Annotated in this window: 48 protein-coding genes (2 of these 48 only partly in view); 16 read left to right on the top strand and 32 right to left on the bottom strand. The window is 34.0% G+C overall.

Annotation, left to right across the window (positions count from 1 at the left end; genetic code table 11):
- The 4 genes from C1X07_RS10540 to C1X07_RS10525 form a co-directional block, all read left to right on the top strand.
- Window positions 1–497, top strand: the 3' portion of a protein-coding gene (locus C1X07_RS10540; RefSeq protein ID WP_103069969.1) for an OmpH family outer membrane protein. It extends 346 nt beyond the left edge of the window; only the last 497 of its 843 coding nucleotides appear in the window; its start codon lies off the left edge, out of view; it ends in the stop codon at window positions 495–497.
- Between the two features lie 46 nt (window positions 498–543).
- Window positions 544–1,053 (top strand): OmpH family outer membrane protein, encoded by a 510-nt coding sequence (locus C1X07_RS10535; protein WP_103069968.1) that lies wholly within the window; start codon window positions 544–546, stop codon window positions 1,051–1,053.
- An 87-nt stretch (window positions 1,054–1,140) separates the two neighbouring features.
- Window positions 1,141–1,929 carry a glutamate racemase gene (gene murI / locus C1X07_RS10530; protein ID WP_103069967.1) on the top strand — a complete coding sequence of 263 codons (789 nt, stop codon included), beginning with the start codon at window positions 1,141–1,143 and terminating at the stop codon, window positions 1,927–1,929.
- Between the two features lie 180 nt (window positions 1,930–2,109).
- Window positions 2,110–2,640, top strand: a complete 531-nt coding sequence (locus C1X07_RS10525; RefSeq protein WP_103069966.1) for a hypothetical protein — start codon at window positions 2,110–2,112, stop codon at window positions 2,638–2,640.
- 94 nt (window positions 2,641–2,734) lie between these two features.
- On the opposite strand, the gene C1X07_RS10520 is transcribed toward C1X07_RS10525, so the two are convergent.
- Window positions 2,735–3,466, bottom strand: a complete 732-nt coding sequence (locus tag C1X07_RS10520; protein WP_103069965.1) for a LytR/AlgR family response regulator transcription factor — start codon at window positions 3,464–3,466, stop codon at window positions 2,735–2,737.
- Complete coding sequence (locus C1X07_RS10515) at window positions 3,467–5,674, bottom strand: tetratricopeptide repeat-containing sensor histidine kinase (RefSeq protein WP_103069964.1); 2,208 nt, start codon at window positions 5,672–5,674, stop codon at window positions 3,467–3,469.
- 219 nt (window positions 5,675–5,893) lie between these two features.
- On the opposite strand from C1X07_RS10515, the gene C1X07_RS10510 reads away from it, so the two are divergent.
- Together C1X07_RS10510 and C1X07_RS10505 are read left to right on the top strand one after the other, a co-directional pair.
- Entirely contained in the window at window positions 5,894–7,066 is a 1,173-nt protein-coding gene (locus tag C1X07_RS10510; protein WP_103069963.1) for a vWA domain-containing protein, read from the top strand.
- A 31-nt stretch (window positions 7,067–7,097) separates the two neighbouring features.
- Window positions 7,098–7,610 carry a rhodanese-like domain-containing protein gene (locus tag C1X07_RS10505; protein WP_103070015.1) on the top strand — a complete coding sequence of 171 codons (513 nt, stop codon included), beginning with the start codon at window positions 7,098–7,100 and terminating at the stop codon, window positions 7,608–7,610.
- A gap of 79 nt (window positions 7,611–7,689) precedes the next feature.
- Here C1X07_RS10505 and C1X07_RS10500 read toward each other — a convergent pair whose 3' ends face one another.
- Window positions 7,690–8,712, bottom strand: a complete 1,023-nt coding sequence (locus tag C1X07_RS10500; RefSeq protein ID WP_103069962.1) for a PorP/SprF family type IX secretion system membrane protein — start codon at window positions 8,710–8,712, stop codon at window positions 7,690–7,692.
- Between the two features lie 248 nt (window positions 8,713–8,960).
- Between C1X07_RS10500 and C1X07_RS10495 the strand changes: the two genes are divergently transcribed.
- The 8 genes from C1X07_RS10495 to C1X07_RS10460 all read left to right on the top strand — a co-directional run bounded on the left by C1X07_RS10495 (window position 8,961) and on the right by C1X07_RS10460 (window position 18,911).
- Window positions 8,961–9,872 (top strand): NifU family protein, encoded by a 912-nt coding sequence (locus C1X07_RS10495; protein WP_103069961.1) that lies wholly within the window; start codon window positions 8,961–8,963, stop codon window positions 9,870–9,872.
- 159 nt (window positions 9,873–10,031) lie between these two features.
- Complete coding sequence (locus tag C1X07_RS10490; RefSeq protein WP_103069960.1) at window positions 10,032–10,865, top strand: AraC family transcriptional regulator; 834 nt, start codon at window positions 10,032–10,034, stop codon at window positions 10,863–10,865.
- A 230-nt stretch (window positions 10,866–11,095) separates the two neighbouring features.
- Entirely contained in the window at window positions 11,096–12,376 is a 1,281-nt protein-coding gene (locus C1X07_RS10485; protein ID WP_103069959.1) for a serine hydroxymethyltransferase, read from the top strand.
- A gap of 21 nt (window positions 12,377–12,397) precedes the next feature.
- Complete coding sequence (gene gcvP / locus C1X07_RS10480) at window positions 12,398–15,304, top strand: aminomethyl-transferring glycine dehydrogenase (RefSeq protein WP_103069958.1); 2,907 nt, start codon at window positions 12,398–12,400, stop codon at window positions 15,302–15,304.
- 2 nt (window positions 15,305–15,306) lie between these two features.
- Window positions 15,307–16,401, top strand: coding sequence for a glycine cleavage system aminomethyltransferase GcvT (gene gcvT / locus C1X07_RS10475; protein WP_103069957.1), 1,095 nt, complete (start codon window positions 15,307–15,309; stop codon window positions 16,399–16,401).
- Between the two features lie 4 nt (window positions 16,402–16,405).
- A complete protein-coding gene (gene gcvH / locus C1X07_RS10470; RefSeq protein ID WP_103069956.1) occupies window positions 16,406–16,789 on the top strand; it encodes a glycine cleavage system protein GcvH in 384 nt (127 codons plus the stop codon).
- A 166-nt stretch (window positions 16,790–16,955) separates the two neighbouring features.
- Window positions 16,956–17,156, top strand: coding sequence for a dodecin family protein (locus C1X07_RS10465; protein ID WP_103069955.1), 201 nt, complete (start codon window positions 16,956–16,958; stop codon window positions 17,154–17,156).
- A 1,053-nt stretch (window positions 17,157–18,209) separates the two neighbouring features.
- The gene (locus C1X07_RS10460; protein WP_103069954.1) at window positions 18,210–18,911 is read left to right on the top strand and encodes a hypothetical protein; all 702 of its coding nucleotides are present in this window, start codon (window positions 18,210–18,212) and stop codon (window positions 18,909–18,911) included.
- Window positions 18,912–19,004: 93 nt separating this feature from the next.
- On the opposite strand, the gene tsaB is transcribed toward C1X07_RS10460, so the two are convergent.
- The 15 genes from tsaB to cyoE form a co-directional block, all read right to left on the bottom strand.
- Window positions 19,005–19,667, bottom strand: coding sequence for a tRNA (adenosine(37)-N6)-threonylcarbamoyltransferase complex dimerization subunit type 1 TsaB (gene tsaB / locus C1X07_RS10455; RefSeq protein WP_103069953.1), 663 nt, complete (start codon window positions 19,665–19,667; stop codon window positions 19,005–19,007).
- Window positions 19,668–19,795: 128 nt separating this feature from the next.
- Window positions 19,796–21,073, bottom strand: coding sequence for an efflux RND transporter periplasmic adaptor subunit (locus C1X07_RS10450; RefSeq protein ID WP_103069952.1), 1,278 nt, complete (start codon window positions 21,071–21,073; stop codon window positions 19,796–19,798).
- A 78-nt stretch (window positions 21,074–21,151) separates the two neighbouring features.
- Window positions 21,152–22,666 (bottom strand): TolC family protein, encoded by a 1,515-nt coding sequence (locus tag C1X07_RS10445; protein WP_241507230.1) that lies wholly within the window; start codon window positions 22,664–22,666, stop codon window positions 21,152–21,154.
- A 184-nt stretch (window positions 22,667–22,850) separates the two neighbouring features.
- Entirely contained in the window at window positions 22,851–23,975 is a 1,125-nt protein-coding gene (locus C1X07_RS10440; RefSeq protein WP_103069951.1) for an efflux RND transporter periplasmic adaptor subunit, read from the bottom strand.
- Between the two features lie 37 nt (window positions 23,976–24,012).
- Window positions 24,013–25,275, bottom strand: a complete 1,263-nt coding sequence (locus C1X07_RS10435; protein ID WP_103069950.1) for an ABC transporter permease — start codon at window positions 25,273–25,275, stop codon at window positions 24,013–24,015.
- 77 nt (window positions 25,276–25,352) lie between these two features.
- Window positions 25,353–26,582, bottom strand: a complete 1,230-nt coding sequence (locus tag C1X07_RS10430) for an ABC transporter permease (protein WP_103069949.1) — start codon at window positions 26,580–26,582, stop codon at window positions 25,353–25,355.
- Entirely contained in the window at window positions 26,575–27,276 is a 702-nt protein-coding gene (locus tag C1X07_RS10425; RefSeq protein WP_103069948.1) for an ABC transporter ATP-binding protein, read from the bottom strand. Before C1X07_RS10425 ends, C1X07_RS10430 begins: the two co-directional genes overlap by 8 nt.
- A 217-nt stretch (window positions 27,277–27,493) precedes the next feature.
- Window positions 27,494–27,727 carry a hypothetical protein gene (locus tag C1X07_RS10420; RefSeq protein WP_103070013.1) on the bottom strand — a complete coding sequence of 78 codons (234 nt, stop codon included), beginning with the start codon at window positions 27,725–27,727 and terminating at the stop codon, window positions 27,494–27,496.
- 28 nt (window positions 27,728–27,755) lie between these two features.
- Window positions 27,756–28,301 carry a DUF420 domain-containing protein gene (locus tag C1X07_RS10415; protein WP_103069947.1) on the bottom strand — a complete coding sequence of 182 codons (546 nt, stop codon included), beginning with the start codon at window positions 28,299–28,301 and terminating at the stop codon, window positions 27,756–27,758.
- A complete protein-coding gene (locus tag C1X07_RS10410) occupies window positions 28,294–29,028 on the bottom strand; it encodes an SCO family protein (RefSeq protein WP_103069946.1) in 735 nt (244 codons plus the stop codon). Before C1X07_RS10410 ends, C1X07_RS10415 begins: the two co-directional genes overlap by 8 nt.
- Window position 29,029: 1 nt before the next feature.
- Complete coding sequence (locus C1X07_RS10405) at window positions 29,030–29,683, bottom strand: hypothetical protein (RefSeq protein ID WP_103069945.1); 654 nt, start codon at window positions 29,681–29,683, stop codon at window positions 29,030–29,032.
- A gap of 225 nt (window positions 29,684–29,908) precedes the next feature.
- Window positions 29,909–30,268, bottom strand: a complete 360-nt coding sequence (locus tag C1X07_RS10400) for a cytochrome C oxidase subunit IV family protein (RefSeq protein WP_103069944.1) — start codon at window positions 30,266–30,268, stop codon at window positions 29,909–29,911.
- A 26-nt stretch (window positions 30,269–30,294) separates the two neighbouring features.
- Complete coding sequence (locus C1X07_RS10395; protein ID WP_103069943.1) at window positions 30,295–31,278, bottom strand: cytochrome c oxidase subunit 3; 984 nt, start codon at window positions 31,276–31,278, stop codon at window positions 30,295–30,297.
- A 139-nt stretch (window positions 31,279–31,417) separates the two neighbouring features.
- Window positions 31,418–31,999, bottom strand: coding sequence for a cytochrome c oxidase subunit 3 (locus tag C1X07_RS10390; RefSeq protein ID WP_103069942.1), 582 nt, complete (start codon window positions 31,997–31,999; stop codon window positions 31,418–31,420).
- Window positions 31,990–32,892, bottom strand: coding sequence for a heme o synthase (gene cyoE, locus C1X07_RS10385; protein ID WP_103070012.1), 903 nt, complete (start codon window positions 32,890–32,892; stop codon window positions 31,990–31,992). The genes C1X07_RS10390 and cyoE overlap by 10 nt, the downstream gene beginning before the upstream one ends.
- A 250-nt stretch (window positions 32,893–33,142) precedes the next feature.
- On the opposite strand from cyoE, the gene C1X07_RS10380 reads away from it, so the two are divergent.
- Window positions 33,143–34,012, top strand: coding sequence for an MBL fold metallo-hydrolase (locus tag C1X07_RS10380; RefSeq protein ID WP_103069941.1), 870 nt, complete (start codon window positions 33,143–33,145; stop codon window positions 34,010–34,012).
- A gap of 99 nt (window positions 34,013–34,111) precedes the next feature.
- Here C1X07_RS10380 and C1X07_RS10375 read toward each other — a convergent pair whose 3' ends face one another.
- The 11 genes from C1X07_RS10375 to C1X07_RS10325 all read right to left on the bottom strand — a co-directional run bounded on the left by C1X07_RS10375 (window position 34,112) and on the right by C1X07_RS10325 (window position 54,178).
- Window positions 34,112–34,849, bottom strand: coding sequence for an energy transducer TonB (locus tag C1X07_RS10375; protein WP_164914139.1), 738 nt, complete (start codon window positions 34,847–34,849; stop codon window positions 34,112–34,114).
- A gap of 107 nt (window positions 34,850–34,956) precedes the next feature.
- Complete coding sequence (locus C1X07_RS10370; protein ID WP_103069939.1) at window positions 34,957–35,880, bottom strand: energy transducer TonB; 924 nt, start codon at window positions 35,878–35,880, stop codon at window positions 34,957–34,959.
- Window positions 35,881–35,987: 107 nt separating this feature from the next.
- On the bottom strand, window positions 35,988–36,713 hold the full coding sequence (locus tag C1X07_RS10365) for an energy transducer TonB (RefSeq protein WP_103069938.1): 726 nt from the start codon (window positions 36,711–36,713) through the stop codon (window positions 35,988–35,990).
- Window positions 36,714–36,848: 135 nt separating this feature from the next.
- Window positions 36,849–37,190 (bottom strand): VanZ family protein, encoded by a 342-nt coding sequence (locus tag C1X07_RS10360; RefSeq protein WP_164914138.1) that lies wholly within the window; start codon window positions 37,188–37,190, stop codon window positions 36,849–36,851.
- A 52-nt stretch (window positions 37,191–37,242) separates the two neighbouring features.
- Entirely contained in the window at window positions 37,243–37,623 is a 381-nt protein-coding gene (gcvH, locus tag C1X07_RS10355; protein WP_103069936.1) for a glycine cleavage system protein GcvH, read from the bottom strand.
- A gap of 139 nt (window positions 37,624–37,762) precedes the next feature.
- On the bottom strand, window positions 37,763–44,875 hold the full coding sequence (gene sov, locus C1X07_RS10350; protein ID WP_241507229.1) for a T9SS outer membrane translocon Sov/SprA: 7,113 nt from the start codon (window positions 44,873–44,875) through the stop codon (window positions 37,763–37,765).
- A gap of 56 nt (window positions 44,876–44,931) precedes the next feature.
- Window positions 44,932–45,513: a Holliday junction branch migration protein RuvA gene (ruvA, locus tag C1X07_RS10345; protein WP_103069934.1), complete on the bottom strand. Its 582-nt coding sequence runs from the start codon at window positions 45,511–45,513 to the stop codon at window positions 44,932–44,934.
- A gap of 385 nt (window positions 45,514–45,898) precedes the next feature.
- Window positions 45,899–48,208: an NADP-dependent malic enzyme gene (locus C1X07_RS10340; RefSeq protein WP_103069933.1), complete on the bottom strand. Its 2,310-nt coding sequence runs from the start codon at window positions 48,206–48,208 to the stop codon at window positions 45,899–45,901.
- Window positions 48,209–48,377: 169 nt separating this feature from the next.
- On the bottom strand, window positions 48,378–50,255 hold the full coding sequence (locus tag C1X07_RS10335) for a trehalase family glycosidase (RefSeq protein ID WP_103069932.1): 1,878 nt from the start codon (window positions 50,253–50,255) through the stop codon (window positions 48,378–48,380).
- Window positions 50,245–51,465 carry an MFS transporter gene (locus C1X07_RS10330; RefSeq protein WP_103069931.1) on the bottom strand — a complete coding sequence of 407 codons (1,221 nt, stop codon included), beginning with the start codon at window positions 51,463–51,465 and terminating at the stop codon, window positions 50,245–50,247. The genes C1X07_RS10335 and C1X07_RS10330 overlap by 11 nt, the downstream gene beginning before the upstream one ends.
- Window positions 51,466–51,550: 85 nt before the next feature.
- Window positions 51,551–54,178, bottom strand: a complete 2,628-nt coding sequence (locus C1X07_RS10325) for a TonB-dependent receptor (protein WP_103069930.1) — start codon at window positions 54,176–54,178, stop codon at window positions 51,551–51,553.
- 274 nt (window positions 54,179–54,452) lie between these two features.
- Here C1X07_RS10325 and C1X07_RS10320 point away from each other — a divergent pair, with 274 nt between their 5' ends.
- Entirely contained in the window at window positions 54,453–55,472 is a 1,020-nt protein-coding gene (locus C1X07_RS10320) for a LacI family DNA-binding transcriptional regulator (protein WP_103069929.1), read from the top strand.
- 6 nt (window positions 55,473–55,478) lie between these two features.
- On the opposite strand, the gene queG is transcribed toward C1X07_RS10320, so the two are convergent.
- From queG to C1X07_RS10305, 3 genes are all read right to left on the bottom strand, one after another.
- Window positions 55,479–56,408: a tRNA epoxyqueuosine(34) reductase QueG gene (gene queG, locus C1X07_RS10315; RefSeq protein WP_103069928.1), complete on the bottom strand. Its 930-nt coding sequence runs from the start codon at window positions 56,406–56,408 to the stop codon at window positions 55,479–55,481.
- The gene (locus C1X07_RS10310; RefSeq protein ID WP_103069927.1) at window positions 56,409–56,939 is read right to left on the bottom strand and encodes a mechanosensitive ion channel domain-containing protein; all 531 of its coding nucleotides are present in this window, start codon (window positions 56,937–56,939) and stop codon (window positions 56,409–56,411) included.
- Between the two features lie 175 nt (window positions 56,940–57,114).
- Window positions 57,115–57,671, bottom strand: the final stretch of a protein-coding gene (locus tag C1X07_RS10305; protein ID WP_103069926.1) for a cytochrome P450. Its footprint extends 778 nt past the window's final position; the window shows 557 of its 1,335 coding nt (coding positions 779–1,335); its start codon lies off the right edge, out of view — the gene reads right to left on this strand; its stop codon occupies window positions 57,115–57,117.

Genomic DNA, 57,671 nt, shown 5'->3' with positions numbered 1-57,671 from the left:
TGTTTATTCAGAAAAAAAGGCTAGTACAGCCAGTACAGGATCAGGTTTTTGTTGCAGTTCAAGAAATTGCTAAAAACAAAAAATACGATTTTGTATTTGACAAATCAGCAGACTTAGTAATGCTATATTCTGCCGATCGTTTTGACATAAGTGACCAAGTATTACTTAGAATAAATAGAGCTTCTAAAAGAAAGCAACTAAATAGTAAGAAAGAGAAAAAAGCTCTCGAGAGAAACGAAAAAAGAAACGTTGAACAAGAAAGAGAAGTTACTGATAGAGAAAGAGAAACTCAAAAAAGATTATCAGATCGGGAGAAACTTCTTGAAGAGCGTAAAGCTCAAAGAGACTCTATTAGAGCCGCAAAAAAGAAAGAATTCGAAGAAAGAAGAGCTAAATTATTAGAATTACAAAAAAGAAAAAGAGATTCTATTAATGACCTAAAAAAACAAAGAGAAAACTTGAAAAATGACGATTCGTCGTCCAGTTCAGATAACTAAAAAATAATACTATAAATTTATAACACATATTTAATATTACTTACAAATGAAACAATTTAGAACATTACTGATAGCTATTACTCTTATCATAGGAACCACAAGTTTTATGAATGCCCAATCTAAAGTTGCGCATATCGCTTCACAAGAGTTGGTTGAATCAATGCCCGCATTCAAAGCAGCAAAAAGTGAAATTGAAAAATTAAACAAAACCTATGACGCAGAGATCAGAAATATGATGCTAGAGCTGCAGAATACAATGAAAAAATACCAAGCTGAAGTTCAGAACAAGACTGATGAAGAAAATCTGAAAAGACAGCAAGAATTACAAGGTACTGAAAAGAGTATCAGCGATTACAGAAATAACGCAATACAAGATCTTCAGAAAAAAGAAATTGAACTAATGAAGCCTATATATGAAAAAGCTCGTCAAGCAATTCAAAAAGTTGCAAGAGCTCAAGGGTATCAATATGTTTTAGATTCTACTACTGGAACTGGAGTGATCATGGCTGACGGAAAAAACCTTATGGCAGACGTAAAAAAAGATTTAGGTATCTAATATTTCTACCTTTTAATCAATAAAAAACAAAAAAACAGTGAGCTATCTCGCTGTTTTTTTATTTTTGGGATATACTATTTTCTATTTATGAATCACCCAATTGGCATATTTGACTCTGGTGTTGGCGGCACCTCTATCTGGAAAGAAATCACCACCCTCTTACCCTATGAAAACACAGTCTTTCTGGCTGATAGTAAATATGCTCCTTATGGAAAAAGAAGCAAAGATGAGATAATCTCTTTAAGCATTAAGAACACAGAAAAATTACTAGAACTTAACTGTAAAATCATTGTTGTTGCCTGTAATACTGCCACGACGAATGCTATAAAAACACTAAGATCTACTTATGATATTCCAATCATCGGTATAGAGCCAGCTATAAAACCCGCAGCTATTCATACCAAAACAAAAAAAGTTGGTGTTCTTGCTACAAAAGGAACACTCTCTAGTCAATTATTTACAGAAACATCTGATCTCTATGCACAAAATATCGAAGTCATAGAAGTCATTGGTTCTGGACTGGTAGAACTAATTGAAGACGGCAAAATAAACTCTAAAGAGATGTACCAATTGCTTCACTCATACGTCACACCAATGATTCAAAAAAATATTGACTATCTTGTTTTAGGCTGTACCCACTACCCTTATCTAATTCCTATATTGAAAAAAATGCTCCCGGATAAAATAACCATCATTGATTCTGGAGAAGCTGTCGCGAAACAAACCAAAAATATATTAACTACAAATGATCTGTTACAATCCGACACGATAACCTTAGGAGTTCATAAACTATACACCAATGGCAATGCAAGTGTTCTTAAAGACATTTTACACAATCACGCAGTTAAACATACTGTAAACACCTTATCCTTTTAATGAGTTTCGTTTATAACAAAGCAAAACATCCCTAGCTTTTTTAAGGTGGTTTATTCACCTACTAAACATCACATTATACCAAACTAATTCTAAAAACCTTAAGAAAATGTAATAACTTTACTTCTGAATACATCAACAACTCTATTTCTTCATTCTTGAATAAGAAACCACATATTAATAATGAAACGGACACTCTATTTTACCTCTTTACTAATAGTTTTAAACAGTTGTTCACATGAAAAAAAACAATCTGAACAATCAGAAGTAATGATCTTTGATGATCCCAAAAAAATTTCAAGACGTACCAAAACGCAAAACGACTCGCAGTTTTCTATAGTAGGAAAATGGAGACTTGATTCTATCATAAACACTAATAAAGGTATTAAAGAAAATACCCAATACCCATTTGTACCTACCGAATGGATATTTACAAATAAAAATGCAATTATAGTTTCAAGACAACAACATCAACTTGATCTTATACTCGACGAGGGCAAAAAAGCTTTAGCAGGAGAAACTCCAAAACAAGAAACAAGAGGAAGATATACCCAAAAAAGGAATGAACTGGTAATTTCTCTTTTACCCGGCAAAACATATTACATTTTAAAAAAAAATGACACTACGTTACAATTACGATCACAAAGAATTCAAATTTCAGAAAACGATAAAGATAAATTCGCTCTGCAGTGCTTCACTTTAACAAATGAATAAAATAAGGGTAATATTATTTAGTCTTACAAAAAACCACTTGGTAATACCCAAAAAGATAAGCAAAAAGGTTCAACTCATTATACAAAACAACACGCTACTTAAAATAATCCAACAATGTCCCTTTCTTAGAAGAGGACACTGCCAATTCTTTACCAGAAGAAAGCACAATACTTCCTCCTTTTCCTTTTCTATATCGCGTTATTTTACTCACATTAACCAAAAAGCTTTTATGTGTCCTTACAAACCCATGCGGGTGTAAAGATTCCTCAAAATACTTAAGCGTCTTACTTACCAGTTTTTGCCCTTTGTCTAAATAGATCTTAGTATAATTATCATCCGCTTCACAATACAAAATATCAGTAATCTGCAGTACTTCAAAACCATCTTGCTGTGGGATAGTAATTTTGCCTTCGGCACTGGTTACTTTAGGCACCAATACAGTATCCAAAAGCGCCGCTTCACGTTGTCTGATATGACTTACATGATTAACAGCTTTAATCAGATTATCTATTGCAATAGGTTTTAACAAATAATAAGTCGCTTGCGCATTAAGAGCATCAACAGCATAATGATCATAGGCCGTTACGAATACTATTTCAAAAGTGCGATTGGGTACTTGCTCCAGTAAATCGAAAGCATTACCATATGGCATTTCTACATCCAGAAACAACATATCCGGGGTTTTAGATTCTAATAACGTCAATGTTTCCTGTACGCTCGCCGCTTCACCTAGAATGGTAACCGATGGACAATACTTTTCCAAATAATTTCTTAGGATCAATCTACTGTTTGCTTCATCATCAACAATAATAGCTGTTAAGTTCATTTATTTATCTTTCTTAAGTATTAGTTTTACTTGTGTTCCTTCTTTACTATCTTTTAGGTCAGATATTAGCACATCAACCTTATCTTTATACATTTCATTAAGGATAGCAATTCTTTTTTTGATATTACCCATCCCTCTGGACTTTTGCTTTTTTTGATTTAAGGTTTTTAGTTCTTTAGATTTTTTACGACCTATCCCATTATCAGTGATTGTGATTTCTATACTATCCAAAGTTACTTTTTGAAAGCATATTGACAATATTCCTTTTTCTGTTTTATAACGTAGTCCATGCCATACTGCATTTTCTACATAAGGTTGTAATAACATTGGCGGAATCACAAATTCGTTAACATCAATTTCTGGATCAACCTCAATAGTATATTCAAATTTATCCTGAAATCTAAAATGTTCTAACTGTGTATATAGTTTTAAAAGTTCTATCTCTTTTTCTAGAGGGATAAAATCCTCTTCGCTATTTTCTAAAACAGCTCTCATTAACAATGAAAAATCAGTCAAATATCGATTTGCAGTTCTCTCATCACTTGTAGCGATAAACGTATTTACCGAATTTAAAGCGTTAAAGATAAAATGGGGGTTCATTTGAGAGCGCAATGATTTTAGCGCCAAGAGATTATTAGCATATCGCTGTTGTTTTATGTTTCGATACATCAAATAAGCAGCAAAAAGTAACAACACTGTCAAGCCCACTAAAAAATAAATAACAATCTGTTGTCGTAAACTCTGTTGATGCACCAACTCTTGAGAAGCAAATGCCAATTCATATCTGGTTTCATTTAATTCTCTGTCTTTTTCAAGAGTGGTAATTCGATTCGCTCTCTGTGCTAGTTCTCGACTAAAACGAGCGGCTTGCGATATCTCCTGATCTTTTTGAATATACAGTTTATCAATGATCACTTCATATTCCTCAAAAGCATCTGATGCTTTTTTTAATTCTCCTTTTTCTCTATATACTTCACCTAGTTTTCTGGTTGCATCTTTTTGTACGATAAGATCATTTTTAGACTCCGCTTCCTTGATACTTTCCTCTAAATAAGGTATCGCCTCATCATATTCTTGTTGTGCAGCAAAAGCACTAGCAATTTTATAATTTTGCACTTGTGTGGTTAATGAATTATCCTCTACCGCAGGAGCTGCATCATCTGTTTCTTCGATTTCTTCTATATCCAGAATTGCTTCTTTTCTTAACTGTATCTCTTTATCATAACTATTACTTTTATTATAAAAATCAGCAGCTACACTTCTTTGCCGTGCCGATGTCTTTTTATCCTGTTGTTGTGCTAATTGTACCGAATTTCCTAAATACTCCTCTGCTACTTCAATGTTTCCTTCTTGCTGTAATACATCTGCTAGTTTAGAATTTAACAAAATAACTTTATCGTCCAGCCCTTTTCTTTGGCTTATAGAAAGTGCTTTATTATAGTTTTTTATTGCATTACTATAATTCTGCAAACCTTTATAACTATCTCCTAATCCCTCATAAACTTTAATTTTTTGATTCGTATTCAACCTAGATCGTTGCAATTGTTCAAAAGTATTTAATGCTCCTTGAAAATTCTTACTTTCTAATTGAGCGCTCCCTAATTTGACTTTCACCCCAGTACGGTTTCTATTTTTAAGACTCATCAAATAATTACTCTCGGCAAGGTCTGGTTGCTTCCAATGCCGATAGATATCGGCTAATGTTTCAAACAACTCAGCTTTTTTATCATCTGCAGAGGGATCATCATCCCGGATAGTCTCTAACGCATTGGTAATATATTCTATGCTAGTCGCAGCATCCTTTTTTATAGTTCCTCTTGCTGCCTGTAGATTTTTTTGATACTTAGATTCGCGTTTTTGTTTTGAAACCTTCTTCGAACGAGATTCGAGTGGGTTATCTTGCACTTCAATATCTATTCTCTGACCATCCTTAACAACATATCGCACAGTGTTAAAACTATCATGAGTAATAACCAACTCGTCTCCAATACGTGCTTCAATCTTAAAATCTCCAAAAACATCTGTAGTTACCGTTCCTTTTCCAAAAATCGTAACCTCAACATTTTTAATTGCCTTTCTTGTGCTTTTCTCTTTCACAGAACCCTTTATACTCATTGATTCTGGTCTTTTTGCCCTCGCATTTTCTTGCCCCAAAACCAAAAAGGGGAGAAACCAGAGAAATACAATTATTAAACCTATCTTCTTCATTTTACACTATTAAAACAAGGTAAACTTAATCCATTTAACTCGGATAATAAAATCTACACTTATCCATTACACTGTTATTCTGTAGCTTTTTAGAACAAAAAAGAAGGCTTCCTAATTAATAATTCACGTTCACTCATTCATAGAAACCATTCCCTCATTTCTGATTTTTATTCAATAAAGTTAGCAATAGTTTTATCCAGAATTTAAAAAAGGGAAATTATGAAGACATTTTTTATATGGAGTACACTAAGCTTACTTGTTACTATTTCTTGTAACGCTAATAACAAATCTAGCTCCGAAATCGCATTTCAAACAGAAAAAAATCACTTAATTGAGACCACCAAAACGGATCCTAACACACGAAATATACAGGTAGCCTTACTACTAGACACCAGTAATAGCATGGATGGTCTTATAGAGCAAGCCAAAGCACAACTTTGGGAAATTGTAAATGAACTATCATATGCCAAATGCGGTCATAACACAATTCAATTAGAGATTGCCTTATATGAATATGGTAACGATGGCTTACCATCTCAAGAAGGTTTTATTAGACAGGTACTACCTTTCTCTAATGACTTAGATGAAATCTCAAAAGAGCTTTTTGCACTTTCTACCAACGGAGGCAACGAATACTGTGGTAAAGTTATCAATACATCAATTAATCAATTGGGATGGAAAAAAAACAACGATCATTTAAAACTAATCTTTATTGCAGGTAATGAACCTTTTACTCAGGGTCCTGTTGACTATAAAGATGCAGCTACGGATGCCTCAGAAAAAGACATTACTATCAATACTATTTTTTGTGGTAACTACAGACAGGGCATTCAAACCATGTGGAAAGATGGAGCGGATATTACAAACGGAGAATATAGTGCTATTGACCATAACCGAGAAACAATACATATCGCCACTCCATATGATGACATTATCCTTGAACTTAATCACAAACTAAATGGTACATACATACACTATGGAAGACTCGGTGCTCAAAAAATAGCAGAACAAAGAATACAAGATAAAAATGCCAAATCCTATAGTTCGGCAAATGCCGTAAGTAGAACTGTAAGTAAAAGTTCAGGGTTTTACAAAAACAAAAGTTGGGATTTGATCGATGCAGCAGCAGACGAAAGTTTTGAAATAGAAGAAGTAACCAAAGAAGAACTACCACAAGAACTCAAAGGAAAGTCTAAAACAGAGATAAAACAATACATCGCAAAGAAAAGCTCGGAAAGAAAAGAAATACAACAAAAAATCAAAGAATTAAACAAAAAGCGTGTGTCATATATTAAAAATAATAGAAAAAAAGATGAAACCAGCCTTGAAACTGCATTATTAAATGCTATCAAAAAACAAGGAAGTAAAAAATCTTTTACCTGGGAAGATTAGATTAAAGCATACTTTAAAAAACGATAATAAAATGAAAAGTATTACTAAAATAATTGTACTAATTCTTATTCCTATATCCATGCAAGCACAGGCAACAAAGAAATTATCAAAATCAAAAGTTGATTATAATTCATTTGTAGAAATGTCAGAGGAGATTATGGAATACAGAGAAAACAGATTAATTTCTTTAGAACTATTCTTAGAATATATGGCAGATGAAAATACAATTTTGTTAGATACTCGCTCTGAGTCTGCATTCAATCAAAAACATCTTAAAGGAGCTACTCACATCAATTTTTCTGATTTTACAAAAGGGAAATTAGCAAAAAAGATTGCTTCAAAAGAAACTCGTATATTAATTTATTGTAACAATAATATTGATGGAGATACAATTCATTTTGCATCCAAAATGGCTCCACTAGCTTTAAACATCCCTACATTTATAAATCTTTATGGGTATGGTTATAAAAACATTTATGAGCTATCATCATTGGTTCCTATTAAAGACCAAAGATTACAATTTTCTGGTACTTTTGCCGAATAAATGATAAGAAATAAACCTTAAAAACACAAGTGCCTGCATAGTTGCAGGCACTTGTGTAATTTTAACAATATTCTTTTTGTCAATTTTTTGAATTAACGGCAGGACAATTACAATCCCATCGCTCTTTTCGCTTTCCAAAGTCATACCCTAAGGTAATCTGATGAAAACCTCCATCACTAAGCACTACCGAATTAGATTGGTGGCTATATGTATATCCCACTAACCATTTCTTATAATTTATACCTATAAAAGGAGTAATATATTGTAACTGCTGACTCTCTACCGAAGTCCCGTCTTGTGAGAATTCTGCCCCATCAAGACTACGTCTATAAGACATCCCTCCCCATAAAGTTGCAAAATCAAAATCATGATACACTTTTAAATTAGCATCAATAGAGCTTTCTTGAGTTTGGTCGGTAACCTGATATAGCATAGACGGTTCTAAACTCCATGGTGTATTCCCTATACCAAATAAATAACCAAGAGAAAAAACATACCTACGTTGATTATTAGACTCTCGTATTGGTGTATTATTATCAAAGATATCTCGAGTGGTAGGCAAGATGTTTTTTACAGTAAAATGGGCATACCATTCTAAATAATTATAAGACAAACCTACATCTACATTATAATATGCATCTTTTTGAACCCTATCTAATATAACCGGGTCTGGGTCGAAAACATCATCCAAACCTCTCAGATCAACATTAGATTGTATAAAACCACCGCTAATACCAAAAGACAGCATATTCAGATCAGTTCTATCTCTAGAAAACAAAAGATGATAAGCATAGGTTAAATAAATCCCTGTTTGCGAAAACCTCCCATTTTCGTCTTTATACAGAATACCTCCTAATCCAGATTTTTCACCAGTTCTAAAATTGATATTTAGCGTCTGTAAATTCGGTGCATTATTTACATCAAACCACTGCTTTCTGGCAGTAAGCCTAACTTTGTTAGCGTTTGAAGCTCCAGCCATTGCGGGATGTACCAGGTATAAATTATCAGAAAGATAATCAGCATATATAGGGATTCCTTCTTGCGAAACAACAAGTTGAGAAGTTAGCAATAAAAATACTACATAGAATGTTTTTAAGTTCATTTGGGTTCTATCATTTACGGGGCTAAATAGAATTTGTGAAACTAATTAAACTGCTAAAAACAGTTTATATTGTTGGATTCCACTACTATTCTTAAAATAAATCATTGTCTATCAATAGCTCCAAAGATATAAATTTTTGTCAGAATACCAGATTTAGGTTTCTTCTATGATTAGTTAAAAAACATTTGTATTACATACACTATACAGATATCGTACTGCTTTTTAGTAAATTTGCCAAAAATTAGTTCATGGAAAAGAATTTTGAAATAAAAATAGAAGCTACTTCAAATCCCGGTATTGTTAAGTTTGAAGCAAATTACTTTCTTACACAACATACCAGTTATGAATTTGAAAATATAGATCAAGCCAAAAATGCGCCTTTAGCACAACAACTATTTTATCTACCTTTTGTAAAAAGGGTATTTATTGCTCAGAATTTTGTTGCTATTGACAAGTACGACATAGTTGAATGGGCTGATGTACAAGAAGAGGTTGCAGAACAAATTAAAAACTATCTTAATAGTGGTCAACCTATTATCAATGAAACTGCTACCGAAGCCACAAAAAAGGTTGCAATTACAATTTATGCAGAGAGCACACCCAATCCGGCAGTTTTAAAATTTGTAGCTAATAAAAAACTGGTAACCTCTGGGCATGAATTTAAAAATATTGATGATGCTGGTGAGTCACCTTTGGCACAAGAGTTATTTCATTTCCCTTTTGTAAAAGAGGTTTATTTCGATGAAAATTACATTTCAATCAGTAAATACGATATGGCAGATTGGAACGAAATCACTTCTGAAGTAAGAGAATTTTTGCGTAGTTACCTCGAGCAAGGTAAAGAAGTTTTATCTGCCAATGCGACCATAGCCAAAAAAGAAGTAGAAAAGCAAGCGGATGAGGCATTTGAAAAACTTGATGATGTTTCTAAAGATATTATCAATATCATAGAAGAATATATAAAACCCGCAGTGGCTAGTGATGGAGGAAATATATTGTTTGATTCCTATGATCCTCAAAGCAAGGCTGTAAAAGTAGTTCTACAAGGAGCCTGTAGTGGATGCCCTTCTTCTACATTTACCTTAAAAAATGGAATCGAAAATATGTTAAAAGAAATGCTAAAAGATAAAGTAGAATCTGTAGAAGCTGTTAATGGATAGATTTTATCATATTTTATACCGTAATTAACACATTTCATACAACCATTATAAATAATTGATAAAACAAATATATATTAGCCTTTTATAAAATAGTCCCAAAAGATATTCTTTTGGGATTTGAACGACTAAAACACTTCGTTCAAAATAAATTTGGAGATAATGCATGACAAAAACAAACATAATCATGTCCAGCATTTTATAAATAATACTCTCGATAATCTAGAGTTGTTTAAAGGGTCTTTTACTTCACATCAGTTTAAGCCTCATTTTCATGAAAGCTATACAATTATTTTTATGGATTATGGTGTCGGGGATTACTCTAATGATTCGTCAAATTTCATTCTATCTACTGGATCTATCCTTATTTTTAATCCGTATGAAGTACACACTGGAAAACCAGTAAATAATTCTCCTTGGAATTTTCTTACTATGTATATTCCAATAGAGATTATGAAAAAAGCAATGGATAGTTTAAACCTCCCTATAGAATTACCTGTTTTCAAAGAAAATATCATCAACAACAAAGTACTATTCAAAAAAGGGAAGAATGTATTCCCAAACCTTATCCATAATCAGCATAATCCAAAGTCAGAACACCTGCTTATGGATTTTCTTAAAGAGCTTATCCGAAAGTATGCTTACACCGAAAAACACAGTGAGCCTGTTTCGGAAAAATTTATTGCAGCAAAACAAATCAAAGAGTATTTACACAATCATTACCTAGAAGAAGTTTCTACAAATGATCTTTCTAATTTAACCGGAATCTCAAAATACGGGTTGATTAAATCTTTTAAGCAACATTATCAGCTTCCTCCACATCAATATCTGGTAAATCTTAGAATCGAAAAAGCAAAAAAATTATTAACAAAAAAACTATCTGCTACAGAAGTAGCATATCAATCAGGTTTTTTTGACCAGAGTCATTTTACTCGTCACTTCAAAAAAATAATAGGCATTACACCCAAGCAATTTGCTAATAAAATTATAACGTAACTCTCGCATTACCCTGTTGCAGTATCTTATTTATCCATAGTTATTCTTCTATATCCTAAAATACTACGTCAATATTCAACAGCAATTTTGTACTATTTTTTCAATTTTATTCTTCACAATTTGCATTCGGTAATTTTTGATTCAGAAAAGTTATATGTCTCAAAAAACTAAATCAACCTTAAAAGGGTACATCAACACGTAGTAAGCATACTATTCTAAAAACAGAAAATATGGTACAAGACATTCAGGATATTGAGGTAAAAAATCTAATCGCACAAGAAACAGAACGTCAAGAACATGGCATAGAACTTATTGCCTCTGAAAATTTCACCTCCAAACAGGTTATGGCGGCTATGGGTTCTTCTCTAACCAATAAGTATGCCGAAGGGCTCCCTGGAAAAAGATACTATGGTGGTTGCGAAGTAGTAGATAAAGTAGAGTCTTTAGCCATCGAAAGAGCAGCTAAGCTTTTTGGAGCAGAATGGGTAAATGTGCAGCCGCATTCAGGTGCGCAAGCAAATGCCGCTGTAATGTTAGCATGCCTTAATGCCGGTGATAAAATATTAGGTTTCGACTTATCTCATGGCGGTCACCTCACTCACGGATCTCCAGTCAATTTTTCTGGCAAACTTTATCAGCCCAGTTTTTATGGAGTAGAGCAAGAGACTGGTCTTATCAACTGGGATACTGTCGCCGAAACAGCCGAAAGAGAAAAACCAAAACTAATTGTATGTGGAGCTTCTGCATATAGTCGTGATTGGGATTACGAGCGGTTAAGAGCTATCGCAGATCAGGTAGGAGCATTGCTTTTGGCAGATATCTCCCACCCTGCCGGGTTAATCGCTAAAGGCTTACTAAATGACCCTTTACAACATTGTCATATAGTAACCACCACTACACATAAAACATTAAGAGGTCCTAGGGGAGGAATGATCATGATGGGTGAAAATTTTGAAAATCCATGGGGGCATACTACCAAAAAAGGTGATCTCAAAATGATGTCCAACATATTGGATATGGGTGTTTTTCCTGGAACACAAGGAGGTCCATTAGAACATGTAATAGCAGCAAAAGCCGTTGCTTTTGGCGAAGCACTAACCGATAACTACGGAGTATATGTAGAACAAGTAGCCAAAAATGCCAAAGCCATGTGTACTGCACTAATGGATAGAGGATATAATATCATTTCTAACGGAACCGATAATCATATGGCGCTTATTGATCTTAGATCCAAAAACCTTACTGGAAAACTAGCTGAAAACACTTTGATTAAAGCAGACATTACGATCAACAAAAACATGGTTCCTTTTGATGACAAATCTCCGTTCGTAACATCAGGAATGCGACTGGGAACATCTGCAATCACAACCAGAGGAATGAAAGAAAGCGACATGCATACTATGGTTGGCTTTATAGACGAGGTATTATCTAATCATGATAATGACACAAAAATTGCATCTATCAAAAATGAAGTAAATAATTGGATGAAAAATTTCCCATTGTATAAATAAAAGCTAACGGATAGTACTATTATGAAAGATCTAAGCACTCTTAAACAAGAATTTCTACCGAGACATATAGGACCCGGCAAAAGGGAAATTAATCAAATACTAAATGTAATTGGAGCTTCATCGCTATCTCAATTAATCGATGAGACCATTCCAAAAAATATTCGTTCTAAAAAATCTCTGGATTTACCTGCATCACAAACAGAATTGGAGTTTTTAACCAACTTCAAAGCTATGATGGGAAGCAATAAAACATTTCGTTCTTTTATTGGGATGGGATATCACGATTGTATTGTACCTCCTGTAATTCAAAGAAATATCCTTGAAAATCCAGCATGGTACACAGCGTACACCCCATATCAGGCAGAGATTGCACAAGGTAGATTAGAAGCTTTGATTAATTTCCAGACAATGATTACCGATCTTACCGGGATGGAACTTGCCAATGCTTCTCTTCTGGATGAAGCTACAGCTGCGGCAGAAGCAATGTCTCTTTTATATCGGGTAAAAAGCAGAACAAAAAAGAAAGCAGATACGTTTTTTATAGACAAAAAGACATTTCCTCACACTATAGAGCTAATCATAGGTCGTGCAAAACCCATTGGTATTAATATAATAGTTGGGGACATCGCTACGCTTGACATTTCAGACCCAAAACTTTTTGGAATACTGCTCCAATATCCAGATAGCGAAGGAGCGATTACGGACCCTTCACCATTTATTACAGAAGCACAAAAACATGATGTCAAAATTGCTGTGGCATCTGACCTAATGGCGTTAACACATATTACTTCTCCTGGTGAAATGGGAGCTGACGTAGTAGTAGGTACATCACAAAGATTTGGAGTCCCCCTAGGCTACGGAGGACCACATGCCGCCTATTTTGCTACCAAAGAAGCATATAAACGTCATATTCCAGGAAGAATTATAGGAGTAACAGAAGATAGCAACGGTCAACCAGCCTATCGAATGGCACTTCAGACCCGAGAGCAACATATCAAACGAGAAAAAGCAACCTCAAACATTTGTACTGCACAAGTATTACTAGCCGTAATGGCGGGAATGTATGCTGTTTATCATGGAAAAGATGGTTTGTACAAAATTGCAAATCGAATTCACCTATCCACTTCCAAACTTAATAAAGAGTTAAAAAAACTAGGATACACGCAAACCAATAAGTACTTTTTTGACACTTTAAAAATCGAAGTAGAAAATAAAGAAAGTATCAAAAAATTAGCCCTGGATAAAGAAATTAATTTCAGGTATTTTGACGATAATCATATTGGTATATCACTACATGAAAAAACTACTATAACAGATCTCGAAGACATTATCGAGATTTTTGCCATTGCAAAAAACCAAGTAATAAAAATAACTGATTGGAAAATTGATGACTCTGTCATTCCGCCTTCTTTACAAAGAACAGCTTCTTATTTAGAGCATCCGGTATTTAATTCTTATCAGACAGAACATGAAATACTCAGGTACCTAAAAAGATTAGAAAACAAAGACCTTTCATTGGTTCATTCTATGATCGCATTAGGTTCATGCACTATGAAGCTTAATGCCACAACAGAAATGATCCCATTATCATGGGATGAATTAGCAAACATACATCCTTTTGTACCCACAGACCAAGCAAAGGGATATCATCAAATGTTTGAACAACTAGCCGAATGGCTTGCAGAAATCACAGGTTTATATACCACCTCTCTACAACCAAATAGTGGCGCTCAGGGAGAACTTGCGGGTTTAATGGTTATAAAAGCATATTTTGAAGATAATAACCAATCTCATAGAAATGTAACGCTTATTCCTTCATCTGCACATGGTACTAATCCGGCAAGTGCTATTATGGCTGGGCAAAAAGTCATTATTGTTGCCTGTAAAGAAAATGGAGATATTGATATTGATGACCTACGTAATAAAGCAGAAGAATATAAGGACAACCTTATGGCATTGATGGTCACCTACCCTTCTACTCATGGTGTTTTTGAAGAAAATATAAAGGAAGCTTGTGAAATTATCCATACCAATGGAGGTAAAGTGTATCTGGATGGAGCAAACCTAAATGCACAAGTAGGTCTAACAAGCCCTGAGATTATTGGGGCAGATGTATGCCATCTCAACCTTCATAAAACCTTTTGCATACCACATGGAGGTGGTGGTCCTGGTATGGGACCAATTGCAGTAAGTAAAGAACTTGCTCCATTTATACCCGGTAATGCTGTAGTAAAAAATGCAGGAGGAGAAAAGCCAATAGCCGCTATCTCTGCGGCACCTTGGGGTAGCGCTAGTATTCTTTCTATTTCCTATGCATATATTGCTTTAATGGGAAGTGAAGGATTAACCTCTGCTACAGAAACAGCAATTCTAAATGCTAATTATATCAAAGAACGAATAGTAGACCACTACCCTATTCTATTTACAGGAGAAAATGGTCGAAATGCACACGAACTTATAATTGACTGTAGAGCCTTTAAAGAAGAAGATATCACAGTAACTGATATTGCCAAAAGACTTATGGACTACGGTTTTCATGCTCCAACGGTATCATTTCCAGTGGCAGGAACGATTATGATAGAACCTACAGAAAGCGAAAGCATAGAAGAATTAGATCGGTTCATAGATGCTATGATTAGTATCAGAAATGAGATTAGAGAAATAGAAGACGGAATTGCTTCGAGAGTGGATAATGTTTTAAAAAATGCACCTCATACTATGGAGTACATTGCTCAGGACAACTGGGATATGCCCTATTCCAGAACCAAAGCAGCATTCCCTTTGCCTCATATAAAAAACAATAAATTCTGGCCAAGTGTAGGTCGTGTAAATGATGCACATGGAGACAGAAATTTAATGTGTACCTGTCTACCTGTTTCAGCATATGAAGAAGAACTTATAAAAAACACTGAAATAACTATAAACTAAATATGGAAACAGATTTAATTAGTGTAGCTCTCGAAGCTAAACATCAGGAATTAGGTGCAAAAATGGTTTCTTTTGCCGGATACCTAATGCCTCTTCAATACACCTCTGTTGTAAAAGAACACAAAGCCGTTAGAGATGCTGTAGGTATATTTGATGTATCTCATATGGGTGAATTTATCCTGAGAGGTCCAAAAGCATTAGACTTAATTCAAAAAATAAGTAGTAATGATGCCTCAAAACTAACCATCGGAAAAGCTCAATACTCCTGTATGCCAAATGATAAAGGAGGAGTCGTTGACGATCTTATTATCTATCAATTAGGAGAAGAAGAATATCTTCTGGTTGTTAACGCTTCTAATATTGAAAAAGATTGGAACTGGATAAAAAGTCACAATACAGAAAATGTAGAAATGATTGACCATTCTAATGAGATATCACTTTTTGCAGTACAAGGTCCTTTAGCCAGTAAAGTGCTACAAAAACTTACCAAAGTAACATTAGACGACATCCCATATTACACTTTTGAAATTGGTGAAATTGGCGGGATACAAGATGTAATCATCTCTGCTACAGGATATACAGGAGCAGGAGGCTTTGAACTTTATGTACCAAATACCGGGGCAGAAAAACTTTGGGATGCCATTATTGAAGCCGGACAAGAAGAAAACATCCAACCCATAGGACTTGGCGCCAGAGATACACTGAGATTAGAAATGGGATTTTGCCTTTATGGAAATGACATTGACGACACTACCTCTCCACTAGAAGCAGGACTAGGTTGGATTACAAAATTCTCTAAACCATTTATTAATTCTAAAGCGCTACAACAACAAAAAGTAGAAGGAATTACTCGGAAACTAATTGGCTTCGAAATGCTAGAAAGAGGTATTCCAAGGGCTGGATACACAATATACAACAAAAGTAACGAAGCTATCGGAAAAGTAACTTCTGGAAGTCAATCTCCTATACTCGAGAAAGGAATAGGTCTTGGGTATGTAACCATCCCTCATGCCAAGGTTGACAGCTCTATTTTTATCGAAATTCGTAATAAGAAAATAAAAGCAATTGTTAAAAAAACTCCATTTATAAAAAAGTAATATCATGAACGTACCACAAGAATTAAAATATAGTAAAGATCATGAATGGATCAGAATAGAAGATAATATTGCCTATGTTGGGATTACCGATTTTGCACAAGGTGAATTAGGAGATATCGTCTATGTAGAATTAGAGTCTCTAGACGAAGAACTTAGTGAAGGTGAAGTAATGGGATCTATTGAAGCAGTAAAAACTGTTTCTGATATTTTTATGCCACTATCAGGAACAGTTATTGAAATTAATGAGACTCTGGAGTCTAATCCAGAAACTGTAAACACTGACCCATATAATGAAGGTTGGTTAGCCAAAATAGAAATCTCTAATCCTGACGAAATTAATGTCCTATTAAATGCAAATGGATATAAAGAATTAATTGGAGCAGAATAATGTTTTTTTGTTAGAATACCATAGTTTTACCCAATAGTCCTTTTAACGATAAATTGATAATTATATCGATAAATCTTCAAAAATAACACTCTCAATTTCTTCAAAAAAGCAGCTGTTTATTGTATCTTAGAGACTCTTTAAAAAAATTAATCTAAAAACTCACAAAATGGCAATTATTAAAGTTATTGAAGTATTAGCTAACTCTGAAAAAAGCTGGGAAGATGCTACTAAAAATGCTGTAAAGCAAGCAAGCAAATCAGTAAAAAACATTAAATCAGCATATATCGTTGATCAGAGTGTGGTAGTTAAGGATGATGAAGTATCAGAATTTAGAGTAAACCTAAAAATCTCTTTTGAAGTAAAATAATTGTTTTACTTCGTATTTATAAAAAGCATCCTGAAAAATTCAGGATGCTTTTTATATTTTTAAAGATTACTCTGGTAAAATATTCATATACCATTATACTATCATTACTATTCGCGAAGTGTTCATGCCAAGATGATGCTTCTATGCAACAGTACTGGTTGCACGTGATATATTTGACTCTAACAGAGTATTGCTCAAAACAGATTTGCTAAAGACAAAACTTTGATCTATTTGTGTGTAAACAACTCTTGCAAATACCCTGCTGAAGAACTTGAAAACATTCTACCTTTAGAATAAATCGTGACCCCACTTCTAATAACATTTATATTAAGACACGAGGTTATCTGCTTTCATGGTTTTGGTTTAATATTAAATTAACATAAATCACACCCCAATTGTGCTTTAAGCTGACTAAATCATACCTTTTAACATCAAAAAGCTTATTTTAAAGAATATTCATTTTTATTATAAATAGAGAATTTGATACCTCTTTTGATTATTTTATTAATGATCTAGTAACAATTGTTCTATATTAACAATGATTACTATAAGTACCATTACTAATTTGTTACAAGATCTCTAATCTTACACTTTCCTATTTTTTCCTCTAATACTCATAAAAAGGAATATTTATCCATTGAGAATTCAGAAATCATGTTCTCATTTTACTCTAATGACATTTTTTATCTTGGCTATAAATCAAGCCAACATGTGATTTACCATTTATCGTTAATATTCAAAATTAATCGACAAAAATCATTAATGTTAAAAAAAACCTAACAAAACCAATGTTAGGAAATTTAATTCTAGAATATGGATTATCAAATATTTACATTTGAAAAACAAAACAACAAGTAGTCCTATTCCTACAAATATTACGGTTTACACGTAAATTTCTTATGTGAATTATTTAATAAAATTAAGTTTTTAACATTTAATATTTAATGTCTTTCCGTTTAAACTGATAATTCAATAAAAATTTAATCATATTTCGATAATAATTGCATTTAACATCTTATTTATCTATGTTTATTAGACCTAAATCAGAAGACTATGAGAAAAATACTACTTTTTACATGCTTAGCATTATCGTCTGCAATTTTTGCACAATTACCAAGAGATTTACTTAAAACTACTACCAAAGATTACACCTTTGAGGACTATGATGGTAGTATTTATATGAAGGGAAGCTACAAAGAATCTAGTGTGATTCATGAAAAATCCGGAACTTTTGATGCAAAGCTGAAGTATAACATTCATTCTGATGCATTAGAGTATAGTTCTGGTTCAAAATTATATGAAGTTGTAAAAAGCCCCACTATTCATGCACGAATAGACGGTGATTACTTCTATTACTGTGAGTTTCAAAGCCAGCGAGGTGTCGATAGACGTGGATATTATGTTTTGGTAGAGTTAACCGACAAATACCGCATTTACAAAAGATTCACTTTAAAAATTAAAGAACCAAGAGAAAGTATTGCTGTAGGCGCTCCTTCTGAACCTGGAGCTGTTAGAATGAAAACTACATATTACCTAGAAGAATCGGGTGTAATTATGGAATTACCTATGAGCAAAAAAGATATGCTTGCGGCGTTTAATGATAAAGAAAGTGAATTAAAAGAATACTTAAAAAAGGAAAAAATAAGACTGCGAAAAGAAGAGGACTTAATTAGGTTTGTAGCCCGATACAATGCGCTAAAAAGCGATGGAGTTAACACTTCTCGAAGTCTTTTAAGTAATAGAGATAGGAATTAAGATTTAGGAACATTCTTTCTTCTATTAAGATAAAACAAATTGCCACCTACTTTTTTTAGGTGGCAATTTGTTTTAATTCATATCGTAATTCTCTTATCCTGCGACAAAATCCTTTAAGTAATAAGGTTCAAAATAACTTACATCCTCAAAATCTTCTTCAATAAATTTAGAATAACTTAATAATGCCATTTCATTTGCCGAAGGCAATTTATCCTTTATAAAAATAGCATTCTCACTACTACATATCGTAGAAAATTTCTCAACACCATTACCTATAAAGTATACCTTCTTTTTGTTTAAAAATTGCTCAAATGAAGTTTCGGTAAGAATTTCTGCTTTGGTTTCTCTTATCTCCTCATAAGTGCTAGAAAAAACCGCAGAGTACACTTCCATCCTTCTAGCATCAATCATAGGCACAACATAACAATCTTCTTTTTGAGACACCTGCAATGCTAACGAGTGTAGAGTAGGTATAGATATTAAAGGAATATCTAAGGCATAGCACAAACCTTTTGCAGTGGATACGCCAATTCTAAGTCCGGTATACGAACCTGGCCCCTTACTTACTGCAACTGCTGATAAATCTTTTAGAGACACCTCAGCTTTTTTCACAACATTATTTATATAATTATGCAATCGTTCGGCATGAGAATATCCTGTATCGTAATCTTCTTCTAATGAGATTACCTCCTTGTCTTTTATTAAAGCAACAGAACAATTTGTTGTTGATGTTTCGATACAAAGAATATAGGTCATTTCTAAAAAAATTTAAGCAAAGATAATCTAATTGATTAAACTGTTTTGCACTCTTATTGTTTTTCATTTTCATTAAAGAGTGTCACACCTACTTCTTTCTATTGTAATAAAAAATTTCGAATATGTATCTATTCTTGAGACTTATCTTCTTTCTCTACTGTCACTTTATCGCCGGTCTCTAATATTTTGGTAACTATATTATAAGGACCCGTTATCACCTCTTCTCCTTCTTTTAATCCACTCAAAACTTCGATATTACTATCATCTTGTATTCCGGTTGTAATCACCCTTAGTTTTGCCGTTTCTCCTTTTTTAATAAACACGCATTCAAATTTTTTATCTGTATCCGTTGACATTTTACCCTTTAAAGAAGTTTTTTTAACACTAGAAGTATCATTTTTGATAACGATAGAACTTATTGGCACCCCAACAATTCTCTTCCTGGCATCAGTTATCACATCAACTGTAGCAGTCATTCCTGGGCGAAAAGGTGAGTAATTACTAGGTTTATCTTTAATCAAATCAGCATATGATTCTTCTAGGATTCGAACCTTTACTTTAAAATTAGTTACCTGATCTGCACTTACTGTACTCTCGGCAGAGTTGGCTATTTCAGTAACTATCCCTTTAAATTGTTTTTTTAAATAAGCATCGACTTCCACTATTGTAGAATCTTCAATATTAACTTTGACAATATCATTTTCATTTACATCAACCTCTACTTCCATATTGCTAAGATTAGCTACTCTCACTATTTCTGTCCCTGCCATTTGCTGGGTACCTACTACTCGTTCTCCTAATTCTACAGATAATTTAGAAATGGTTCCACTCATAGGTGCATAAATAGTAGTCCTATTCAGGTTATCCTTAGCTTCATTAACCGTAGCCTGAGCACTTCTTACATTGTAATAAGCCGATTGTTTTGCTGCTTCAGCGCCTTCGTACGCAGAAACAACTCTATCCCATTCTGATTTAGAAATCACACCTTTGTCGAATAAGCCCTTATTTCGATCATAGTTTAGCTTAGATTCCTTCAAACTTGCTTCTGCTTGTCTTAATCCCGCTCTTACGTTTTCTAAACTGGCTTGAGACCTGTTTAGCCCTGATTGAATGATATCAGGATTAATACGAACCAAGAGGTCTCCTTTTTGAACTTGTTGACCTTCTTTAATAGGCAAATCAATAATTTCTCCTGAAACTTCTGACGAAAGCTTAACTTCTACTTCTGGCTGAATCTTACCTGTTGCTGAAACAGTTTCTATGATATCAATCTTTTCAATTTTTGTGACTGACACCTCTTTATAATTTCCACTTTTACCAAACCAGCCAGCTTTTTTACCATAGATAAGTACTACAACCAAAGCAACAACAATACCTAAAACGAGAAGTAATTTTTTTTTATTCATGACGTTAATTAACGTTAATTCTATTATTTGAAAAACATAGCTTTTCCAGATTGAAATTATAAGCAAGGGGTTATTACCTTACAACTTTATATCTGCAATCTTTACTCCAAAATAAAGTTCTAATACTTTTAATTTAAATATATAATCAAATTTATTTTGTACTTCCTGACTCTGTGCATTTTCTAGTCTAAATTTTGATTGACTAAAATCGAATGCGTTGGTTAGTCCCACATCATACCTGTCCTTTGCATACTCATATGCTCTTTCTTGGGCTTTTACTGAAACTTGTGCTGCTTCATATGCTTCTGCAGCACCTTTAGCATCCAGATAAGCCTGATAGACATTACTATCCAGATCCAATTGCGCTTGTTCTAATCGAAAGGCAGTACGTTTTACATTCACCTTATTTCGCTTTACATTATTTCTTGAAGAAAACCCATTGAATATAGGAACATTCAACTGCACTCCATAACTTATACCATCGTTGGTAGATAATTGATTGAAAAAAGAATCGGGATTCTGTTCTATAAGAAGAAAATTAGGAGATTGATTAATTACATTTTGCCCTGTCCCTTCTACGGTACCAATAGTTTGCGTTAATACTGGATTATTTTGATCGAGCACCTGCGCAAAAGGTTTGGCTCCTGATTCTCTAGTACTATAACTAAAAGAACCATTTAAGGTTGGGTAGTATGCTCCTCTGGCAATCTCAAGGTCTTTTTCGGCAATAAGCATATTTTGCTCAGCTATTTGCACTTCATATCTCGCCTCTCTAGCCTTAGCTATTACTTGATCGATAGGCTTATTTAACATATCTGACCCTGGAACCAAATATTCTTGTTCGGCGATATCAAATTCTTCATAATTTTTAATCAATAATGTCTGAGCCAACCCGATTAATGCTATTTGCACTGCATTCTCAGCCTGAACGATTCTGGTTAACTCGTCTGCAGAAGTAGCCTCTATCTCCAAAAGATCCCCTTGAGGAAGAACACCTGCATCTACCAAGTCTTTTGTGCGTTGATACTGCTCTAGAGTAATCTCATGCTGTTTTTCAATAACTTTTAATGATTCTTTATTCAATAACACCTGTAAGTAACTATTGGAAACAAATAATGCAATATCATCTTTGGATTTCCCCAAATTATATTGGCTTAGCAGCCTAGTAAGCCTTGCTTTTTGAAATGTTTTTACATTTCTCAAACCGCTAAATAACGTAACTCCCACAGTAACCCCATAATTCGAACTTCTAAACGTTTTGGTACTATTGGTATTTGTAATAGGATCGGTTACCAAACCTGAATTCCAAAAATTTGAAGCAGAAGCATTTAGACTAGGAAGAAAATTCCCTATCGCATCGAGTCTATCAATTTCTGTAGCCTCAATATCTAATGCAGATTGTTTTATTGAAATATTATTTTCTAAGGCATATTCTACACATTCTCGTAATGTCCATTTTTTTTCTTGCGCCTGAGTTCCTAAAACTCCAAAAAATGCAATCCATAAAATTAAAGTTTTAATTCTCATAAGTTTAAAATTAGAAGTACTCCATTGCGAAGAGAACTTGCTTACATTATGTATTAATAATTTCATCTGTTTAAATTTATTATTTTTCAGCATTCAGATGGAAACACTTACAATCATTTTTATTCTGATACCTTATAAAATATTACTATATATTCTATACTATGTATTTGTACGTTTTTGACTGATGTTGTTACAGATTTAAAAAACTTTATTATCTAACTACTATAAAAATATCTTTTGCTCCTCTATTTTAATTCTGACTTTCTTCTCCTTCTTTCTTGATTGGCTCGGTTTTACTCCAAACTTTAATATCATCTTCTTTTGTAATCCCTGATAGTATCTCAACGTTGATACCATCTGAAATACCAATTTCGACATCTTTTCTTTCGAATTCTTGCTCTCCTGTCTTCACTTCTACATAGGGTTTTTCTGTTTCTTTATCAAATTGCAAAAGAGCTTCTTTTATAGCCAAAATATCATTTTTAGTATCCAATACAATAGATGCATTTGCACTATATCCTGCTCTTATAAAAAATGACTTGTCAAGAAAAACTTCTCCTTCTATTTTAAACTGAACAGCTCCTTGCTCTTCATCTCCTTTTGGCGCAATAAATTTTAATTTTGCATCAAACTCTTTGTCACGTATTGCTCCAAGACTTATTTTTAGAGGCATCTCAATCTTTAATTTATTCACTTCTGCTTCATCTACTTTTCCTTCAAAAATCATTTTATTTAAATCTGCGATTGTAGCAATAGTGGTTCCATCATTAAAGTTATTACTTTCAATAACCTGATCTCCTTCTTTAACGGGAATCTCGAGTATAGTACCTGACACTGTTGCTCGTATATTAGTATTAGCCAAGGAAGATCCTCCGGCAGAACCTACACGTATGATCTGAAGGTCGCTTTGAGCATTTGTAAGACTTTGTTTTGCTTGATTGTACTGCAAACTTATATTATTAAAATCCTGACTTGAGATTACTCCTTTATCAAAAAGGGCTTTATTTCTATCATATTCTACTTTAGAATTATCAAGAACGATTCTTGCATTTTTAACAAGTCCTCTGGCACTATTCAAAGACTGTTCATTTGGCACAACCTTTACTTTAGCTATTAGATCGCCAGTTTTGATTGCCGCTCCTTCCTCGACATATATTTTTTCTATAATTCCTGAAATCTGTGGTTTAATCGCCACTTCATCTTCTGGAACTACTTTTCCTGTTGCTACAGTTTTTTCTTCAATAGAGGTTCTAAACGCCTTTTCTGTAGTATACACAATAGGTGATTTACTATTAGAATCTATTAAATATTTTCCTGAAAAACCGAGTGCAATTACAAACACTACTACCAGTAGGATTTTAAAAAACTTTTTCATCTGAATTCTGATTGATTTGATTATTCTAATTATTATTTTATTCTTCCCTCAATGCTTCTATTGGTCTTATACTTACTGCTTTTTGTGCTGGGATAAGCCCTATCAAGGTTCCTAGTAATACAATAGCAAATAACGCACCTACTACCGCAAAGAAATCTACTGTAGGGTTTAATATTGGTATATTATCATTATTGCCAATAGCGGTATTAATCCCCCAAAGCAATAAGGTGCCAAATACAAATCCTAGTAATCCTGCTACAAAAGTTAGCAAAATAGACTCTAACATTATTTGCCCTCTTACTTCGGCAGGTGTAGCCCCCAAAGCTCTACGCACTCCAATTTCTCTAGTTCGTTCTTTGACTGTAATCAAAAGCACATTACCTATTGCAATCACGCCAGCTATAAGTGTTGCTATCCCAACGATATAAGTGATCAACCTCATTCCTGATAAAAACCCATTTACTTTTGCAATTTCTTCACCTAGGTTAAAACTACCAAAAGCCTGTGTGTCATCTGGATGTACATTATGCATTCTTTTAAGAGTTGTTTTTATGGTGGCTTCGGTATTTATTATATTCTTATCTGCTTTGGCAGTAATAACCATCCAAGAAATATTTTTTCCTTGATTGAATATAGTCTGAAATGTTGTGAACGGTAAAAAAATTGAATCATCTCCTTCAAATCCAGATTGTGTAGGCTTATATACCCCTATCACCTTAAAATATATCCCGTTTATTCTAACATATCCTCCAACTGCTTCTTCATCTTTATCATAGAATTGTTTATAAATATCTTCCCCTATCACACAGACTTTGCGTTCATATTTTATGTCTTCCTCGTTAATAAATCTGCCTCCATCAAAAATCTTTTTCTTTGATACTTTATCTATTGTAGGATAATCTCCAAAAACTTTGAAGGCTCCAGATTTAGAACCTCTTACAAACTGACCCGGAGGAGTTCCCCATTGCCCTGTCACATTTCGCGGAGCGATATATTCAATATCCCCGATCTGGGATTCAAGCGCTTCAACATCATCCAAGGTAAGTTGCATTCTTCTTCCTCTTTTAAAACCTTCATTTGGTATACTGGTTTGTTGCCCCCACAAAAACATTGTATTGGTCGCAAAATCATTAAATTGACTCCTAAAGCTATTATCTAAACCTTTAGCCATACCTAAAAGAAATACAAACAAAAACACACCCCATGTGACACCTATAACAGTAATCACGGTTCTTATCTTATTCTTACGAATAGCTCCATAAATTTCTTGCCAAGTATCTCTTTCAAATATAAATTTCATCTTGTTTAGATTTAGTTTTATAATCGCCTAACTCAATCCTTCAATCTTTACCAAAAGCACTTCAGTTTATTTAATATTTATTCATCACGCAATGCAATTATAGGCTTTATTCTTGCTGCTCTTCTTGCCGGAATATACCCAGCCAGAAGCCCGAAAAAAATAAGAATCAATGTTGCTCCCATTATAATACCGGTATCCACCCTTGGATTAAGGATAAAAAATTCTTTTAGACTATTACCGATCAACTTAAGTACAAAAATCCCTGTTATTAACCCGAGATACCCTGCCACAGATGTAATAAGCACTGACTCCTGAAGTACCATGGCAATAATTGATTTTGGAGAAGCTCCTAATGCTTTTCGTATTCCCAATTCTTTGGTTCGCTCTTTAATGCTAAAGGTCATAATATTACCTATCCCAATTACTCCCGAAATAAGGGTTCCTATCCCAATAACAAATATGATTACATAAATGCCGCCAAGGATAACCATTGTTTCTTTAATATCTTCTGCAAAGCTTCGTACCCTAATTGCGCTTTGATCATCTGGCGCTACTTTAAATTTTTCTTTAAAATCCTTTTCGATCTGACTGGCAAATGCAATCGCTTGTTCTGTACTCATCGCCATATTATAAGATATGTTAATCTGATCTAAGTAATCATTATTACCATACAGCAATTGACGAGTGGTATATGCCATATTTATCAGCCTTTCTTCATTATCTCCGCCACTATCCTGAAAAACCCCTACAATCTTATAAGCTATTCCATCTATCTCGAGTATTTTACCTAGTGCTTTTTCTTTTTTAAACAGATCCTTTTCTACCAATCTTCCGATAACGATATTTTTACTTCGGTTTTCTATATCCATTTCATTAATAAACCTCCCGTTCATCATTATGGTTTTCTCTAGATATTGATGATCTGGATGAATTGCTCTAATGTTGTAACTTCCTGATTCTTTTTTATATTTTGCAATCCCACCACCATACACTCTAGGCGAAGCGTATTCTACTTTTCCTCGATAATGCTCTTTGATAAACTCAAAATCTTCATTTTTAAACTGTATTTCTCTATTTTCCTGAAAACCTTTGTAAGCTTTAGAAGTGGTTCCGCTATGAATAAAAATGATATTTTGAGCATCATCTACAAAACTGCTTAGAAAACTATTAAGAAGACCATTACCCATCCCCAATAAAATCGTAAAAATCAGAATTCCCAGAGCTACTGTAAACCCCGAAAGAAATGTACGAAGCTTATTTTTTCCTATAGCTTCAAATATTTCGCTCCATCTATCTCTATCAAACATATTGAGATGCTCTTACTTGTTCTACTTGTTTATCTTCTACGATAACACCATCTTTAAGGTGCACTATACGCTTACACATATCGGCAATATCTGGCTCATGAGTTACCACCAATATTGTTTTACCCTCATCATTAATACTTTGAATAATATCCATAACTTCATAAGAAGTTTTACTATCTAAAGCTCCTGTAGGCTCATCTGCTAGTAAGACTTTGGGATCGGCAGCCAACGCTCGAGCAATAGCTACACGTTGTTTTTGCCCTCCAGAAAGCTCACTCGGCAGGTGTGTTGCCCACTCTGCTAAACCAACTTTACCCAGGTAATCCATAGCTGTACTAATTCTTTCCTTGCGTTTTTTGCGTTGGTAGTACAATGGTAGTGCTACATTTTCTAAAGCAGTTTTATAATTAATCAAATTAAAAGACTGAAAAACAAATCCTAAAAACTTGTTACGATACTGCGCCGCTTTTGTTTCATTCAACCCTTTAATAGGAACATTATCCAGGAAGTAACTTCCACCATCAGCTTCATCCAACATCCCCAAAATATTGAGCAATGTAGATTTTCCAGAACCCGAAGACCCCATAATAGCTACTAACTCTCCTTCTTTTACACTAAAATCTATTCCTTTAAGTACATGAAGCGAATTGCTTCCCATTTGGTAAGATTTATGCAAGTCTTTTATTTCAATCATACTACTCTAGATTAAGATACCTAAGACACAACATTATGCCTTAAAAAAACCTAGACTGACTAATAAAACTCATCTTTCCGGGTCAAATCCAATTACCCTTTTTTTTGAAGACTTAATTGATTGGTTAGTGCAGTCTTGTAACATAAGACTAAATACACAAGGTTTTTGTTACATCTTTTCTTGTTAGGAAAATGTTAAAAAAAATAAGAGTCTTACATTAAAGTTCCTTAGAAGCTCCTGATTTTCTTTTGTTTCGATAAATAAAATACCCAACCACTCCTATTAACACATAAGGTATTATCATTAAATAAACAATTCCATTATTAATACCTTTTGCAGCTTCTTGTCCTTCTTCGCTTTCTAATACAGCTCGACACATTGCACATTGAGCTTCTGCCGAAACTGTAAATATTAACAACAATATAAATATGCAGACTATTTTAGTTTTCATAACCATTGTAACCTGTTAGATATTTTTTTTAAGCATAATAAGGAGCAATCATAAGATATACAACCACACCAGTAATAGCAACATAAAGCCATATTGGAAATGTAATTCTTGCAATTTTTTTATGTTTATCAAATCGCTTCGCCAACGCCTTTACATAGGTAATAAGCACAAAAGGAATCACTACAATAGAAAGCACTATATGAGTAATCAAAATAAAATAATACACATATTGTATCACTCCTTCTCCTCCAAACTTGGTAGAATCACTTGTCATATGATATGCAATATACATAAGTAAAAACAGCACAGAACATACGATAGCTGCTTTCATAAATTTTTCATGCAATGCTATTTTTTTATTCTTTACAGCCCATAAAGCAGCTAATAAAATCACCGCAGTTACACCATTAATACTTGCATATATTGGCGGTAAAAAAGTGAGTGGTTGCACATCGAACCCCAGTCGTCGCAAATTAATCCCGAATAGTGCCGCTACTGCAAGTGGTATAAAAATAGACAATATTACGATCCACTTATTGTATTTTTTCTCTACTACCGAAGGACTACTACTCATCTTTATCTAATAATTTCTTTATATCTTTTAACAATACGGTTATTTGTTCTTCTTCACCGTTTTCATCCATTTTTTCTTCCACTCCAATCGTTCCTCTATAGTATATGATTGGATTACCAGAAGCATCATATCTAGACCTAATATATCCTTCTTGATCAATTAAAGCAAAATAACCATTATGCTCAAAACCACCAAGCACATCTGGATTCTCTGCCGCATAAATATTAAATCCTGTATTAGCAAGTTCGTAGATATCTTCTCTATCACCAGTCAAAAAATGCCAATCGGGATCTGTAACATTATAATTCTCGGCGTATTTTTTAAGCTTCCTAGGTGTATCATTTCTTGGATTTATAGTAAAAGAAGCAATTCCAAAATTCTCGTAATCGGCAAGTTTATTTTGCAGGTAGACCAAATTTCTGCTCATCTTAGGACATATAGTTGGGCAGCTAGTAAAAAAGAAGTCTACCACATAAACTTTCCCCTTATAATCATGATTAGTGATTAGTATGCTGTCTTGATTCAAAAAAGCGAATTCTGGGACTTTTTTTGGTGCTCCATTGATCTTTATATAACTAAGTTTTTCATTAGCTATTGGATTATTAGCACTCATTCTATCATTCTTTACCACTGAAGTGCTTTTGATTCTATTCACAATTTTTGGAATAAACAGTATCCCAAAGATTAAAACAACAAACGATATCCCAACGTACGAATATTTTTTCATTTTATTTTTCTTTACGATTCGCCTTATATTTTTTTAATGCCAGACGATATTCTGCAAGAACAACCTTTACATCATCATCCATAACATTTGATAAATCTGCCACAGAACTTGCGTCATACCCATACACTTCTGGCTCACCTTCTTCTAGGCTACCATCTCTACCTCTCAAACCACTATTTTTATCAATAATATAAACATAAGAGGTTGCCAAATTATCATCTAATTGGTGAGGGGTTTCAAGACTATCAAACAAACTCTTTATACTCTCGGGTGTACCAAAAACAAAATTCCATTCTGAAACATCTGTTATATTATCAAGTTCGTCCAAGAGATCTTTTGCTGCGTCTTCACTACCGTAAGGTAATACCATTACAAATTGAAAATCCTGAAAGCCATGATTTTTTTTATAGATCTTTTGATTTAAGTTAAAAGCATTTCCTTGTTTGTTATGAATATTACGTCCTAAAAAACCTAATACCGTAATTTTATTAGAAAAACTAACTTCATTTTTTGCAAGTGATTCGAAGTTTTTAAGATTTCCAATCGTCTCATTAAGAACTGGAAGTTTTGCAAAATTGTGTACTCCTGAAGCAAAAAACAAATACGCAACAAGGGGTAAAACAAATAAAATACCTAAGACAAGAAACTTTTTCATTTAGTAAATAACTTTATTTCCATTCTAACACTAATTAGGACTTAAAAACAACACTTCTCTAATCACAAAAAAACGTCCAACATCCGGTATTTTCTCTAGACATAAAGTATGATTAAGCTAGTACTATATTATTCTAAAACAAGTTTATAACAATTGTGCAAAAATAAAAAAGACGGTTTAATAAACCGTCTTTTTACAATGCTTTTAACTTATAAAATTAAAGGCTTAAAAGTCCCAAGCTTTATAACCTGCTTTAAAAACCTCATATACATAATCTCCCTCTGTAAGAAGGATGAATATCAAGTAACAGATTAAGAAAATAGCTGTCCAAACAACTGACCTTCTCAAGCCTTTGGTTTCGCCTTCCATGTGCATAAATGCCCATGTAATATAATATGCTTTATAGATAGTAAGAATAATAAATATCCAGTTTAGCAACTTCATACTAATTAATGTAGTTTCAACTAAAAACGCAGGTTTTATAATTCCTAATATTACTTCTACTATTGTAACAACAGATAATAGAATAAATACTTTCCATATTCTTGCTGTATTCGATTCGTGATGTGCTGTATCGTGTGCCATACTAATATAATACTACTTTATTTTTATTAAACCAGGTAAAAGAATGTAAATACAAATACCCATACCAAATCTACAAAGTGCCAGTATAAACCAACCTTTTCTACCATCTCATAATTTTTTCTTCTTTCATATGTACCAAGAATTACATTGATAAAGATGATAATATTAATTATTACTCCAGAAAATACATGAAATCCGTGAAAACCAGTAATAAAAAAGAAAAAGTTAGCAAATAAGGGAGTACCATACTCATTATGAGTTAGGTTTGCTCCTTCTACTGTACCAATTGCATCTGCCTGTATCCTTCTTAAGGATTCTGTTCTAGACAGGATGGTTTTTTCTCCTTTATCAGTAAGGGTCTGAGTTCTTATCAAAAGATCTGTCTTTTTAGCAAACCCAGCTCGTATCTCTTCTATTGTATAAGTAGGAAGCGTGCCTTCTTTTTGAAACCATATTCCATTTTTTCGCTCATGGCGCGTTCTATCTTTATGAGAATCTGCTAGAGCTACATCCTTTAGGGCTACTCGGTGCCCTTCTGCATCTACAAATTGCAATATTTGACCTCCTTTGGTCTCTACTGCACCATATTCTCCTTTAATAAAGTTTTTCCACTCCCATGCTTGAGACCCTACGAATATTGCCCCTCCAATAATCGTCAGGAACATATAAAAGATCACTTTTTTCTGCTTCATATGATGTCCAGCATCAACCGCTAGTACCATCGTCACAGAAGAGAATATCAATATAAATGTCATCAAGGCCACATAATACATTGGAGCATCTACTCCATGCAAAAACGGGAAGTGATTAAACACTTCATCGGCAATCGGCCATGAATCAATAAATTTAAATCTCGAAAAACCGTATGCGGCAAGAAAACCTGAGAATGTAAGTGCATCCGAAAGGATAAAAAACCACATCATCATCTTACCATAACTTACCTTGAGAGGTTGGTTGCCCCCTCCCCAGATTTTATCTTCAGTACCTGTTTTAGTAACAGTTGTTTCCATATAAAGAATTTGGTATTGTTAAATTTCCCACAAAAATAATCAATTTTATCATTTCATCTGCTCAAATCTATTTTTTAATTGTCACAGATGCTATTCTACAAAACAATCTTTTTTGCGGCACTAAATCAATGATCACTGATCATTTTACGAAATACAAAAACAAAAAGAGATAAACCCACAGAAAATCAACAAAATGCCAGTACATAGCACCTAATTCTAAACCAAGAGTTTGACCTGTTTTATATTTTTGTTTAAAATGATTATAAATTACGACTAAAAGCACAATCACACCTCCAGCGATATGTGCCAGATGTGTTACTACAATAATAAACATAAATGTAGTAACAATATTTGATGTTGGCCCTGTAAAATGATATCCTTGTGTAATCATATCACTAAAGCCTTCAAATTGCAGATATATAAATATACTACCCAAAGCAAGCGTAGACAATAGTAATAATGTTGCCACCTTTCTATTATTATCCTCAATTGCTTTTTTCACAAAGTGAAACGTAATACTACTGGCTATAATAACCAATATGCTATATACAAATGCATTCGGAAAAACAAGATCGGTAACCCAATCCTTTCTACTTTTACTAACAACATATGCACTAGTAAGCCCTGCAAATACCATTGCCATACTGATCATTGCAAACCACATCATGGTTTTTTTGGATCTATTTACTTTTTCTTGTGTTGTCCCTTGCGTTAAATCCATGTTCTTATAAATTTATCTGCTACATAAACAATCTGTAACAGTGTAATATACAAAACGCTCACCAGCATTAATTGCTTTGCCGTTTTGGCATCTCTAATTTTGTATAAGCGAATTGCAGATCTTAACAAAAAGATCCCTAGTATTAAAATTATTACTCCCGATACAGGAGTAAGATAAAGTTTTCCTGTAACTCCAAAGACTGGTATTAAAGAGGTCACTATTGTCCAAGTCGTATAAATAATAACCTGAACAGCGGTTCCTTGGTCTCTTTTCCCAGTAGGTAACATAAAGAAGCCTCCTTTCTTATAATCCTCGAACAAGAACCATCCTATCGCCCAAAAATGTGGGAATTGCCAAAAAAACTGAACCATAAACAATGTTCCTGGTTCTATTCCAAAATCATTTGTTGCCGCTACCCATCCCAACATAAAAGGAATTGCTCCGGGAATTGCACCAACAAAAACAGACAATGGTGTCTTGGTTTTTAGAGGTGTATAAACACTTACATAAATAAATATTGAAATTGCTCCAAACATTGCTGTTTTAGGATTAATACTATAGAGCACAGATATCCCAGCAATCGTAAAAAGAGTCGCTATTGCAAAGGCAGTATTCACAGACATTCTTCCGGCAGGAACTGGTCTGTTCTTTGTACGATCCATCAGTTTATCCAAATCTCTTTCTATAATCTGGTTAAAAGCATTTGAAGCCCCTACCATAAAATAGCCTCCAATCGCTAGAAGCAATAGAGTACTCAAAGAAACCGTTTCAACACCTAACAAATAGCCTGCAACAGAAGAAAAAACAACACTTAATGCCAAACGCATTTTTGTAATTTCTTTAAAATCCTGAATAACAGAAACTTTTACTGTATTAACCTGGGTTACGCTCAAATCTTGCACCTTTTCTAAATCGCTTTTTTTAAAAGTCGTGCAAAGATATACCTTAAATGCATTTTAGGCAACTTATAACTACTTATAATTCACCTTTTAACAACTAGTTTATTGTCATTCAAAATAATTTAGAGGATATTAGCAAAAAGCCTTCTTGCAGAACATTTTGATAATCACCTCAATAGCCTAAGTAATTTTTGACCATTACTACCGACAAAACATAGTAAAAAAGAACACAACACTCTATATTATGAAAAAACTATTAATCCTCGGAGCATTACTCTTCTCATTTATCGTAAGTGCCCAAAACAAGGAAGTCAAAATCTCAATAGACCCATTATCAGAAAATATCTATATGCTAACCGGACAAGGTGGTAATATTGGTGTTTTTAAAAATGAAAAAGGTCTATTTATTATTGATGATCAATTTGCTAGATTGTCTAATCAAATTCTCTCAAAACTAAAAACCATAAGCGATCAACCAGTTAGCATGGTCATCAACACACATTATCATGGAGATCATACTGGTGGCAATGAGAATATGGCTAACAAAGGGGCAACCATTTTTGCACAAAAAAATGTAAGATCAAGAATGAAAAAAAATCAAAAAGAAAAAGGAGCAATAAACCCTGTTTCTTTACCTGTAATTACATTTAATGAGGGATTGCAATTATATTTTAATAACGAAAACGTAAAAGCATTTCATGTTCATAATGCGCACACAGACGGAGATGCAATTATTTATTTTGTAAATGGAAATGTATTACACATGGGAGACACTTTTTTTAATGGACGATACCCTTATATAGATCTAAAATCAGGAGGAAGCATTAAAGGATACATAAAAGCTTCTGAAAAAGCTCTACTAATTGCAAATGATGACACCAAAATTATTCCAGGACACGGAAAATTAGCAACTAAAAAGGATCTCGAAACATTTTCAAGAATGTTAAAAGAAATCACAGCTGCTATCCAAAAAGAAATTGATGCCGGCAAATCTGAAGGTAATATCATAAAAAACACCACTCTAACTGCTACATATGACACCAAAGGGTATGGTGACGGCTTTATCAACTCTGAACGCATACGAAAAACAATATACAGCAGCCTTACCCAATAAGAGCAATCCTAACATTTATAAAAACAGTTATCCCTGTGCAAATAATACACAGGGAATACTTTGTGTTTTTTTAAAACAAAAAAAGCGTTTTTATCCTATTTACTCTTGTATTTTAAAAACGATAGGCAACTGATACTTTACCGTTACCGCTCTATCTCTTTGTTTACCTGGAGTCATTTTAGGAAATTTTGCTACTACCCTTTTCGCCTCACGTTCTAGTGATGGATGTGGCGCCCTAGCCTTTACATTCTGAATTGTTCCATCTTTGTACACATCAAATTGCACATAAATACGCTGTAAACCTTTTAATCCTAACTGATCACCAAGACCAGTATTAAATTTTCTAGAAACAATCCTTTTTATTTTATCAGAAAAACAAGAAGCCCGCTCATCATTAGTTTCCAGCATCTCACATCCAGGAAAAATAGGAACAAACTCTACTTTGACAAAAGGAAACTTTTCTTCTGGCTCATCAATAGGCACATCAAGTATATCATCAGATGTAATAGGATCAGATTCGTTTAAATCATTCTTAAACTCCTCTTTCATCGATTCAACTACTTCATCATCCTTTATCACTTCAAATTTTTGAGGATCGACTACAGGTTTAGATCGTTTTACTACCGCTTGCTTAGGCTTGGATTCTTTATAAATCTTGTAATTCTCATCCCATTCGACCGGAGGTTCTTCTACAGTTACAGCAGTAGGAAGTTGCACTACTGGTATTGCAGTATACACTTCAAACATTAAATAGGTAAATAATAGACTTACAATAAGTCCAATCTGAAAGTTTACCAATGTACTTTTTCGTACATTCGCATCGTGCTTGTTACTCATAAAATTTAGTTTTAACGTTACAATTAAATCTGAATCAACAAGCATACCAAAAAAGAATCCCGTCTACATAACTGTAGCGGGATTCTGATATTTTTTTTCTTACCCTGTTATTTACGAGCTACAAAATTAATAGGCAACGAATACAAAACCCCAACAGTTTCTCCATTTCTTTCTGCGGGCTTTGTTTTTGGCAATGCCTTGACTACTCTAACCGCCTCTTTCTCTAAATCCGGGTGTGGACCTCTAGCTTGAACATCAATTACGTTACCACACTTACTTATTTTAAACCGAACAAATATCCTATTAAAACCAGACATCCCCACTTCTTCAACCACCTTTACATTAAAATTTTTATTGATAAACTTTTTAACCTTTTCACTTAAGCATTTTTTTTGCTTTGCCGGCTTGCTATTTTCATTGCAACCAGGAAAAACAGGAAAATTCTCTACAATTTTAATTGGTTTTCCTTTACTATCTTTTGTTTCAAAATCCAGGTTAACTTCAAAGCTATACTTCTCAATCTCTCCTTCTATTTTTCTATTTTCGATCACAACCTTAAGTTCGTACAAAACCCTAACTAGATTACCATTATCCATACCTGGGTTTAGCCTAGGAAACCCAAGAATAACATCTTTTATATGCCTCTTTAGAAGCTCATCTTCACCTTTAACCTTTACAGTATCAACCACACCATCTTTACCAATTTCAAAGCTTATCTCAGATTTTTTTGCTTTAGAAAAATAGCTCATATCACCATCAAAAACTTGTGTAAGACCATTTCTTAACGCATTCAACACAAAAGAATCAACACAATTTCTTTTTTCACAATCCTCGGTTATCCTCCTACATTTGGCAAAAAAAGGAGGGAATTCAACATCATTAAACGGAATTGCATCTTGTGTTTTCTCTACTTCAGCCTCTAAATTTTGAAATATCGCAGTGTCTATTTTAGTATTTCCAAAAACATCTGAGTTATATATTAGACCCAGAAAAACCAAAACCAACAATCTTCTAAAAGTACTTTTTCTCATTAATAAGATATCCTAATCTATTTACACTAACCTGAATTACATTTTTCTAATAAAAAAACTCCCATTAACAACAATGGGAGTTTTTAAAATATTTTTGTGTTTTTTCTTTAATCCTGTACCTGGAAAACTATTGGTAAAGAATACAGTACACCTACTGCTTTTCCTCTTTGTTTTCCTGGAGTCATTTTAGGCAATAACTTAATTACTCTACCCGCTTCTTTCTCTAATCTTGGGTGTGGTCCTCTTGCTTGAACACCAACAATATTACCATTTCTGTCAATTTTAAATCTCACGTAGATTCTATTAACACCAGAAAGTCCTAGCTCGCTACCCAATTCTGTATTAAACTTACGGTTAACAAATTTCTTAACCTTATCACTCATACATTTCTTTTTTGCAGCATTATTTCCTGCATTTTCACAACCTGGAAAAACTGGAACATTTTCAATAACCGCAAAAGGTACATCAGCAATTTCTTCTTCTTCATCAACATCTATTACCTCTTCTACTTCAACAATCTCTTCTTCCTGATTGGTTTCTGTAGATTCTATAATAGTTTCTTCTACCTCTTCTTCATCTTCTACTACATCAATAATTTCTGGAGCAGGTGGCGGAGGTGGCGGAGGTGGTGGAGTATTCAGGTTTTGAGTAATCGGCACATCTTCTTCTTCTAATTCATCAAGGTTAACCTGACCAATATCAATATTACTTCTATCATAAGTCTTCCACTCAATTCCTTGCCATGTTATAAAAAGAACTAAAATAAGTCCTAGTTGAAGGAATAAGGTACTTCTTTTAGTTAAATCTGCTTTTGGATTTTTCTTTGGTTCCATATTTCTAAATAGTTAATAGGATTGCTAAAATAGCTAATTTCTTTTGTAATTTCCAACTAAAGATAAAAATGTAAAACAAAAAATTAGTTTTTTAACTTTTATCTTGCACATCATTCGGCAAATAAAACCTTTTATCTACCTGATTTTCTGATTGTTTTGCTTAATTCTTATTACTTGCCTTTTAAGCACAACAAAAATAAAAACTGCAAAAATTGTACCACATGTGTTTGCAACTACATCATACCAGTCAGAACTACGATAAGTAGTTAGCAATGACTGCAATACTTCCATCAAAATACCATACAAAACAGATGCTACCGAAGAAATGATCAAACTCTGCCTTAAGCCTTTATTTAGTTTTTCAGAAAAAAATAAATACAATGTCCAGGCTACAGTTACTGTAAAATACGCTATAAAATGAGCATATTTATCACTTCCTTCTACTTGAATCTTTACAGGGTATACAAATCTCGCCAATGACCCCCATGTTAGCAGGATCGTTAGCAAAACTGATAGAATCAACAAGGGTTTATGCCCCAACAAGCTCTTTATACCCATCTGCAGACAATAGATCATCTACTTGAGAAGCATCTGATATTTTTACTTTTACCATCCACCCTTCTCCATAAGGATCACTATTCACTACTTCAGGCTCACTCTCTAACGCTTCATTAAACTCAATGATCTCGCCAGTTAACGGCAAGAACAAATCAGATACGGTTTTTACTGCTTCTACAGTTCCAAAAACCTCTTCTTGATCAAGTTCTTCTCCAACTGTTTCTACTTCTACATAGACAATATCACCTAATTCACTTTGTGCAAAATCGGTAATCCCAATAGTTGCAACATCACCTTCAATCTTGATCCATTCGTGATCTTTTGTATATTTTAATTCTGCAGGAATATTCATTCGAAAAAATATTTATAAGTTTCTTTATTATATATGACGACGAAAATAAATCTATTTTATTAAATTTTTGGAAAACCAGATAAAAATTTATCAAAAAACAATTATCAGAAATCTCACCAAAGAAATAATTACAAAAAACTTAATTTCCAAAATTATATCTCAATGTAAATCCGCCTCTAATCGTGGTTTGAGGAAAGGCAGTAGAAATAGAATATTCTGAAAAAGTGTGGTCATAAAAGAATAAGGCTGTCAGGTTCTTACTTAACGAATAATCTGCTGTAAATTTTATTCCGTATATATCTTGCCCGGCAGTTACCTGCGTATTATCCAGATCAAGATATCTAATCAGAGTTTCGTTTTGACGCAGAGATACATCGGCACGTAGATTAAGATCACTTTTTAACACCTTTTTCCTTCCCGAAATCTTAGTTGCAAAAGTAATATCCTTAAGCCTGTACCCTATACCTATGATATATTCGTTACCTTGTATTTCGGTAAGTAAATTATTATCAAAGCTTAATGATAGCGCTCTATCTTTTTTCCATTCTAACAAGATTTTAACAGAGTTCTTCATCTCCATATCGAATCTCGCCAAGGGACTAAATTGCTCTGTTAGATTAATATTAGAATACAATGTTGGGTTTCTAAAATTACCTGCCTGATCGACATCATTACGGTTTTGATATTCTAGATTTGTTTGAAACTGATTAATCGTATAATTGGCTCGATATCCATGAGCTACAGAAAATCTTTTAAATCGTTTTTTAAACCATTTTAAATTCATTAACCCAGTATATTTCACATCCCAATTAGGTAATGGAATATCTCTAAAAGCTCCTTTCTGAACATTTTCTGCACTTTTCCCCTGATACGCAGATAAAAATGCTGGTAATAATACTGCTTGATTTGTTTTTCCGAATCCGATCGGATAACTATATCCATTAGGCTCTTGTTCTGCGCTTCTCGGAAAATTAGGACTACCATAAAACTCAGTCGCCAAACGATCTGCTACAATCTGTCTGTTTTCTCTAAAGTCATCAAAGGCTGTAGAATTAAATTCATCACTCTTTTGAAATGCCGTTTTGATCAATAGTGTAGAAACCGTAAAATTACCAAAAACATTAGGAGTAAGTGATCTATACTCTAAGTCACTATCTACCCTATAGTTCTCTGTAAATGTTTCTGAATAATTTCTATTGGCACTAAGGTCAATTTTCAAACCTTTTAACAACCCAAGAGATGCCTGTACATTAATCTGCCTGCCTTCGACCTCTTGATATTGTTGATTAAAGTCTTGATACAACGTAAGCCATCCGTTACGCGCTGCAATATCTCTTATTTCAGATTGGCTACCAAAAGTAAAACCTACAGTTGGTTTTAGCGTACCAACAAAACCAGGTTCTCTAACATACCCAGGAAGGAAAATACCATTATCCTGTTGATAATTTACATTTACTTTTTTTACTGCAGTAACCAAACCTATTAGAGTGTTATATGCTTTATCACCCGCGCTCAACTTACTCCTACCTCTTTTTACCTTTTTCTTAGTGTCCTTATTAGGTGCTGCTGACAACTCCTTACCATCTTTTGATCCTCTTGCATCTTTCTTATTTGCTTTTTTTCGACCAGCTTTTATTTTGGTTAATCCCACATACTTATACAGTGTATTCATATCTAACGACCCATTTAAGGTATGCACATTGGCATTTTGCACTGTATTACCTAAATCAGGAATATCGTCTAAAGTCTTAAGGGCCTCACTCCCCTTTACCCATTGAAAATCTGCATTATAAGAATATGTAGCTCGTATAAATTTAAGCGCAGGTATTTTCTTAAAGGGAACTTCATAGTTAACCTGAAGTTGTTGACTATGCGTATTTGGGTCTCCTATATCAAAAAACCCACTCCATACATCTATCGAATTATCAACTTCATTATTTTCATCAATAAAATTCTTAACAATACGATTGTTCGCCGATGTGAAACTAAAATTTAAAGACTTGGTTAAATTATGGTTTATACCATATTGCCAGTCATAAAGAAAATTACGTTGATACAAAGTAGGTAATTTAATATCATCTGGTCCTAAGGTAATATCTCTAAATATTTGCTCATTGTATTGTCTGTTAATATTAGAATTTACAGAAATACTTGTAGGAAGTAGATTTACATTAAAATCCTTTATCAAGTCAAAGTACTTACTTCTTCCTAAAAACTTAATCTTTTTAAAGGGCTCAATTTCTTTAGGCTGAAAACTGAAGTCATACGTTCCTCCTAATCTCACATTTTGATCTAAAGATTTTTCAATTTCAAAATCACGATGATCTGTTTGATTATAAGTTGCAGAAAACGCAAAATTCTCTACATCATAGGGCATAGGTTTACTCTCACCTGTTCTTTCTTTACGTAGTCCAATAACATTAAAACTTTGTCTTTTTGTATAATCTGTTGATTGTCTCTCTACACGTTCTTTTTCTTGTGGATCTGTAATCTTATCTAATCGATCCTGAAGCTCTATATCCTGAAACTCTGGATCAAATTGTGGTGTAATCAGCTCTTCTCCTCTACTATAATTAAACGGAATCTGTACTCCCCATTTTTTTGGCAAAAGCTGTCCCAAATTAAGATTGGTTGTTAGATCATATTGCTGTACGTCTTCTCTACTTCGTTCATTTGGTCCTTGTTCTATGCCTCCAAACCCTATTGTACTCATTCTTCCCGAAGCACTTATATTAGCAAAATCTGCAATGTTAGCATCCAAATTACCTACAGTAGCCCATCCTCCTCTGTTTTTAAGATCACTAAGGCGCATTTCATTATACCAAACTGTTCCCGACTGATCACTTCCACTTTCATTTTTGACACCTACCATCATTACTCTAATATCACCAAAATTAGGATTACCTTTAATTCCGACATTAAGATTATTAGGTCCTGCAAAAAAATTAAGATCATTTATACTAAGTCCGTCATCTCCTAGAACATTAGATTTTACTTCCTGAAGAAACTCTAAAGGAAGACTCAAGCGATTATTTACGGGCCATACTCCATTTTGACTTCTATCACCAAGATCTGATACCTCTAGCGGCAACTCTATCTGATAGAAATTATTAGTAAAATCATTCCCCATTCTAATAAAGGCTATCAAATTGCCATCAGAAATTGCGGGTTGATTAGGAACTGACTCGGCATGCAAAAACATCTCAAGATTTTCATATTGACGCATGTCGACATTAAAATTCTTGTACACCCCACGTGAGTCTCCGGATTTAAGATCATTTACGGTTATTGCAAGAGAACGCTCATCTTCTCTTATAATATTATTGTTATTATTTAATTGTTCTCTAACAACTCCTGGTGGTGTAGTATAGTTAGGTGTTTCTTCTTCACTAACCGAAGTTACTATTGCTTCACTATCTCCAAAAACATTTAGACCACTAGTTGGATCATTTGTTTGATTACCTTCAACAATATACCTTCTATAATCTCCACGTACCAAATCCATATTACCAAATCTCAATAAGACAGGCTCTGCAAAATCAGTAAGATACATTCTCATAAATCGTATAGATCTAAAATCACTAATATTTATAGCTCTGTCCGGCTCATAAACAGGTATTTTAAATCGTACCCAACGGGTATTTAGCTCCTGTCCTGATACCTGGATAGGAAAATCACGAATATCTGATATATATCCCGTTCCTCCATCGTTACCTACATCCATTCCTCTAAAAATGGGAATTTCATACTCAAAATAACTATTAATAGTATTCATGGTATTATCCCTATTCACATCTTCTGCAGTAGGAAAAGTAGTATTCCCTCTATCATCATTAGACACAGTAGTTGGTGAGTTTCCTTCTGTACCATTATATTTATCATAACGTTCTAACAGGCTACCACTTGCCTGAAGGAAATAAGTATAATTATCTCCAGATGGATCATCTAAAGACTGAAAAGCTCCATATTCTGCTTTTTGCTTTTCGTCTGCATCTGTCAATCCATCAAATCCTGCATCTTGCTCGACCCTTGCCTGACCTTCAGAATCAAACGCATATATTAGTGACTGATTCACAGGAACTCTTCCGTACTCGGTATCTACGACATTCTGATTTTGCCCATTTGCAGGCAATCCATTTTCATATTGCTTTCTACCATCCTTGAGTACATCTTCACTAATATTACCTAGATTAAATACAATAGTACCCCCAGGGTTGTCTACATCATCATATGCAAAGGGATCCATTAACCAAAACTCTATAAATTCTACATTGGATTGTTCAAAATTAGTAGAGGTTAGCTGTCTGGTTACTCCCGCAAAGTTATTTCTAGGGTCTGGTTGCGGCAATGTATTTCCCGGCGCATAAGCTGGGTTATAATTATATGGTCCCCTTACGGTTGGATCATAATTCAAATCAAATGTAAACAGAGCCAATGTTTGACCTTGCACGATATCTGTCTCAGGAAAAATTTCATCTATAAACACTCTTCTTGTCGCATTAGATGCCAAATCCTGATCAGTTATTCCGCTAGGTCTTCCATTACTATAAAAAATAGGATCAATAGAATACCATGATAACTTTGCTCTTTGAAATCCAGAAGCTATTCCATCTAAGATAGCATCACTGGCAGGATTACCGGGATCACCAAATCCAACAGGCACACTAGAAAGCTCCCAAGAAAGCGGTGAACCTACATCAATCCTGGTTTGTGCTCCTTCAAAATCATCTATATATGTTGTTACTTTACCATCAAAATCTGCTCCTTTAGGGGCTCCTGCGATAAGATATGCAGCTTCTGCTCTCACCGAAACATTTGATGGAACATCGGTATCTATATTAGGTAGTTTATTAACCATTCTGGTTAAGAAAGGAACTTCTGTAGAATATGCCAGATTAAATCCTAATATTGTATTATTAATCGGCTCAAAATCATAATTAGATTTTTGAGTAATTGGTCTTTCATTTAGATTCAAATAGGTTCCTCCTATTATAAAATCGTCATTAAATTTATGTTCAATATTTAAACCTGTAAAACGCTTTGTTTGCTGACCAAAAACAGCATTATTCTCTGTAGACACCTGGATCGGTGTATTAGAAGAAAGCAAAGCTTCATCCAGGATATTTACTCTTCCCAGTTGATAATTCACAGTATAATCTACACCTTCTTGTAGCACTCTTCCTCCAGCAGTGACGGTAACTGATCCTTGTGGCACATTAAATGCCCCTAAAGGAATCCCATCCTGACCAGACGATTTATATCGTCCTTTTAACTGAAAATAGTTTTTATTAGCTGATCGCTGTTCTGCCACAACTTTTGTTTGCGTATACAGATCTCTAAAAACATACTGCGATTGGTTTGCATTATAAGAATTAGGATCGGTGTATGTTGCTCCGGCAGGACCATTGTCTAGTTTATCAAAAAGATGTTCTCCAAATGGTTCTATGGTCGTAAATATAATACGCCCGTTTTGTGAGTCTATAGTAACACCTGGTACATAATCAAAAAAACCATCTCCTCCCTGAACAGGGTCTCCATTAGGATTAAGTCGATCTAGATTAAAAACTTTCAGTAAAGTCGTCTGTTCTACATCATCTGGTAATGCCAGAGATGAACCTGGTGCAGCTGTAATATAATTAACAGGAGAAGGATTTGAGTATAGGATATTTAATCTAAAATCATTTTGTTCTAATCTAAATGCCCCTGTGTTGTAGATGTTTTTCATCATCAAGTCCCAAATAGGTCTTGTTACATTAACAATTGGACTTTTAAGCATTTTAACTACCAAACTCTGACTAGCCCCTACATTTGTATCTGTATTTCCTGTATTATCACCAACCGTTGCATCGACACCATCATTTGCAAATTCACCAACCTGAAATACCTGCCCTCCTACAGTATACTGATATGCTACTGCCAGAACCTCATCATTATTTAATCTTTGATTTAATGAGATGTACCCTAGCTGAGTGTTTAAGGTATATTCGCTCGTATTTAATTTTTTTGCGTTTTCTAAAATGGCATAATCAAATCCCTCATTAAATCCGGATATAGGACCTATAAACCCTTGTTGTACAGTAGCAATCTGTCGTACTGCATCGGTAATCGGACCTGCCGGACCAATGGCAGATGGATCCAAATCATTATTACTATTATCAGGAAAAGCTCCTGCTCCCGTATTAAATAAAGAAGAAGGAATATCTGTATTACCATTACCTGCATCGGGTGCTTCTCCTATATCCTGAAGCGCAACAATATTACGAGCATTGGTAAGTGTCTGTGCACTTGTAGCTCTATTGGTTATCCACACCTCGATTCTTGTGATCTGTACATTATTATTAATAAAAGGATAACTTCTTAAAGAACTATTGTAGGTATCTCTAAAATAATGAGATAAAAAGAAGTGCCGGTTTTCATCATAATCTAGTGCAAATAGCTCAAAATCCTCGACTGTACCCCCGCCTTCAACATTTACCGATCTTGTTTCAGAACGTTGTTCTGAGTATACTCCTGTTATAGTAGTTCGCCCAAACTGCAATCCCATTTTAACTCCAAAAAGGCTTTGAGCCCCCTGGATTAACGAACTGTTAAGCGGCATACTTACATTACCTACCTCGATACTCTGTATGATATCGTCTTCTGTAGGAGTATATTCCAGTTTTAGCTGATTCTGAAAATCAAACGTAGACTCTGTATCATAGTTTGCCGTTATCTGTAGTCTTTTTCCTATTTTACCCAATAAACTCAAACTAATTCTTTGATCAAAATCAAAGGTAAAATTACTTCGGTTACGTGGTGAAAAGGCAGGATTATCTTGTTTTGTATATAGTAATCCCAAATCCATTTCTACGGATCCCTGAGGAATAATTTCTATTTCATTTCCTCCAAAAACAGATTCAAAGAAGTTAGAATTCACATAAAAAATAGGAAGTAAATTTTTCCTTTTTTCTTCACTTCCATCCTTCTTCCCACTAAAAGCTTCTATTTTTTCTTTAAAATAATTCCTTCGCTGTTCTTCTTCTACAAGCGCTTCAAATTCTGAAGGAGTTAAGAAAAGCGGATATCTTACATTAAAATCACCAAGCATCTCTCGATAGATATATCGATTGGTTACTGGATCATATTCATATTTGGTTATGATACTATTGGGATCTGGCAAAGAGAGCTCTCCCAAACTAAATGTAGTACTGGTAGAATCCCGAACAGTTTCGTTATCCTGACCATATAACACCCCATTATAAAGTGTTATCAAACATACCAATATCCTAAAAAAACTAAAGCGTAAATAATTTGACGAACCCAATGTTTTTATATGTTTTTTAGTGCCTGTTTAATAATATTTTCTACTGTTTCTTTGGGGTCTTGTTTTAGAACTCGATCAATAGCCTTTTCTGCAATTTTTCGATTAAATCCTAAAGTTTCTAATGCTGATAACGCTTCATCTTTATTAGTATTGCTTTGGGATACTGAAACTTCATCGATATTATAGACTTTTAGAATTTTATCTTTTAAATCTATGATAACACGTTGGGCTGTTTTGGCACCTATTCCTTTAATGGATTGAATTGTAGCTACATCATTAGAAGCAATAGCATCTTTTACCTGATCAGGGTGCAATGATGACAGCATAGTTCTGGCAGTACTAGCTCCTATTCCCGAGACCGAGATCAAAAGCCTAAATATTTCTCTTTCTGATTTTTCTGCAAAACCAAATAGGGTATGAGAATCCTCTTTAACCTGAAGATGTGTATATAGCTCTAGTGCTTCTCCCTCAGGGATTAAAGAAAAAGTATGTAGTGAAATATGTAAGAGATACCCTACTCCACCACAATCTATTACGACATCAGTTGGATTTTTTTCGACAAGCCTCCCCTTGATATGTGTGATCATTTATGTAAGTTGATGTTAAGTAATCAAATGTAGTAAAATTCTACTATATAAACGGATAAAAACATATGCACTAAAAATACAACTCCAAATTGAGAGCTAATTTTACATAAAAGCATCCTTTTATTACATAAAAAAAAGGGTATTCCAAAAATACTTTCCTGGGATTCAAATTTAAAGCTAAAGACCTTAGAGGTAGTTTATCGAATATATCCGAACAACATAATCCTTTGCTACAAGTCATTCATTTATCTTCATAGAAAAAGAGACTGCCTAAAAAGTAAGCTCAGGTTGACAGTTTAATTCTGAACTTACTTTTTAGACAGCCTCGTCTATTTTTATACTAAGCCAATAAGAATAGTATTTTAAATACTATCAGTGACCTTTTTTAAACATTATCAGAAACCAGAGATAAATGCAGTTCTCTTTTTTCTTTTTCCTGGGCATCTATTACTGCCACTGCTGCCATATTTATTATCTCTTCTACACTTGCTCCCAATTGTAGGATATGAACGGGCTTATTCATCCCCATCATAATAGGCCCTATAGATTCTGCATTATTAATTTCGCTTAGCAACTTATAATTACTATTAGCAGCATCCAAGTTCGGGAATACCAATGTATTTACTTTTTGTCCATTGAGTTTAGAAAAAGGGAATTTATCTTTTCTCTTCTTTCTATTTAATGCAAAATTCATTTGTAAGCCACCATCTACAACTAGATTAGGATAATACCTATGTAAATATTCGACAGCATCTTGCACTTTTGAAGCACATGGATGTTTTGAGGATCCAAAATTAGCATATGATACCATTGCCATTACTGGTTTAACACCAAACATCTCTACTGTTTTGGCAGTCATTTGTGCTATTTTTGCCAACTCTTTTGAAGTAGGATCAATATTAATAGAAGTATCACTTATAAACAATGGTCCTTTATCGGTCATCATCACATTCATAGTAGCAATACGAGCAGATCCTTTTGCCAACCCTATAAGATCCATCATTGGTTTAACAACGGTAGGATAACTTCTGGAGTATCCTGAAAGTAATGCATCTGCATCACCTTCATTAACCATCATAGCTGCAAAATAGTTACGCTCACGCATTAGTTTTTCTGCATCATAAAGTGTAATTCCCTTACGCTTATGAGTTTGCCAATATTGTTTGGCATATCTATTTTTACGATCGCATTCTTCATCTGCTTTGGGATCTATAATATCAATTCCTTCAGAATCAAAATCAATCTCTTTCATCAATTCTAGGATAATATCTTTACGTCCTAATAAAACAGGAAAGGCAATTCCTTCTTCTTTTACTGTCTGAGCGGCTTTTAATACATCCAGATGATCAGCTTCAGCAAAAACAACTCGTTTTGGATTGGTTTTTGCTCTGTCCAATAGCAGTCTTACCAGCTTATTATCATTACCCATTCGATCCAAGAGCTCATCCTCATATTTTTGCCAATCGGTAATTGGTGCCGTTGCCACTCCGCTTTCTATTGCAGCTTTTGCCACTGCAGGAGGTACTTTGGCTATTAGTCTAGGATCAAAAGGCTTAGGGATTATATATTCTCTACCAAAATTAAGACGAGTTTCTCCATAGGCAATATTTACTTGCTCAGGAACTGGTTCTTTTGCTAATTCTGCTAGGGCAATTACGGCAGCCATTTTCATTTCTTCATTAATTGCCGTAGCTCGCACGTCAAGTGCTCCTCTAAAAATAAAAGGAAAACCTAACACATTGTTTACCTGGTTAGGATGATCACTTCTTCCTGTAGCCATAATTACATCTTTACGAGCTTTTATAGCGAGGTCGTATTTTATTTCAGGATCGGGATTAGCCATTGCAAAAACAATCGGGTTGTCTGCCATAGAAATCAACATATCCGGAGTAACCAGATTAGCCATTGATAAACCAATAAATACATCGGCATCTATCATAGCATCTTCTAAATTATTTAGATCTCGGTCTGTTGCAAATTCTGCTTTTTCGGGAGTAAGATTATCGCGATCCTTACGAATCACGCCTTTACTATCGGTCATTACAATATTTTCTGATCGTGCTCCAAAAGCTTTATACAATCTGGTACAGGATACAGCAGCCGCTCCTGCTCCACTAACTACAATTTTAACTTCTTCCAGTTTTTTTCCCGCAATTTCTACTGCATTTAATAAAGCCGCAGCAGAGATTATTGCCGTACCATGCTGATCATCGTGCATTACCGGGATATCCAGCTCTTCTTTTAAGCGCCTTTCGATTTCAAAGGCTTCGGGAGCTTTGATATCTTCGAGGTTTATCCCTCCAAAAGTTGGAGCGATATTCTTAACGGTTTCGATAAAAGCATCGATATCTTTGGTATCAACCTCGATATCAAATACATCAATATCAGCAAAAATCTTAAACAGGAGTCCTTTACCTTCCATTACTGGTTTTGAGGCTTCGGGTCCAATATCCCCTAATCCCAAAACGGCAGTACCGTTTGATATTACAGCAACCAGATTTCCTTTTGCTGTATATTTATAAACATCTGCTTTTTCCTTCTCTATTTCTAGGCAAGGTTCGGCAACGCCAGGAGAATATGCTAACGATAAGTCTCTTTGGGTCGCGTATTTTTTTGTAGGAACGACTTTGATTTTTCCAGGAGTAGGCTTTGCGTGGTATACCAAAGCTTCTCTTCTTTTACTTTCGATACTCATACTCTATAAAGATAAATTTGTGAATGCAAAATATATATTTAACACGTACAAAGGTACAAGTCTGGTTGACATGCAAAAATTAATGTTAAGGAATCTTTTGAAAAAGTGGAATTGAACAAACTAGATCCATATTTTTACTAGTAATACTACTTTGTTTATGAATCATTTATTACTTATTCAAAAACACTTCATCTGGGTGAATTAACTCATTTAACTTATCTTTTAGCTTTTGCGACAAATAACTCATTCCTAACTTATAAGACGCATTCATCCAGCCAAAACCTCCATCGGGAACATATTTAAAATCAGACCCAACATTACCATATTCTACGTCTATTTTATAGGTGCCTCGGACAACATCAAATTTTTCGGGGATTACGCCATTATAATCTATTGCATTTATAGTTATCATCCATAGCCATCGATATACAAGTTCGTCTGCCAAATCTTTATACCCATAATTGAGTAATCCTCTCCAGATCATCATTTGATGTGGCGCCCACCCAAAAGGATAATCCCATTGTCGTTTTGGTGCATCCTTGGGCACATGATTAAGAGAAGATTCAGAGCTTGCTGCTATACCAAACTTACATTTTAGTTTAGGCAATAAGTAATTTATAAGTTTTTTTGCCTGATCTGTGGTACACAAATTAGCCCACAAAGGATAAAACCCTGTCGCGGATTCAAAATTAGTCCTATTTCTAGCCTTAAGGTCGTAATCAAAGTAGCTTCCTTTTTCTGTGTCCCATAAATATTGATTTATGGATTGCAATCTATCAAATGCTTTATTATTCCAATATTTAGAAGTTAGTTTCCTTCCTTCATAGGTAAAATCATCTCCAAAATATTCTTTAATTATATATGACAAGTCTTTTTCGTACTTATACAATAATGTATTAAGGTCTACTGTGGTAAGGTCTGCACATATTCCTTCTAACCGGTAGGTGGTATCATGACCGCTTTCTCTTACACTACGATCATGTAGAAAGTACTCATCTAATGCTTTATTTTCTATTTCTCGCTGAAGGTATTTTTGCTCAAACTCTCTTACAGATTGAGAGTCGTCTTTTTTATGTTTTTTTAAAACATAATCATAATGTCCTTCTTCTGCCTCGGGTGTTATCCCAATACCTTCTGCATAAAACCTGTTTAATCCATTTGATGCTAATCTTTTTTGAGGTTGCATCCAAACGGTTTCATACTCATAAATAGCTGATTTTGTACATTCTTCTAGCCAGTATACTGATGTTTGATCTTTATATTTCTTATAATACTCTATAACCATAGAAGTATAAAAGGGAGGTTGCGTTCTGGTTAAGTAGTAACTTCTGTTTGCATTTAGAATTTTGCCATAATTTTGGATTTGATATGTAAAATTGTCTATCATTCCTCTGGCTAATTCTTTCTTATCATCTAGCAAAAGACCTATATTGATAAAATAACTATCCCACCCATACATTTCATTAAACCTTCCTCCAGGAACCAAAAAAGGGATGGCTCTTTTTTTGTTGTTTTCATGAGTTAATCCCAATCCCAGAATCCCAGGTTTATCATTAATTGACCTTACATATTCTGGTGTTATTTCCTTTGGAAGAATCTCTAGTGTTATCCCCTCCATCCCTTCGGTTATTTCTTTGTAATACCTAAAAGCTTCACTGTCTCCATAAGGAATATACAATCGTTTTTCTTCTGTATTAAATTTTTCATCAGATAGAATTTTATCAATGCCTTTTTGATCTAATCTTCTGGTTAATCTATCCCAATAAAACTCTTTAATCATCTTAGAAATCCTAGTACCAGGTTGTTCTGTAACATCAGCTATTGATATTTCTACAACCCCATTAGAGTCCTCTTTTGCCAGTTTTAATTCCTGAAGCAAATTGGATAGGTAGTAAGTACCTTCGATAGTATAAATTTCGCTATTAACTGTAAGTATTTTAAATTTTTTTGGTCCTCGGTCTTCTATGGTAATTTTCTTATCCTGGTCTGTGTCTTCTTGTGTAAGGAGCTCTTTTAAAACAGATTCTTTATGTACCTTAACTTGCATATTCTTTTGTGATTCTCTTTAATATCCATAGTGATATTGATAACAATATCATTGGTATTAATGTGTAGTAAAAAGCTTTCTGTGCTCCCATATTTTTAAACAACCATCCTATTATTGTAGAGCCAATCGTGCCTCCTAGTGCTGAAAAAATAACAATCAAACCTGTCATAGGGCTATGCATTTTTTTGGGCAATGCACTTAGAACTGTAGAGTTGAGCAAAGGATATATTGGAGCGATAAAAAGACCTATAATAGGAAACCCATACCCTAATAAAGGGATATCTGATATCGTTTCTATAACATCAGTCTCTACATCTATCGTTTTTGGCAGAATAAAAATCACCATTAACATAGCAATAGCTATACAAGTGATTAAAATATAAAACCATGAAAAATATTTAGATAATATCCCTGCTCCAATTCTTCCTACTGCCAGAGATAATGCAAAAATACTCGACATCATAATACTCACATTAGGAGGAAGCTCCAATACCCTCTTATAAAAAGTAGGTAACCATGTCATTATTCCTTGCTCTATCATAACAAACAAAAATGTACTACATATAAATACAATAACAGACATTTTTGCGCAAAGCATGATCATTTGCCTAACATCATCTTTTAAATCTGCCCCCGGCACTTCTTTACCTTCATCAAAATCTGTGAAGTAAAGAAACAGAAAAGAAATAAGGGCTAATCCAGAAAGCAACCAATAGACATGTAACCATGCATTGGGATCACCATCTCTATTAAAGGCAGGAAATATAAAGTACGCTAGTGCTATTCCGATCATAAATACTCCTTCTATGGTGCTCATCAAACTATTATGTTCTTCTGATGTATTTGTGACTAATCCAATAACCGAATACACAGATACTTTGATTAGAGCAAAAGAAGCTCCGATTGCAGCAAATAAAAATTTAGCCGTCCAAAAAGAGTTTCCGTAGTACATTACTAAACATGCTGTCATAGAAATTAGCAACCCGGTTAGTATTGCTTTTTTGTATCCTATTCTTGGAAGAAAAGATGCTATCAGAAATGACACAAATGCAATTGGCAAATCTTTAAACCACTCTAATGCACTTGCCTGTACTTCATCAACATTATAATTCTCAAGAGATTTTAAGATTACTATACCTACACTATTAAGTAAGATTGCAAAAATGAAATAGTTAAGAAACAGGGATATTTTTATAGATGCATTTTTCATTAAAAACGGTCATAGTTAATTACAAATTAATTCAAAAACTGCCCGAACACTACGAGCAGTTTTTGAGCTCTATTTAAACAAACAATTAAAAATCTAATGCTACCGATAGTCTAAAGGCTCTTCCTAAAATTGGTCTGGCCAAAAAGACATCATCATTTGCATTAGTTGTTCCTCTTGGATTTCCTTCGGTCAATCCTATTTCGTTAAATAGGTTAGAACCATCTAATCCAAATCGCAGATTATTTACTTTGTAGTATGCTCCTGCATTAAAAACATTAAAGGCTGGAAGTTCTGTGGTATTGGCTTCGTCCTGATACTTCTTCCCAAAATGAGATAACTGCGTATATAGTCCTAAGTCCTTAATAATTTCTATCTGTGGTCTTATGGTAAAAAATATCTTCGGAATTCTTCTTGCACTATTACCATCAAAATCAAAGGTACTCCCATCGGCATTTGTTCCTGTAAACCCATCATATTCGGGTTTTTGAACTGTAATATTAGTTTCAATCGAAAAAGCTCCATATTTTGCATTCGCTTCAAGCTCTATACCTACGTTATTTACATCGGCAAATTTATTTTCTGAAGTACCATCTGCCAAAATATCAGCAAAAGCAATGTTATCCATACTCATATAAAAGAGGTTAGCAAAAATACCGATATTTGATGTAGAGTATTTAAATCCTAATTCTGATTGATCCACTTCTGTAATTTCTAAAGTACTTAGGTTTGATGCATTGTCATAATAGGCTTCTTCTATCGGAGACCTAAACCCATGGCTATATCTCCCATACATTGCGGTTTTATCATTAAACTTATAATTTAACGCTGCGGTATAGGATAGTTCTTCTACATCATAAGTCCAATATGTATAAGGGTTACCATCTACAACGGTCAGAGCATCATCTGCTGTATTATTATCTAATAAGCCTAAATCTGTCGAAAAGAATCTGGCATTATCACGATACCCAGAATACGCATTATCATCATATCTTAATCCAAAATTAGCTGTCAGGTTTTCAGAAAAACTAACTTCTGTATCTACATAGAGCGCATTTAACCTTCCTTTGGTTTGTGCATCTCTCTCTAACCATGTAATTCTCTCTACTCCATTATATGTTCTTGATACACCTGTACTGGTATCTACAAGATTTACTAATCTAGGATTATCTGATACATCGACAAGATAATTACTCCAGTTCCAATATTGGTTTGATTTCCAGTTAGAATAATAGTGTCCCAGAGTAACATCTATATTTTTAAAATCAAATGAAAAAGCAAGATTGTTTGCAAAATTAGACATGTCTTTATCGATAGACCAGTGATCTGCCCTCATGACTAACGTATTTGGATTTAATATTTCTCCATTATCTACATAGGTATATTCTGCATTTGCGGCATCTGTCAAAGGAAACTGTGTTGTTCCTGTAGCAAAATCAGCTTGGGTATTAGGACCTCCAGTACTAAAAATGGCATTATAATTTAAATCTATAACTGTATTTCTAAATGTATTTTTTACTGAAACTACATCAGAAACATTATACTTAAATTCTCCCCCTACTGCATCTACATTGGGATTCACACCATCTTCAAGATCTCTTTCAAAAAAACCTCCTCCTATTTGGGGCACTCGCAGTCTACTAAAATTCCTTGACGTTAATGTTCCATAATTAGCGTCGAATCCCTCAAATTCTTCTGGGTTTCCACCACTATCTCCTCGTAGTGGTATTGGAAGTAGAAAGAGGTTTCTATCATTTAGTTTTTTGTAATTGATTCTGGCATACCCTTTATCGAATTTATAAGTAAGATTAAATTTCATTTGCCCTCCTTTATTAGCTTCGAATCCTGGATCTCGAATTCCTTGATCTACTCTATAGAATCCACCTATATTGAAAAACAATTTATCTTCAACCATTGCGCCTCCTATATTGAGGTCTGTTCTAAAAAGGCCATAATCTCCTACAGCCATTTTGGCTCTTCCTCTTAGTTCATTCTGACCTGTTTTGGATATAAAATTTATGATTCCTCCTGGGGCATTAGTGGCAAAAACAGATGCAGATCCTCCTCTGATAGCTTCCATTCTTTTTACTGTTTCATCTAATCGATACCAGTTATCTGCATTTCCAAATTGTAAGGCTCCATCTTCAAAAACAGGTAAACCATCTTCTTGAATCTGAACAAATTCATATGCTCCTGCAGAAGGGATTCCTCTGGCAAAAAGGTTATTACCTACTTCACCTCCTGAAGCCTCAACAACAAATCCCGGTACAGACTGTAATAAATCTGCTGTGCTTTGTGGTGCTTTTTGCTCCATTTCTTTTACACCCATTGTGGTTATGGCTACACTAGACTCTAATTTACTTCTGGGATTAGAAGCTCCTGTGACTACAATTTCATCTAATGAAAGTAAATCCTCTTGTAAGACTACATCTTTTACTATGTTTTCAGACATAGTAACTTCTTCTCTTACTGTTTTAAACCCAACTGTAGAAATTATCAAAATATAAGTCGCATTAGTTTCCAGATTATTAATTACATACTTCCCATCAAAATCTGAAGTTGCTCCTTTATTGGTTCCTTCAAGTAAAATATTAACTCCAATTACTGGTACTCCTCTACTATCTTTTATTGTCCCTGATACACTTTTACTTCCCTGAGCAATAGAATCCCCTATTCCAAATATCAAGAGAAGAATTATACATAGTTTTGTTCTCATAATTATATTAATTTAGTTCTTCGCAATTTCACAAAACCTTATTGATAATTTAATTTTTCTTTGTGTCTCAAGGGTCTCGAAATCGTTTTCGACAATATCGAAAACGATTTCGAAAGGATTATCCATTTTGGCTCAAAACCACTTTTATTTGCGATTTTCATTATTTTTCTAACCTTAAAATACAAATATGACTACAAAAACATAAAAAAAATGCCAACTATCAAATTATTAATCTTTTGACTTAAATCGTATATTTAATATATATAACATACTCATGAAAGTTACTACTCTGAAAGATATCGCTATTGAATTAGGAATCTCTGTTGCTACGGTATCTAAAGCTTTAAAAGATTATCCCGATGTTAATAAGGCTACAAAAGAAAAAATTATTCAGACTGCCCGAAAACTAAATTACTCCCCTAACCAATTGGCCGTTAACCTAAGAACCAAGCAAACAAAAACGATTGGAGTAATAATTCCTACTACCGTACATCATTTTTTCTCTAAGGTGATTGATGGAATCATTGAAGAAGCTGAAAAAAAGGGGTATCTGGTTATCATTCTACAATCCAGTGAAAAGTTAATGCTTGAAAAGCTACAGGTAAATCTGTTAATTGACAAACGGGTAGATGGTATACTCATGTCGTTATCTAATAAGACAAATGAGTTTGTTCATTTAAAAAAAGTATTGAGCAGAAATATTCCTTTGGTTCTTTTTGACAAAATCGAACCATCGATACAATGTTCAAAAGTACGTATTGATGATGAGAAAGCTGCTTATGACGCTGTTTCTTACCTTATATCAAAGGGATACAAGAAGATTTCTCATTTTAGAGGGGATCTTAATCCCAAAATATCCAACGATCGTTTTAAGGGATACAAAAAAGCTCTAGAAGATCATAGAATTGACTATGACCCATCATTGGTATATATATGTAACAATAATACAGATTTTGAAGATGGATATAACAATGCTAAAAAACTAATACAAGAAAACCCAGAGGTAGATGCTATCTTTACTATAACAGATTTGGTAGCTATTGGTGTGATTAAGTATTTTAACGAAAATAAAATTAAAATCCCTGAGGATGTTGCTGTTTTTGGTTTTAGTAATTGGTTTATGTCTTCGGTTGTTTCTCCAAGTTTAACAACAGTGCATCAGCCAGCACATCAAATGGGAGTGGTAGCTACCGAAATTTTACTTGAGGAAATCGAGCATAATAAAGACAACAAACCTAGTATTCATAAAGAAGTAATTTTACCTACCGAACTTATTTTTAGAGAATCTTCATAGGGAACTCTATTTTTCGAATAGAAAATCTATATTTCGTTTTAAACCTGAAAACTTCGTTCTCTTTACTGCTGATTTCTGAAACACTTTTGAAAATACTTCTTGAGTAATTTCTTCCCAATCTTTTTTTGACATTTCTAACAACTCTGGTTTTGGATTAAAAAGAGGCTCACGATGTGGTTTAGAAAATCGATTCCAAGGGCATACATCTTGGCATACATCGCAACCGAACATCCAATTATCGAACTGGTCTTTATAGCTATTGGGAATTTCCTCTTTTAATTCTATAGTAAAATAAGAAATGCACTTACTACCATCAACCACATAAGGCTCTACAATAGCCTGGGTAGGGCAAGCATCAATACAAGCTGTACACGTACCGCAATGATCTGTAACAGGAGTATCATAATCAAGCTCAAGGTCTATTATTAGCTCGGCTATAAAATAAAAAGAGCCTACTTTTTGGGTTAGTAAATTACTATTCTTACCAATCCATCCCAATCCACTTTTTGCGGCCCACGCTTTATCTAACACAGGTGCCGAATCTACAAAGGCACGCCCCTGAACTTCGCCAATCTCTTCTTGAATAAATTGTAATAGCTGTTTTAATTTATCTTTTATTACAAAATGATAATCTGTACCATAAGCATATTTAGAGATTTTTGGAGCTTCTGGATCTTTTTGTGCATCTGAAGGAAAATAATTGAGAAGTAATGATACTACGCTTTTTGAATCATCAACCAGTTTGGTAGGATCGAGTCGTTTATCAAAATGATTCTCCATATATCCCATCTGCCCATTCATATTCTGATTAAGCCATTTTTCTAAACGGGGTGCTTCTTGTTCAAGAAATTCTGCTTTAGAAACACCACAGGATAAAAAACCCAAGCGTTTTGCTTCAGATTTAATACGTTCGGTATATTGGGTTTTAGAATTCAATTATATTTCTTCTTTAGCACCAACTTCCTCCTCTGGAAATTTATTCATTATCTGAATCCCTTTTTGTATTACTAATGAGGTTGGCAATGTTATATTCTCACCCATATCGGTTACCATAAAAAGATAAAAACCAGTAATATCTTTGACTTCTCCAGTCCAGTCAAAATCTTTATCTAGCACTCGTATTCGGTCTCCTATTCTTACTGGGTGACTAAAAAACAAAATGATGCTGGCCGTGAGATTAGATAAAATCGACCACTGTGCAAAAAAGGCGATCCCAATGACTGCCAAGACCGAAGAAATAAAGACACTAAACTCTTCAAATTTCACTCCCCAAATAATAACCAAAGATGTTCCTGCGATAAGATAATGAAACAGATATGACAAGTTTCGTATTAGCTTCCTTCGATTTGGGTTTATAGATCTAAGTATTGCAAATTTTTTGATTACCTGCTTCGTAATTAGTAAAATAAAAATTAATAACACTAATACTATAACCGTTAGTAAAATTTCATCTTTGTAGACAACCATGATTTAGTTCATTAAATATAACTCCTTTTGCTTCTGTAAAAATACCAAATACGCAAGGATTAGAATATATAGTAGATAAATATTGTAGGAAAGATTAGATAGGAAATAATATTTCTTGTAGATTATAAAATATATAACACCTTTTTAAAGAGTTTAGGAACCTGAAATATGAGTTTTATCTTGGAGTAAATTTAACCACAGCATTTTCAGGCTTAAGGGTAATCAAAGGTTTTATTTCGATGTTATCTATTTTGGTACTGATTTTATACTTGTTTACCAATGCACTTACTGCCAAAATCATTTCGTACATAGCAAAATTATTACCTATACACATTCTTGGTCCGGCACCAAAAGGAAAATACCAATCAGAATATTTCTTTTTATCAATACCAGGGTCAAATCGATCAGGATTAAATACTGTTGGGTCACTCCAAAAATCCTTATGTCTGTGGATTTCAAAAAAAGAGATTAGTATCGTTGCTCCTTTTTGCAAATTAAGTCCGTTATAATCATCTTCTTCAATAGCTACCCGATCAGAAAAATATGCTGGTGGATACAATCGCATAGTCTCTTCAATACACTGCTTAGTATATTGATATTTTGCTATCTGTTCTAATGGTTTTATATCATTTGATGTTTCTGAAACCTCTTGAAACAATTTTTCCTGAATCTGGGGATGACGTGCTAATAATAAAATTGTAAAAGCCAACGCATTTGAAGTTGTCTCATGAC

This window comes from Aquimarina sediminis, assembly GCF_002895435.1.
Lineage (GTDB): Bacteria > Bacteroidota > Bacteroidia > Flavobacteriales > Flavobacteriaceae > Aquimarina > Aquimarina sediminis.
The sequence above is the reverse complement of the archived record's forward strand: the minus strand, read 5'-3'. Positions and strand labels throughout refer to the sequence as shown.

Bases quoted from the DNA above. Each gene is read 5' to 3' on its own strand.
- C1X07_RS10535 (WP_103069968.1), top strand. From the start codon at position 544: ATGAAACAATTTAGAACATTACTGATAGCTATTACTCTTATCATAGGA.
- murI (WP_103069967.1), top strand. From the start codon at position 1,141: ATGAATCACCCAATTGGCATATTTGACTCTGGTGTTGGCGGCACCTCT.
- C1X07_RS10525 (WP_103069966.1), top strand. From the start codon at position 2,110: ATGAAACGGACACTCTATTTTACCTCTTTACTAATAGTTTTAAACAGT.
- C1X07_RS10520 (WP_103069965.1), bottom strand. From the start codon at position 3,466: ATGAACTTAACAGCTATTATTGTTGATGATGAAGCAAACAGTAGATTG.
- C1X07_RS10515 (WP_103069964.1), bottom strand. From the start codon at position 5,674: ATGAAGAAGATAGGTTTAATAATTGTATTTCTCTGGTTTCTCCCCTTT.
- C1X07_RS10510 (WP_103069963.1), top strand. From the start codon at position 5,894: ATGAAGACATTTTTTATATGGAGTACACTAAGCTTACTTGTTACTATT.
- C1X07_RS10505 (WP_103070015.1), top strand. From the start codon at position 7,098: ATGAAAAGTATTACTAAAATAATTGTACTAATTCTTATTCCTATATCC.
- C1X07_RS10500 (WP_103069962.1), bottom strand. From the start codon at position 8,712: ATGAACTTAAAAACATTCTATGTAGTATTTTTATTGCTAACTTCTCAA.
- C1X07_RS10495 (WP_103069961.1), top strand. From the start codon at position 8,961: ATGGAAAAGAATTTTGAAATAAAAATAGAAGCTACTTCAAATCCCGGT.
- C1X07_RS10490 (WP_103069960.1), top strand. From the start codon at position 10,032: ATGCATGACAAAAACAAACATAATCATGTCCAGCATTTTATAAATAAT.
- C1X07_RS10485 (WP_103069959.1), top strand. From the start codon at position 11,096: ATGGTACAAGACATTCAGGATATTGAGGTAAAAAATCTAATCGCACAA.
- gcvP (WP_103069958.1), top strand. From the start codon at position 12,398: ATGAAAGATCTAAGCACTCTTAAACAAGAATTTCTACCGAGACATATA.
- gcvT (WP_103069957.1), top strand. From the start codon at position 15,307: ATGGAAACAGATTTAATTAGTGTAGCTCTCGAAGCTAAACATCAGGAA.
- gcvH (WP_103069956.1), top strand. From the start codon at position 16,406: ATGAACGTACCACAAGAATTAAAATATAGTAAAGATCATGAATGGATC.
- C1X07_RS10465 (WP_103069955.1), top strand. From the start codon at position 16,956: ATGGCAATTATTAAAGTTATTGAAGTATTAGCTAACTCTGAAAAAAGC.
- C1X07_RS10460 (WP_103069954.1), top strand. From the start codon at position 18,210: ATGAGAAAAATACTACTTTTTACATGCTTAGCATTATCGTCTGCAATT.
- tsaB (WP_103069953.1), bottom strand. From the start codon at position 19,667: ATGACCTATATTCTTTGTATCGAAACATCAACAACAAATTGTTCTGTT.
- C1X07_RS10450 (WP_103069952.1), bottom strand. From the start codon at position 21,073: ATGAATAAAAAAAAATTACTTCTCGTTTTAGGTATTGTTGTTGCTTTG.
- C1X07_RS10445 (WP_241507230.1), bottom strand. From the start codon at position 22,666: ATGAAATTATTAATACATAATGTAAGCAAGTTCTCTTCGCAATGGAGT.
- C1X07_RS10440 (WP_103069951.1), bottom strand. From the start codon at position 23,975: ATGAAAAAGTTTTTTAAAATCCTACTGGTAGTAGTGTTTGTAATTGCA.
- C1X07_RS10435 (WP_103069950.1), bottom strand. From the start codon at position 25,275: ATGAAATTTATATTTGAAAGAGATACTTGGCAAGAAATTTATGGAGCT.
- C1X07_RS10430 (WP_103069949.1), bottom strand. From the start codon at position 26,582: ATGTTTGATAGAGATAGATGGAGCGAAATATTTGAAGCTATAGGAAAA.
- C1X07_RS10425 (WP_103069948.1), bottom strand. From the start codon at position 27,276: ATGATTGAAATAAAAGACTTGCATAAATCTTACCAAATGGGAAGCAAT.
- C1X07_RS10420 (WP_103070013.1), bottom strand. From the start codon at position 27,727: ATGAAAACTAAAATAGTCTGCATATTTATATTGTTGTTAATATTTACA.
- C1X07_RS10415 (WP_103069947.1), bottom strand. From the start codon at position 28,301: ATGAGTAGTAGTCCTTCGGTAGTAGAGAAAAAATACAATAAGTGGATC.
- C1X07_RS10410 (WP_103069946.1), bottom strand. From the start codon at position 29,028: ATGAAAAAATATTCGTACGTTGGGATATCGTTTGTTGTTTTAATCTTT.
- C1X07_RS10405 (WP_103069945.1), bottom strand. From the start codon at position 29,683: ATGAAAAAGTTTCTTGTCTTAGGTATTTTATTTGTTTTACCCCTTGTT.
- C1X07_RS10400 (WP_103069944.1), bottom strand. From the start codon at position 30,268: ATGGCACACGATACAGCACATCACGAATCGAATACAGCAAGAATATGG.
- C1X07_RS10395 (WP_103069943.1), bottom strand. From the start codon at position 31,278: ATGGAAACAACTGTTACTAAAACAGGTACTGAAGATAAAATCTGGGGA.
- C1X07_RS10390 (WP_103069942.1), bottom strand. From the start codon at position 31,999: ATGGATTTAACGCAAGGGACAACACAAGAAAAAGTAAATAGATCCAAA.
- C1X07_RS10380 (WP_103069941.1), top strand. From the start codon at position 33,143: ATGAAAAAACTATTAATCCTCGGAGCATTACTCTTCTCATTTATCGTA.
- C1X07_RS10375 (WP_164914139.1), bottom strand. From the start codon at position 34,849: ATGAGTAACAAGCACGATGCGAATGTACGAAAAAGTACATTGGTAAAC.
- C1X07_RS10370 (WP_103069939.1), bottom strand. From the start codon at position 35,880: ATGAGAAAAAGTACTTTTAGAAGATTGTTGGTTTTGGTTTTTCTGGGT.
- C1X07_RS10365 (WP_103069938.1), bottom strand. From the start codon at position 36,713: ATGGAACCAAAGAAAAATCCAAAAGCAGATTTAACTAAAAGAAGTACC.
- gcvH (WP_103069936.1), bottom strand. From the start codon at position 37,623: ATGAATATTCCTGCAGAATTAAAATATACAAAAGATCACGAATGGATC.
- ruvA (WP_103069934.1), bottom strand. From the start codon at position 45,513: ATGATCACACATATCAAGGGGAGGCTTGTCGAAAAAAATCCAACTGAT.
- C1X07_RS10340 (WP_103069933.1), bottom strand. From the start codon at position 48,208: ATGAGTATCGAAAGTAAAAGAAGAGAAGCTTTGGTATACCACGCAAAG.
- C1X07_RS10335 (WP_103069932.1), bottom strand. From the start codon at position 50,255: ATGCAAGTTAAGGTACATAAAGAATCTGTTTTAAAAGAGCTCCTTACA.
- C1X07_RS10330 (WP_103069931.1), bottom strand. From the start codon at position 51,465: ATGAAAAATGCATCTATAAAAATATCCCTGTTTCTTAACTATTTCATT.
- C1X07_RS10325 (WP_103069930.1), bottom strand. From the start codon at position 54,178: ATGAGAACAAAACTATGTATAATTCTTCTCTTGATATTTGGAATAGGG.
- C1X07_RS10320 (WP_103069929.1), top strand. From the start codon at position 54,453: ATGAAAGTTACTACTCTGAAAGATATCGCTATTGAATTAGGAATCTCT.
- C1X07_RS10310 (WP_103069927.1), bottom strand. From the start codon at position 56,939: ATGGTTGTCTACAAAGATGAAATTTTACTAACGGTTATAGTATTAGTG.